At 75.0% G+C, this 55,305-nt stretch carries 60 protein-coding genes and 2 pseudogenes (2 of these 62 only partly in view); 27 read left to right on the top strand and 35 right to left on the bottom strand.

The annotated features are described in order from the left end of the window. The 12 genes from MTO91_RS22125 to MTO91_RS22070 form a co-directional block, all read right to left on the bottom strand. Positions 1–1,642, bottom strand: the 5' portion of a protein-coding gene (locus MTO91_RS22125; protein WP_476652599.1) for a hypothetical protein. 62 nt of this gene lie to the left of the window's left edge; the window shows 1,642 of its 1,704 coding nt (coding positions 1–1,642); its start codon is at positions 1,640–1,642; its stop codon lies off the left edge, out of view. Further along, on the bottom strand, positions 1,639–2,004 hold the full coding sequence (locus MTO91_RS22120; protein WP_253069370.1) for a hypothetical protein: 366 nt from the start codon (positions 2,002–2,004) through the stop codon (positions 1,639–1,641). Before MTO91_RS22120 ends, MTO91_RS22125 begins: the two co-directional genes overlap by 4 nt. 138 nt (positions 2,005–2,142) lie before the next feature. Next, positions 2,143–2,649 carry a hypothetical protein gene (locus tag MTO91_RS22115; RefSeq protein WP_476652597.1) on the bottom strand — a complete coding sequence of 169 codons (507 nt, stop codon included), beginning with the start codon at positions 2,647–2,649 and terminating at the stop codon, positions 2,143–2,145. 301 nt (positions 2,650–2,950) lie between these two features. Next, positions 2,951–3,535 (bottom strand): GNAT family N-acetyltransferase, encoded by a 585-nt coding sequence (locus MTO91_RS22110; protein ID WP_476652596.1) that lies wholly within the window; start codon positions 3,533–3,535, stop codon positions 2,951–2,953. Between the two features lie 14 nt (positions 3,536–3,549). Then, on the bottom strand, positions 3,550–5,328 hold the full coding sequence (locus MTO91_RS22105; RefSeq protein ID WP_476652594.1) for an acetyl/propionyl/methylcrotonyl-CoA carboxylase subunit alpha: 1,779 nt from the start codon (positions 5,326–5,328) through the stop codon (positions 3,550–3,552). Between the two features lie 114 nt (positions 5,329–5,442). Then, positions 5,443–5,877 (bottom strand): SCO6045 C-terminal-like domain-containing protein, encoded by a 435-nt coding sequence (locus MTO91_RS22100; RefSeq protein ID WP_476652593.1) that lies wholly within the window; start codon positions 5,875–5,877, stop codon positions 5,443–5,445. Then, positions 5,874–6,767, bottom strand: coding sequence for an MbnB/TglH/ChrH family RiPP precursor modification enzyme (locus MTO91_RS22095; protein WP_476652592.1), 894 nt, complete (start codon positions 6,765–6,767; stop codon positions 5,874–5,876). The genes MTO91_RS22100 and MTO91_RS22095 overlap by 4 nt, the downstream gene beginning before the upstream one ends. Before the next feature lie 92 nt (positions 6,768–6,859). Further along, the gene (locus MTO91_RS22090) at positions 6,860–7,804 is read right to left on the bottom strand and encodes a TIGR04222 domain-containing membrane protein (protein ID WP_476652590.1); all 945 of its coding nucleotides are present in this window, start codon (positions 7,802–7,804) and stop codon (positions 6,860–6,862) included. Positions 7,805–7,970: 166 nt separating this feature from the next. Next, complete coding sequence (locus tag MTO91_RS22085) at positions 7,971–8,423, bottom strand: SufE family protein (protein ID WP_405415160.1); 453 nt, start codon at positions 8,421–8,423, stop codon at positions 7,971–7,973. Next, positions 8,420–9,310 (bottom strand): sulfurtransferase, encoded by an 891-nt coding sequence (locus MTO91_RS22080; RefSeq protein ID WP_073576377.1) that lies wholly within the window; start codon positions 9,308–9,310, stop codon positions 8,420–8,422. Before MTO91_RS22080 ends, MTO91_RS22085 begins: the two co-directional genes overlap by 4 nt. A gap of 40 nt (positions 9,311–9,350) precedes the next feature. Then, positions 9,351–9,968 carry a Maf family protein gene (locus MTO91_RS22075; RefSeq protein WP_073576376.1) on the bottom strand — a complete coding sequence of 206 codons (618 nt, stop codon included), beginning with the start codon at positions 9,966–9,968 and terminating at the stop codon, positions 9,351–9,353. Positions 9,969–9,979: 11 nt separating this feature from the next. Beyond that, a complete protein-coding gene (locus tag MTO91_RS22070) occupies positions 9,980–11,791 on the bottom strand; it encodes a helix-turn-helix domain-containing protein (protein WP_476652588.1) in 1,812 nt (603 codons plus the stop codon). A gap of 137 nt (positions 11,792–11,928) precedes the next feature. Here MTO91_RS22070 and MTO91_RS22065 point away from each other — a divergent pair, with 137 nt between their 5' ends. From MTO91_RS22065 to MTO91_RS22055, 3 genes are read left to right on the top strand one after another with little or no spacing between them, the layout of a single operon-like run. Then, positions 11,929–12,741: an N-acyl homoserine lactonase family protein gene (locus MTO91_RS22065; RefSeq protein WP_476652586.1), complete on the top strand. Its 813-nt coding sequence runs from the start codon at positions 11,929–11,931 to the stop codon at positions 12,739–12,741. Beyond that, a complete protein-coding gene (locus tag MTO91_RS22060; protein WP_208821752.1) occupies positions 12,741–14,036 on the top strand; it encodes a hydroxyacid-oxoacid transhydrogenase in 1,296 nt (431 codons plus the stop codon). The genes MTO91_RS22065 and MTO91_RS22060 overlap by 1 nt, the downstream gene beginning before the upstream one ends. Positions 14,037–14,092: 56 nt before the next feature. Continuing rightward, positions 14,093–14,581 carry an FmdB family zinc ribbon protein gene (locus MTO91_RS22055; RefSeq protein ID WP_405415170.1) on the top strand — a complete coding sequence of 163 codons (489 nt, stop codon included), beginning with the start codon at positions 14,093–14,095 and terminating at the stop codon, positions 14,579–14,581. A 183-nt stretch (positions 14,582–14,764) separates the two neighbouring features. On the opposite strand, the gene MTO91_RS22050 is transcribed toward MTO91_RS22055, so the two are convergent. The 5 genes from MTO91_RS22050 to MTO91_RS22030 form a co-directional block, all read right to left on the bottom strand. Beyond that, a complete protein-coding gene (locus MTO91_RS22050) occupies positions 14,765–15,415 on the bottom strand; it encodes a response regulator (RefSeq protein WP_251784319.1) in 651 nt (216 codons plus the stop codon). After that, the gene (locus tag MTO91_RS22045) at positions 15,412–16,593 is read right to left on the bottom strand and encodes a sensor histidine kinase (protein ID WP_405415173.1); all 1,182 of its coding nucleotides are present in this window, start codon (positions 16,591–16,593) and stop codon (positions 15,412–15,414) included. The genes MTO91_RS22050 and MTO91_RS22045 overlap by 4 nt, the downstream gene beginning before the upstream one ends. A 39-nt stretch (positions 16,594–16,632) precedes the next feature. Next, entirely contained in the window at positions 16,633–17,130 is a 498-nt protein-coding gene (locus MTO91_RS22040) for a hypothetical protein (protein ID WP_476652583.1), read from the bottom strand. 178 nt (positions 17,131–17,308) lie between these two features. After that, positions 17,309–17,548: an acyl-CoA carboxylase epsilon subunit gene (locus tag MTO91_RS22035; protein ID WP_179761867.1), complete on the bottom strand. Its 240-nt coding sequence runs from the start codon at positions 17,546–17,548 to the stop codon at positions 17,309–17,311. Continuing rightward, complete coding sequence (locus tag MTO91_RS22030; protein WP_073576369.1) at positions 17,545–19,185, bottom strand: acyl-CoA carboxylase subunit beta; 1,641 nt, start codon at positions 19,183–19,185, stop codon at positions 17,545–17,547. Before MTO91_RS22030 ends, MTO91_RS22035 begins: the two co-directional genes overlap by 4 nt. 146 nt (positions 19,186–19,331) lie before the next feature. Here MTO91_RS22030 and MTO91_RS22025 point away from each other — a divergent pair, with 146 nt between their 5' ends. From MTO91_RS22025 to MTO91_RS22015, 3 genes are all read left to right on the top strand, one after another. Continuing rightward, entirely contained in the window at positions 19,332–20,180 is an 849-nt protein-coding gene (locus tag MTO91_RS22025; RefSeq protein ID WP_253067841.1) for a biotin--[acetyl-CoA-carboxylase] ligase, read from the top strand. A gap of 80 nt (positions 20,181–20,260) precedes the next feature. Then, complete coding sequence (locus tag MTO91_RS22020; protein WP_476652581.1) at positions 20,261–20,884, top strand: PH domain-containing protein; 624 nt, start codon at positions 20,261–20,263, stop codon at positions 20,882–20,884. Then, positions 20,881–21,813 (top strand): hydroxymethylglutaryl-CoA lyase, encoded by a 933-nt coding sequence (locus MTO91_RS22015; RefSeq protein WP_224401491.1) that lies wholly within the window; start codon positions 20,881–20,883, stop codon positions 21,811–21,813. The genes MTO91_RS22020 and MTO91_RS22015 overlap by 4 nt, the downstream gene beginning before the upstream one ends. Here MTO91_RS22015 and MTO91_RS22010 read toward each other — a convergent pair. Continuing rightward, positions 21,794–22,249: a MaoC/PaaZ C-terminal domain-containing protein gene (locus MTO91_RS22010; protein ID WP_251784313.1), complete on the bottom strand. Its 456-nt coding sequence runs from the start codon at positions 22,247–22,249 to the stop codon at positions 21,794–21,796. The two genes, MTO91_RS22015 and MTO91_RS22010, sit on opposite strands and share 20 nt — an antisense overlap. Next, positions 22,242–23,060 carry an inositol monophosphatase family protein gene (locus tag MTO91_RS22005; RefSeq protein WP_405415181.1) on the bottom strand — a complete coding sequence of 273 codons (819 nt, stop codon included), beginning with the start codon at positions 23,058–23,060 and terminating at the stop codon, positions 22,242–22,244. The genes MTO91_RS22010 and MTO91_RS22005 overlap by 8 nt, the downstream gene beginning before the upstream one ends. Positions 23,061–23,125: 65 nt before the next feature. Here MTO91_RS22005 and MTO91_RS22000 point away from each other — a divergent pair, with 65 nt between their 5' ends. Together MTO91_RS22000 and MTO91_RS21995 are read left to right on the top strand one after the other, a co-directional pair. Beyond that, positions 23,126–23,782, top strand: a complete 657-nt coding sequence (locus tag MTO91_RS22000; protein WP_062397592.1) for a response regulator transcription factor — start codon at positions 23,126–23,128, stop codon at positions 23,780–23,782. Between the two features lie 7 nt (positions 23,783–23,789). Then, entirely contained in the window at positions 23,790–25,064 is a 1,275-nt protein-coding gene (locus tag MTO91_RS21995) for a sensor histidine kinase (protein WP_405415184.1), read from the top strand. Positions 25,065–25,080: 16 nt separating this feature from the next. Here the strand turns inward: MTO91_RS21995 and MTO91_RS21990 are convergent, their stop codons facing one another. Continuing rightward, on the bottom strand, positions 25,081–25,608 hold the full coding sequence (locus MTO91_RS21990) for a GtrA family protein (RefSeq protein ID WP_405415186.1): 528 nt from the start codon (positions 25,606–25,608) through the stop codon (positions 25,081–25,083). Positions 25,609–25,642: 34 nt separating this feature from the next. Here MTO91_RS21990 and MTO91_RS21985 point away from each other — a divergent pair, with 34 nt between their 5' ends. Then, on the top strand, positions 25,643–26,887 hold the full coding sequence (locus tag MTO91_RS21985; protein ID WP_308215835.1) for a 5-(carboxyamino)imidazole ribonucleotide synthase: 1,245 nt from the start codon (positions 25,643–25,645) through the stop codon (positions 26,885–26,887). Continuing rightward, positions 26,884–27,396, top strand: coding sequence for a 5-(carboxyamino)imidazole ribonucleotide mutase (gene purE, locus MTO91_RS21980; protein ID WP_178376051.1), 513 nt, complete (start codon positions 26,884–26,886; stop codon positions 27,394–27,396). The genes MTO91_RS21985 and purE overlap by 4 nt, the downstream gene beginning before the upstream one ends. 291 nt (positions 27,397–27,687) lie before the next feature. Here the strand turns inward: purE and MTO91_RS21975 are convergent, their stop codons facing one another. Further along, positions 27,688–28,395: a TetR family transcriptional regulator gene (locus MTO91_RS21975; protein WP_179761870.1), complete on the bottom strand. Its 708-nt coding sequence runs from the start codon at positions 28,393–28,395 to the stop codon at positions 27,688–27,690. 60 nt (positions 28,396–28,455) lie between these two features. Here MTO91_RS21975 and MTO91_RS21970 point away from each other — a divergent pair, with 60 nt between their 5' ends. Beyond that, a complete protein-coding gene (locus MTO91_RS21970; RefSeq protein WP_208821713.1) occupies positions 28,456–29,610 on the top strand; it encodes an acyl-CoA dehydrogenase in 1,155 nt (384 codons plus the stop codon). Between the two features lie 207 nt (positions 29,611–29,817). On the opposite strand, the gene MTO91_RS21965 is transcribed toward MTO91_RS21970, so the two are convergent. The 3 genes from MTO91_RS21965 to MTO91_RS21955 are packed head-to-tail and all read right to left on the bottom strand — an operon-like array spanning position 29,818 to position 31,191. Further along, positions 29,818–30,351, bottom strand: a complete 534-nt coding sequence (locus tag MTO91_RS21965; RefSeq protein WP_179761871.1) for a helix-turn-helix domain-containing protein — start codon at positions 30,349–30,351, stop codon at positions 29,818–29,820. Positions 30,352–30,410: 59 nt separating this feature from the next. Then, a complete protein-coding gene (locus MTO91_RS21960) occupies positions 30,411–30,647 on the bottom strand; it encodes a MerR family transcriptional regulator (RefSeq protein ID WP_476652579.1) in 237 nt (78 codons plus the stop codon). A gap of 25 nt (positions 30,648–30,672) precedes the next feature. Beyond that, positions 30,673–31,191, bottom strand: a complete 519-nt coding sequence (locus tag MTO91_RS21955; RefSeq protein ID WP_251784309.1) for a DUF1097 domain-containing protein — start codon at positions 31,189–31,191, stop codon at positions 30,673–30,675. Positions 31,192–31,425: 234 nt separating this feature from the next. Here MTO91_RS21955 and MTO91_RS21950 point away from each other — a divergent pair, with 234 nt between their 5' ends. Next, complete coding sequence (locus MTO91_RS21950) at positions 31,426–32,604, top strand: benzoate/H(+) symporter BenE family transporter (protein ID WP_476652577.1); 1,179 nt, start codon at positions 31,426–31,428, stop codon at positions 32,602–32,604. A 42-nt stretch (positions 32,605–32,646) separates the two neighbouring features. Here the strand turns inward: MTO91_RS21950 and MTO91_RS21945 are convergent, their stop codons facing one another. Genes MTO91_RS21945 through MTO91_RS21930 form a run of 4 tightly spaced genes read right to left on the bottom strand, consistent with a single transcriptional unit; the run spans position 32,647 to position 36,694 of the window. Continuing rightward, positions 32,647–32,919, bottom strand: a complete 273-nt coding sequence (locus MTO91_RS21945) for an MSMEG_0570 family nitrogen starvation response protein (RefSeq protein WP_202416400.1) — start codon at positions 32,917–32,919, stop codon at positions 32,647–32,649. A gap of 58 nt (positions 32,920–32,977) precedes the next feature. After that, positions 32,978–34,243, bottom strand: a complete 1,266-nt coding sequence (gene ilvA / locus MTO91_RS21940) for a threonine ammonia-lyase IlvA (RefSeq protein ID WP_179761874.1) — start codon at positions 34,241–34,243, stop codon at positions 32,978–32,980. A 22-nt stretch (positions 34,244–34,265) separates the two neighbouring features. Then, positions 34,266–35,012: a TIGR03089 family protein gene (locus tag MTO91_RS21935; RefSeq protein ID WP_476654945.1), complete on the bottom strand. Its 747-nt coding sequence runs from the start codon at positions 35,010–35,012 to the stop codon at positions 34,266–34,268. Positions 35,013–35,029: 17 nt separating this feature from the next. Beyond that, positions 35,030–36,694 carry an LCP family protein gene (locus MTO91_RS21930; RefSeq protein ID WP_476652575.1) on the bottom strand — a complete coding sequence of 555 codons (1,665 nt, stop codon included), beginning with the start codon at positions 36,692–36,694 and terminating at the stop codon, positions 35,030–35,032. 414 nt (positions 36,695–37,108) lie between these two features. Between MTO91_RS21930 and MTO91_RS21925 the strand changes: the two genes are divergently transcribed. Genes MTO91_RS21925 through MTO91_RS21900 form a run of 6 tightly spaced genes read left to right on the top strand, consistent with a single transcriptional unit; the run spans position 37,109 to position 42,948 of the window. Further along, the gene (locus tag MTO91_RS21925) at positions 37,109–37,987 is read left to right on the top strand and encodes a glycosyltransferase family 2 protein (RefSeq protein WP_476652574.1); all 879 of its coding nucleotides are present in this window, start codon (positions 37,109–37,111) and stop codon (positions 37,985–37,987) included. 38 nt (positions 37,988–38,025) lie between these two features. Beyond that, positions 38,026–39,096, top strand: a complete 1,071-nt coding sequence (gene manB / locus MTO91_RS21920; protein WP_476652572.1) for a mannose-1-phosphate guanylyltransferase — start codon at positions 38,026–38,028, stop codon at positions 39,094–39,096. Positions 39,097–39,107: 11 nt separating this feature from the next. Next, entirely contained in the window at positions 39,108–40,055 is a 948-nt protein-coding gene (locus tag MTO91_RS21915; protein ID WP_476652570.1) for a DNA-3-methyladenine glycosylase family protein, read from the top strand. 18 nt (positions 40,056–40,073) lie between these two features. Next, entirely contained in the window at positions 40,074–41,072 is a 999-nt protein-coding gene (gene cofD / locus MTO91_RS21910; RefSeq protein ID WP_476652568.1) for a 2-phospho-L-lactate transferase, read from the top strand. Beyond that, positions 41,065–42,414, top strand: a complete 1,350-nt coding sequence (locus tag MTO91_RS21905) for a coenzyme F420-0:L-glutamate ligase (protein ID WP_476652567.1) — start codon at positions 41,065–41,067, stop codon at positions 42,412–42,414. Before cofD ends, MTO91_RS21905 begins: the two co-directional genes overlap by 8 nt. Before the next feature lie 3 nt (positions 42,415–42,417). Continuing rightward, positions 42,418–42,948, top strand: coding sequence for an NUDIX hydrolase (locus tag MTO91_RS21900; protein ID WP_073576348.1), 531 nt, complete (start codon positions 42,418–42,420; stop codon positions 42,946–42,948). Between the two features lie 7 nt (positions 42,949–42,955). On the opposite strand, the gene MTO91_RS21895 is transcribed toward MTO91_RS21900, so the two are convergent. Continuing rightward, positions 42,956–43,726, bottom strand: coding sequence for a site-2 protease family protein (locus tag MTO91_RS21895; protein ID WP_476652565.1), 771 nt, complete (start codon positions 43,724–43,726; stop codon positions 42,956–42,958). A gap of 221 nt (positions 43,727–43,947) precedes the next feature. On the opposite strand from MTO91_RS21895, the gene MTO91_RS21890 reads away from it, so the two are divergent. Next, the gene (locus tag MTO91_RS21890; RefSeq protein WP_083658828.1) at positions 43,948–44,238 is read left to right on the top strand and encodes a WhiB family transcriptional regulator; all 291 of its coding nucleotides are present in this window, start codon (positions 43,948–43,950) and stop codon (positions 44,236–44,238) included. A 90-nt stretch (positions 44,239–44,328) separates the two neighbouring features. On the opposite strand, the gene MTO91_RS21885 is transcribed toward MTO91_RS21890, so the two are convergent. After that, entirely contained in the window at positions 44,329–44,814 is a 486-nt protein-coding gene (locus MTO91_RS21885) for a metallopeptidase family protein (protein ID WP_174525520.1), read from the bottom strand. Between the two features lie 135 nt (positions 44,815–44,949). Here MTO91_RS21885 and MTO91_RS21880 point away from each other — a divergent pair, with 135 nt between their 5' ends. The 5 genes from MTO91_RS21880 (at position 44,950) to manA (ending at position 49,445) form a co-directional block, all read left to right on the top strand. Beyond that, a complete protein-coding gene (locus MTO91_RS21880; RefSeq protein ID WP_020627719.1) occupies positions 44,950–45,300 on the top strand; it encodes a DUF3499 domain-containing protein in 351 nt (116 codons plus the stop codon). A gap of 64 nt (positions 45,301–45,364) precedes the next feature. Further along, positions 45,365–46,777 (top strand): phosphomannomutase/phosphoglucomutase, encoded by a 1,413-nt coding sequence (locus MTO91_RS21875; protein WP_476652564.1) that lies wholly within the window; start codon positions 45,365–45,367, stop codon positions 46,775–46,777. 110 nt (positions 46,778–46,887) lie between these two features. Beyond that, positions 46,888–47,091, top strand: coding sequence for a Trm112 family protein (locus tag MTO91_RS21870; RefSeq protein ID WP_020627721.1), 204 nt, complete (start codon positions 46,888–46,890; stop codon positions 47,089–47,091). Next, a complete protein-coding gene (locus MTO91_RS21865) occupies positions 47,088–48,206 on the top strand; it encodes a hypothetical protein (RefSeq protein WP_405415209.1) in 1,119 nt (372 codons plus the stop codon). The genes MTO91_RS21870 and MTO91_RS21865 overlap by 4 nt, the downstream gene beginning before the upstream one ends. A gap of 27 nt (positions 48,207–48,233) precedes the next feature. Then, positions 48,234–49,445, top strand: coding sequence for a mannose-6-phosphate isomerase, class I (gene manA / locus MTO91_RS21860; protein ID WP_062397559.1), 1,212 nt, complete (start codon positions 48,234–48,236; stop codon positions 49,443–49,445). Between the two features lie 76 nt (positions 49,446–49,521). On the opposite strand, the gene MTO91_RS21855 is transcribed toward manA, so the two are convergent. The 3 genes and pseudogenes from MTO91_RS21855 to MTO91_RS21845 all read right to left on the bottom strand — a co-directional run. Further along, positions 49,522–50,142 carry an FAD-dependent oxidoreductase gene (locus tag MTO91_RS21855; RefSeq protein ID WP_476652563.1) on the bottom strand — a complete coding sequence of 207 codons (621 nt, stop codon included), beginning with the start codon at positions 50,140–50,142 and terminating at the stop codon, positions 49,522–49,524. Beyond that, positions 50,139–50,276, bottom strand: a pseudogene (locus MTO91_RS21850) (FAD-dependent monooxygenase); the annotation flags it as partial. The gene MTO91_RS21855 and the pseudogene MTO91_RS21850, both read right to left, overlap by 4 nt. Before the next feature lie 329 nt (positions 50,277–50,605). Next, positions 50,606–50,770 (bottom strand): annotated as a pseudogene (locus MTO91_RS21845) (FAD-dependent oxidoreductase); the annotation flags it as partial. Positions 50,771–50,878: 108 nt separating this feature from the next. Between MTO91_RS21845 and MTO91_RS21840 the strand changes: the two are divergent. After that, positions 50,879–51,469, top strand: a complete 591-nt coding sequence (locus MTO91_RS21840) for a TetR/AcrR family transcriptional regulator (RefSeq protein WP_253068343.1) — start codon at positions 50,879–50,881, stop codon at positions 51,467–51,469. Here the strand turns inward: MTO91_RS21840 and MTO91_RS21835 are convergent. Continuing rightward, positions 51,463–51,966, bottom strand: a complete 504-nt coding sequence (locus MTO91_RS21835; RefSeq protein ID WP_476652562.1) for an Lrp/AsnC family transcriptional regulator — start codon at positions 51,964–51,966, stop codon at positions 51,463–51,465. The two genes, MTO91_RS21840 and MTO91_RS21835, sit on opposite strands and share 7 nt — an antisense overlap. 95 nt (positions 51,967–52,061) lie before the next feature. Here MTO91_RS21835 and ald point away from each other — a divergent pair, with 95 nt between their 5' ends. Both ald and MTO91_RS21825 read left to right on the top strand, forming a co-directional pair. After that, a complete protein-coding gene (gene ald / locus MTO91_RS21830) occupies positions 52,062–53,162 on the top strand; it encodes an alanine dehydrogenase (protein WP_476652561.1) in 1,101 nt (366 codons plus the stop codon). Positions 53,163–53,255: 93 nt separating this feature from the next. After that, complete coding sequence (locus tag MTO91_RS21825) at positions 53,256–54,791, top strand: amino acid permease (protein ID WP_476652559.1); 1,536 nt, start codon at positions 53,256–53,258, stop codon at positions 54,789–54,791. A gap of 161 nt (positions 54,792–54,952) precedes the next feature. Here the strand turns inward: MTO91_RS21825 and MTO91_RS21820 are convergent, their stop codons facing one another. Further along, positions 54,953–55,305: the 3' portion of a hypothetical protein gene (locus MTO91_RS21820; protein WP_476652558.1), read on the bottom strand. Its footprint extends 22 nt past the window's final position; 353 of the gene's 375 nt are visible here — the last part of the coding sequence; its start codon lies beyond the right edge, outside the window; its stop codon occupies positions 54,953–54,955.

Below are 55,305 nucleotides of genomic sequence, written 5' to 3'. Positions count from 1 at the left end.
GCTGCTCCGGGGGGTCGTCGGGGGCGGCGTGCTCGTCGGCGACGAGGCGCCAGGCCGGGGTGCGGGGGTCGGCGGGCGCGCCGACGGTCGCCGCGACCGGGAGTGGGGCGGCCGGGACCGCGCCCACCGGTACCCCGGCGGGGGTGACGGCCGGGTCGCCCGGTGCCGGCGTCGGCGGCGGGGCGTGGCGGGCGTGGGTGACGGCGCCGTGGGGCGCCGGGCCGTCGGGGTGGGGAACGGCGAGGTCGCCGGTGGTGACGCCGTGGTGGACCGGGCTCCGGGGACCGTCGGGGACTCCGGGGGCGGCATCGCCGCCGGCTCCGTCCGGGGACGGCCGGTCGCTCGTGGTCGCACCGGGAGCGGGGCCTGCGTGTGGCGCGGGGCCGCCGTCGGTCGCGGTGTTCCCGGTGGCGCCGTCCGGGGCGGGGCCACCGGGCGTCGGCGGCGCCCCGCCGTCGACGGCCGGGGCGCCGCTGGGCGCGCGGGTGCCGCTGGTCGTCGCGTCGCCGGAGGGCGGGCGGTGCTCGGCCCCGCTCGGCGGTCCGTCACCCGGCGGGTCCTGGGCGACACCGCAGGACGGTGCCCCGTGGCCGACCGCGTCGCCGGGGCGCGGGTGTCCGGGCGGCGTGCCGCCCCCGGCGGGCCTGCGTCCGTCCCGGGCCTGCCGCTCCCGGCGGATCGTGGCGCCGATCACGATCCCGGCCCCGCCGAGCGCCCCGCCCGCGAGCACCGCGGCGGTCACCGCGGTGCTGCCGCCGCCGGGGTCCGTGCCGCCGACGCCGTCCGGGACGCCCGCGCCCGCGGGGGACGCCGGACCGGCCGGGAGCTCACCGGTGCCGGGGCCGGTGTCCGTGCCGGGCGTGCCGGCGCGGGGGGCATCGGTCGTGGGGGCCGGCCCGGAGGAGGGCCCGCCGACGTCGATCGGCCGTGCCCCGGGCACCCCGGCCCGTCCGTTCCCGGTCAGCACCGCCGCGGTGATCCCGCCGAAGCCGATCCCCGCGAACACCGTCGTCCCCGTCCCGGCGCTGCTCGCCGGGTCCGGGGCCGGGTCCGCGTCGCCGCCGGGGCCGGGCGGGGGCCCGCCGGGCGACAGGGCCGGGACAGCGGGGGAGGCGGGGGCGGTGCCGTCGCGTGTGACGACCGGGGACGCACCCCACCCGGCCCACGGGGCGCCGGTGAGGCGGGTGTCGTCGTCGTAGCGGACCATCAGCTCCGCGGCCCGGCCGGCCGAGTTGCCCGCGGCGAGGTCGGCGGCCGCCCAGTCGTCGAGCAGGGCCGGGCCGGTGGGTGCGGCCTCCGGCGGCGTCGGCGCCGCGGCGGCAGGCATCCGGGCCCGGAGATCCGCGGCGAGCCCGGCCTGGGCGGCGAGTGCGTCGGCGGTGCGGCCCGCGTCGACGGCGGCGGAGACGACCCAGCCGTCCAGCGACCCGAACGCCACGGTGACGCCGTCCGCGGTGCCGCCGGACCATCCTCCGGGCAGGTCACGGACCTGCCCGGACAGCTCGCGGTGGACGTCGGTGAGCGCGGCGGCGGCGTCGCGCCACGCCCGCTCCGCCCCGGCCGACGCCGCGGGGCCCGGACCGGCCGCCACCATCGCGACGATCTCGGCGTGGCTCAGTCCCGCCCAGCGCGGCGCGGTCACCGGGCACCCCGGTTCAGCGCGTCCGTCGTCGACTCCTCGGTGCGGGTGTAGGCACGCCCGGTGGCACCGGCGGCGTCGCGGGCCCGCAGCAGCTCCGCGTGCAGCGTGCGCAGCCGCCCGATCGCGGCGTCGGGACCGTCCGCGGCGTGCACGGCGTAGCGGGCCGCGGCCTCGGCGCTGGCCGGATCCCCCAGCCACGGCTCGACCCGGCGGGCGTCGGCGTCGAGGGTGCGGAGCGCGACGGCCAGCCGGGACGCGGCCCGGTCGAGCGCCTCCGCCGCCCCGGCCGGGGCGGCCGGGTCGACACGCAGGTCCGGGTGGATGTCGGGCACGTCGGCCTCCGGTGCGGACGGGCGGATCACGGACGGGCGCACGCTAGGCCCGCACCGGCCGTCGCCGCGGCGGTTCGCCGCGGAACGGTCGCGATCGCGAAGCCCGCACACGACGACACCCCCGTCCGCACCGGTGGTCACCGGCGCGGACGGGGGTGTGTGTCGCGGTCAGGCCGCCGCCACCTCGGCCGGCTCCGGGACCTCGACCGGGGCGCACCCGCGCAGCGGGCACGGCGGTGGGGCCCAGGACCGGGGCGTCCCGCCGAGGCCGGGAACGGTCCCCGCGAACGGCCACCGGCCTGCGAAACGCTGCAGGTACCAGTAGACGAACAGGTGGTCCGGTTCCTCCGGGTCGGCGACGAACAGCGCACGCTCGCCCAGGTCGGTGACCCAGGCTGCGTAGTCGTTCGCCACCTGCCCCGGTGGGCGCGAGGCCCGCCGGGTCAGGAGCCAGTCCTCCGCCCGGGTGCGCCAGGTCGCCAGCGCGGTCGGGTGCAGGGTGGCCCCCGGGAGCTCCCGGAGGTTGGCGGTGAAGGTGCCGATCAGGACCCCGTCCGCTCCGTACGCGGAGGAGGTCAGGGTGAGCAGGGAGTGCGGGCCCGGGATCGGGCCGTCGGTGTGGACGTGCGTCGTGACATGGAACGTCGTCGGCGCGATGTCGAACTCTGGGGGCATGACGGATCCTGTGACGTCTCGGTCGAACTGGGACGGCTCACGGCGCGGCTGGGCCTGCGTGGCGAGCGGATCCGCGGCGCGGTACTCCGCGTGGCGGTAGTTCCGGGCCCCGTGGATCGGGCACACGGGTCGGCTGTGGAGTTGTGACGTTGCGTGCCGCGGGCGCCGGACGGCGTGCGCGACACGCCGGGAACGCTAGAACGGCGCGACGTGCCGGTCAACGGGCGGTGACCCGGTCGGCACAGCGCGTTCCGCGGAACGCGGTTGTCGACGCGCGGGCGACGGGGCCGCGCGGACCGCCTCAGCCCTCGCCCACCAACCGCCCCAGCACGACGACGTCGACCCGCTCGCCGTCGACGGTCCACGCCTCCCGCAGCCGCCCCTCCGGCACGAACCCCAGCGCCGCGGCGACGGCGGCCGACGCCCGGTTCGGCTCGGCGTGCATCCAGGTGACGCGGTGCAACCCGAGCCCGCCGAAGGCGAAGCGCACGACCGCCCCGGCCGCGGTGCGGGCCAGGCCGCGTCCGCGGGCGCCGGGCAGCGTCCAGCAGCGCAGCTCGGCGGTGCCATGGGCGATGTCCAGGTGCTCCAGGGTGATCTCGCCGAGCATCTCCCCGGTCGTCGGCTCGGCGACGGCCCAGGCACAGCGGGTGCCGCGGGCCCAGCCGTCGATCCGGTCCGCGACGTGCGCGGTCACCTGCTCGTCGAAGTCCGGGGCGGCCGGGTCCGGACGGTTGCGCCAGCGCCGGATCTCCGGGTCCCGGCAGGACGCGGCGACGGCCGGGCGGTCGTCCACCCGGCCGTCGTGCCGTGGTCCGCGCAGGTACCACGTCCCAGCGTTGATCTCGACCGGGTCGAGCACCGGGCCGGGAGCGGGGACGGGCACCTGGTCCAGGGGACTCAGTCCTTGATCTCGCAGATGACGGTGCCCTGGGTGACCGAGGCGCCCTGCTCCGCGTCCAGGCCGGTCACGGTGCCGGCCTTGGTCGCGGTGACCGGGTTCTCCATCTTCATCGCCTCGAGGACGACGATCAGGTCACCCACCTCGACGGTGTCGCCCTCGGAGACCGCGACCTTGATGATCGTGCCCTGCATCGGCGCGGTGACGGCGTCGCCGGAGGCCTTCGCCCCGCCGCCGCCCTTGCCGCCGCGCTTGCGCGGGGCCGCCTTGGCCGCGCCGCCGCCGTTGCCGCCGCCGCCGAGGGCGAGGTCACCGGGCAGCGAGACCTCCAGGCGTCGCCCGCCGACCTCGACGACGACGGTCTGCCGCTCGCCGGACTCGTCGTCGGCACCCGCTCCGCCCTCGAACGGCGGGACGGTGTTGTCCCACTCGGTCTCGATCCAGCGGGTGTGCACGGTGAAGTCCTCGAGGGTCTCGGCGGCGTAGGCCGGGTCGGAGACGACGAGACGGTGGAACTCGAGCACGGTCGCCATGCCCTCGACCGTGAACTCGCCGAGCGCGCGACGGGCCCGCTGCAGCGCCTGCTGCCGGTCGCTGCCCCACACGATCAGCTTGGCCAGCAGCGAGTCGAACTGACCCCCGATGACCGAGCCGTCCTCGACGCCCGCGTCCATCCGGACGCCCGGCCCGGCCGGGTACCAGATCCGCTCGACGGTGCCCGGCGCCGGCAGGAAGTTGCGCCCGGCGTCCTCGCCGTTGATGCGGAACTCGATGGCGTGCCCGCGCGGCTGCGGGTCGTCGTCGAAGTCCAGCTCCTGGCCCTCGGCGATCCGGAACATCTGGCGGACCAGGTCGATCCCGGTGGTCTCCTCCGAGACCGGGTGCTCGACCTGCAGACGGGTGTTCACCTCGAGGAAGGTGATCATGCCGTCCTGGCCGATCAGGAACTCGACGGTGCCGGCGCCGTAGTAGCCGGCCTCCTTGCAGATCGCCTTCGAGGCGTCGTACAGGGTCGTGCGCTGCTCGTCGCTCAGGAACGGCGCGGGCGCCTCCTCGACGAGCTTCTGGAAGCGGCGCTGCAGCGAGCAGTCCCGCGTCCCGACGACGACGACGTTCCCGTGCTGGTCGGCCAGCACCTGGGTCTCGACGTGGCGCGGCTTGTCCAGGTAGCGCTCGACGAAGCACTCGCCGCGACCGAACGCGGCGGTGGCCTCACGGACCGCGGACTCGTACAGCTCGGCGATCTCGGAGCGCTCGCGGGCGACCTTCATGCCGCGCCCGCCACCGCCGAAGGCGGCCTTGATCGCGACCGGCAGGCCGTGCTCGTCGGCGAACGCGATGACCTCGTCCGCGTCCTTGACCGGGTCCTTCGTGCCGGGCACCAGCGGGGCGCCGGCCTTCAGGGCGATGTGACGCGCGGTCACCTTGTCGCCGAGATCGCGGATCGACTGCGGCGACGGGCCGATCCAGGTGAGCTCGGCGTCGATCACGGCCTGGGCGAAGTCGGCGTTCTCCGACAGGAAGCCGTAGCCGGGGTGGATCGCGTCGGCACCGGCCTGCTTCGCGGCACCGATGACCTTCTCGATGTCGAGGTAGGACTCGGCGGCGGTCGAGCCACCCAGCGCGAAGGCCTCGTCGGCGAGCCGCACGAACATCGCGTCCCGGTCCGGGTCCGCGTAGACGGCGACGCTCTGAAGTCCCGCGTCCTTCGCTGCTCGGATCACGCGGACGGCGATCTCTCCCCGGTTGGCGACGAGCACTTTGCGCAGTGCGGGCACGGTCGAACTCCTCCGGTCACGGCGCCGGCCCGATGCTCCGGCGCAGGGTTAGGCGGAGTGTAAGAGCAGAGCCGCCGGAAGTTACCGGCGGGGAATGTGGCGATGGCAACGTCGTCACCCGTCCGAGGGCCCCGACCTCGACCCCGATCGCTCCGGTCGTGACCGGTACCACCATCGGGACAGGCGGTTCCGGGGGCTCGGGGCGGTGCGTCCGTCGTAGTGCAGCGCCGCCTCGCGTGCGGCCAGCTCGCGTCGCGCGCCCGCACCGAGCCGCCCGGCGGCCGCGAGCTCGCGGGCCAGGTCCCAGCCCTCCCGCTCCGGGCCGTAGGGGGCGACGCCCTCGAAGCGGGCGCCGAACCGGGCCTGCCAGTCCGCCCCGGCGTCGGCGGCGAGCAGCGGCCACGCCGCGGCGGCGAGCCCGGCCCGCTTGCGCAGCAGCGCCGCCCGGGTCGCGGCCAGGCGCGCCGCGTCGAACCCGGCCGGGTCCGTCCCGCCGGCGACGAGCGCCGCCACCAGCTCGGCCTGTCGCCGCGCGAGCCCGTCGCTCACGTCGGGCCCGGCCCGTCGGCGGCGGGCGCCGCCACCGGCCCGGCCCCGTGCCCGGCGCCCGCACCCGCCCGGCACGGCGCCGCGTGCCCGGCGGCGGCCGCGACGGCGTCCAGCTCCGCGCGCAGCACCGCGGCGGGCGGGTAGCGGCCGTCGCGTTCCAGCATCACCGGTGGCGGCACCGGCAGCTGGGCGACGGTGTGGGTCAGCAGCGCCAGCACCGCGTCCGGGACGGGGTCGGTGTGGGTGTCGTGCAGCAGTCCCGCCGCGTCGGCGGCATGCCCGGCGACGTGGCAGTAGGCCACCGCCCCGGACGGCAGCCCGGCGAGCAGCGCGTCGACGTCCGCCCGTGGGTCACGGCCCCGGTTGCGGGCGTTGACGAACACGTTCGCGACGTCGAGCAGCAGCGGCGCCCCGGTCCGGTCGTGCAGCCGGTACAGGAAGCCCGCCTCGTCGAACTCGTCGCCGGGCCAGTCGAACAGGGCCGCGATCGGCTCCAGCGCCAGCGGGACGTCCAGCTCCGCGCGGGTCGCCGTCACGTTGGCGACGAGCACGTCGAGCGCCTCGCGGGTGCGGGGGAGCGGCAGCAGGTGCCCCGCCTCGATCCCGCCGGCCCGGGTGAACGCGATGTGCTCGCTGACCAGCGCCGCATCCGTCGCCGCGGCGCAGGCCGCGAGGTGGGCGACCCTGCCCGGGTCGACGCCCTCGGGCGAGCCGGGCGACAGCCGCACCCCGTGCACGACGACCGGCCTGCGCAGCAGCGACGCCGGCACCGCGTCCGGGCGCAGCGACTCGGCGACGACCTCGTGGAACGCGAGACCGTCGACGTCGTCGAGGACGGCGGCGACACCGCTGCGCCAGCCGACCCCGGTCCCGCCCGGGACACCCGTCATGTCGCCACCTCCGCCCGTACGAGCCGTCCCCGCAGCTTCACACCCCCCACGGTGCAGCTGCGGGGACGGCAGATCCGGTTCCCCGCGCGGGCTCAGCCGCCGCAGCCGCCTCCGCCACAACCCCCGCCGCCTCCGCCGCAGCTGCTCCCGCCGCTGTCACCGCCGGACCAGCCGACGACGCCACCGCCGTCGGAGGAGCCGCCCCCCGTCGCGGCGGGTGCCCCACCGAGCGTGGCGAGCTTCTGCGCGGCGAGCTCCTCGGCGAAGGCGGGCTCGGCGGCCAGCATCGCGCCGACCCCGAACGCGCCGACCGACAGCGCGGCCGCGGCGGGCCCGACGGCCGTCCAGTCCGGGCGCATCGACGGCGACAGCGCGTCGTTCCGGGACCGGACGACGGTGAGCGCGGCGTCCCCGGCCCGGGTCCGGTCGGGCACCCGCGTCGCGAGCACCGTGGCGAACACCGCGGTGGCGGCGACGAGCGCGAGCAGGAACCCGACCGGGCGCCCACCGCCCAGACCGGCGGCGATCCGTACCGCACCGGCGAGGGCGAGCACCCCGACCGGCCAGGCGGTCGCCCGGTAGCGGACCCGGTCGGACGGGGACAGCAGCAGCCCCGCGGTCTCCAGCCGCTGCGCGGCCCGGGCCAGCTCGGTGCGGACCGGCTCGTGGGTGCCCAGCATCCGGCCCGGGGTCAGCCGCTGCGCGGAGCGGTGGATCGCCCGCTGCAGCGCCGACGCGCCGTGCCCGGGGACCCGGCCCGCCCGCACCTGGCCCGTGGTGCGGCCGGAGGTGACCAGGCTGCCGTCGACGTGCATGGCAGACAGGGCCGCGTACACGGCCAGCTCGGGGCCGCCGTTGAGGTACGCGACGTCCTCGGGTCTGCTGTCGAGGGTGCGGACGCCGCGCGGATCCCCCTGCGCGATCGTCCGCCGCCGGCGCAGCACGATCCCGGAGACCAGGACCAGCGCGACGACGTAGGCGACCAGGAAGGTCTGACCCGGGATGCCCCAGGTGTCCCCGGTGAGGTTCGTGCCCATCTCCACCACCCCCTGCGGTGAGCGACACTTCGTCGTTCGAAGCAGTGTGCGCCCGCTCACCCCGACCGGGTGACCGATTTGAGGTGGACTTGAGGAAGGAGCGCGGACGACGACAGCCGGGGTCACCGACGGTGACCCCGGCTGTCGCGGGAGTGAGTGTGCGGGCTCAGGCGGTCGCGGCCCGCACCTGGTTCTTGATGCGCGCCAGCATCGCCGCGATGCCGCGCAGCCGCAGCGGGCTGACGGCCTCGGCGAGGCCGAGGTCGGTGTAGAAGTCGTCCGGCACGGCCAGCACCGCCGCGGCGGGCTGCCCGTCCAGCCCGGTCACCATGATCGAGGCGAACCCGCGGGTGGTCGGCGCCTCCTTCGGCGCGGAGAAGAACAGGTGCACCGGCCGCTCACCGCCGTCCTCCACCTCGACGGCGAGGAACAGCGGCGACTGGCACTCGTGGACCTGCTCCATGGTGTCCGCGCTGTCGGCGTAGCGCTCGGGCAGGTCCGGCAGCTCCTGGGACAGCTCCAGCAGCAGCTGGAGACGGTCCTTCGGGCCGACCGCGGCGAAGTCGTCGACCAGCTCGGCGAGATCGGGGGGCAGGGCGCCCGGATCGGTGGAGCTCACGCGGACCCGCGCTCCTCGCCCTGCACGATCGGCACGCGCACGGCGTTGCCCCACTCGGTCCAGCTGCCGTCGTAGTTGCGGACCCGGTCGAAGCCCAGCAGGTACGTCAGCACGAACCAGGTGTGGCTGGAACGCTCACCGATCCGGCAGTAGGCGACGACGTCGTCCGAGGCCGACAGCCCCTGCTCCTGCTCGTAGATCGCGGACAGCTCGGCACGGCTCCGGAAGGACCCGTCCTCGGCGGCGGCGCGGGCCCACGGGACGCTCGCGGCGCCCGGGATGTGCCCGCCGCGGACCGCGCCCTCCTGCGGGTAGTCGGGCATGTGCAGCTTCTCGCCGGTGTACTCCTGCGGGGATCGCACGTCGACCAGCGGCCTGCCCAGGTGGGCGAGGACGTCGTCCTTGAAGGCGCGGATGCCGGAGTCGTCGCGCTCGACGACCGGGTAGTCGGCCCGGGCCGGGGCGGGCGCGTCGGTGACCATCTCGCGGCCCTCGGCGACCCACTTGGACCGGCCGCCGTCGAGCAGCCGCACGTCGGTGTGGCCGAACAGGGAGAACACCCACAGCGCGTAGGCGGCCCACCAGTTGTTCCGGTCCCCGTAGACGACGATCGTGGTGTCCCGGCCGATGCCACGCTCGGACATGATCTCGGCGAAGCGGGTGCCGTCGACGTAGTCACGGGTGACCGGGTCGTTGAGCTCGGTGTGCCAGTCGACCTTCACCGCGCCGGGGATGTGCCCGGTGTCGTAGAGCAGGACGTCCTCGTCCGACTCCACGACCACCAGACCGGGGTCCTTCAGGTGCTCCGCCAGCCAGGCGGTGGTGACCAGGCGCTCGGGGTGCGCGTATTCGGCGAGCTTCGGGTCGGGGTCGTGTCCGACAGTCATGGCCGCAGGGTAACCGCGTGCCCCGACACCCACACGGCGGTCAGGACCGTGGCGTCCACAGATCGACCACCGACACCCCGACCGCGCCCAGCAGGCGGCGCAGCAGCGGCAGGCTGATCCCGATCACGTTGGACGGGTCGCCGTCGATGCCCTCGACGAACCAGCCGCCCAGCCCGTCCAGGGTGAACGCTCCCGCGACCTCCAGCGGCTCGCCGGTGGCGAGGTAGGCGTCCAGCTCGGCGTCGGTCGGCTCGGCGAAGCGCACCCCGGTCCCGGCGTGCCCCTCGGCCTCCTGCACGACCGCTCCGCCGGCCAGGCGCAGGACGGCGTGCCCGGTCAACAGCTCGCCGGTGCGCCCGGCCATGGCCTTCCAGCGGCGCCGCGCGGTCTCCGCGTCGTGCGGCTTGCCGACCAGCTCACCGTCGACGAGCAGCATGGAGTCGCAGCCCACGACCACGCCGTCACCGGTCAGCCGGTCGGCGACGGCGGCGGCCTTGGCCGCGGCCAGAAGCGTCACCTTGCGCGCGGGGTCGGCGTCGGGGTGCGCGGCGAGCAGGGCGTCCTCGTCGACGTCGGAGACCTCCACGGCGGGATCGGCCCCGGCGGCGCGCAGGACCGACAGGCGGGCGGGGGAGGCGGAGGCGAGAACCAGGCGCACGACGCCGGACGCTACCGGCCCGCCACCGCGGAGCCGTGGTCCGCCGCCGGGCCGGCGGTCCGGTCCGGCCCGGCGACGCGGTGCAGACGCAGCGCCAGGTGCAGGTGGAAGCGGCCCTCGGGGGTGCGCCAGTCCGGTCCGAGCAGGTCGTCGACGCGTTCGAGGCGCTGGCGCACGGTGTTCGGGTGCACCGACAGCGCGTCGGCGGCCGGGGCGAGCAGCTCGCCCGCGGCGAACCAGTGCCACAGCGTCTCGGCCAGCCGGGTGCGCCGGCGCCGGTCGTAGTCGAGGACCGGGCCGAGGTGGCGCCCGACGATCTCCCGCGACGTGGTGCCGGTCCGGTCCCGGATCACCGCGCCGACCGCGCCGAGCGAGGCGAAGTCCGCGTGCCCGGTGGTGCGGCCCAGGGCACGGGCCGCCGCGGCGACGTCGGCGGCCTCGGTGTGCGCGCGGCGCAGGTCCGACGGCCCGCCCGAGGGGCTGTGCGCGGCGCCGACGAGCGACGGCGTCCCGGCCGCGGCGAGCCCCTCGGCGACGAGCGGTGCCGCCCCGGGCCCCGCGGGGCCGGGGCCGGTCGTCCCGGCGGCGATCACGCACACGTGCCCGTCGTGCACCGACACCAGCCAGCGGCCCGCCCCGTCGAGCCCCCGGACCGCCCGCGCCGCGGTCACCGCACCGGCCGGGTCGACGTCGACGACCAGCACCGTCGCCGGGGCGTCGGGGGAGAGGCCGTACTGCGCGAGCCGGGTCCCCAGCGTCGGCCGCGGCGGGACCCGGCTGTCGACGAGCTCCTCGACCAGGGTCGTCTGGGCGGTCTCGTCGGCCTGGGCCAGTGCCCGCTCGACCAGCAGCGCGACCGTCATGAACGCCGAGGCGTGCGCCAGCCGGGCGACGGCGTCGTCGTCGGCGCCCTCCATGACCAGGGTCGCCAGGTGCTCGCCCGCCGTGGTGATCGCGAGCAGCGCGTAGGTCCCGCCGCCGGGCAGGTGCGCGATCGCGACCCCACCGGCCTGCTGGGAGGTGCGGACCGCCGACCGCAGCCGCCACCCCGCCAGCTCCTCGGGGGTGAGCAGCCGTCGTCCCGTGCGCAGCGCCCCGGACGGGTCGTGCAGCGAGAGCGGGTGCCCGACGGACTCGGCGAGCACGGCGAACACCCCCGCCGCCTCGGCGGTGGAGCCGGCCATCGCCCCCATGAGGCGTTCGTCGAGGTGTAGGAGGTGTTCCAGGCGCAGCCGGGCGCCGGGGTCGGAACCGTCGTCGCGGGTGGTGCGCAGGCGCCGGATCTCCTCGCCGCGCCGGGTCTGCTCCAGCGCGACGGCGGCCTGCACGGCCATGTGCTCCAGCGCCGTCCGGGCGGCCGGGCCGAGGGTGCGGGGTCCGCGGTGGGCCACGAGCAGCGCTCCCACGACCCGCCCGCCCAGGCGCATCGGTGCGCCGGCGATGGCCCGCACCCCCTCGCCGCGCACGATCGTGTCGATCCCCGACAGGTGGTTGAGCGCGCGGTCGGCCAGGTAGTCCGCAGTGGCGACCGTGCCCGCGCCGGCCGCCGCCCGCCCCAGCACACCGGTGCCGAACGGCATCCGGATCGCGCGGTACTCCGGCGTGCGGACGCCGTCGGTCAGCTCGATGTAGGTCGTACCGGAGTGCAGGTCGTTGAGGCTGAAGTAGGCCATGTCCGCGCCGAGCAGCGCCCGGGTGCGGCGCAGTACGGCGCCGAGCATGACGTCGCGGTCGCCGACGTTCGCGAGGTCCAGCGCTGTCTGCCCGACGGCCTGGAGGATCGCGTCCTGGCTGGGCTCGGGGAACGGCGGAGCCGGCTTCATGCGCCCGACCCTATGTCTGTCCGCGCCATGTCCTGCGATCAAGACAGGCGCATACGACCATGGACGCCCGCCCCGGGCTTCCCGAGACTGGCCCGGCGACCAACTCCCAGAACCCTCCAGCGACGAAGGGAATCCTCATGGCCACGGCGAACAAGCTCAGCGTCATCCCCTGCGGGGCGATGCACGCCAATCTCCCGTTCCTGCTCCTCAAGCCCGGTGTCAGCATCAAGCCACGGTCCGAGAAGGACGCCCCGATCGACTGGGTGGAGGTGCCCACGCACTGCGTCCTCGTCGAGACCGACGAGGGCAAGCTGCTGTGGGACACCAGCTGTCCGTCGGACTGGGAGACGCGCTGGGCGCCGACCGGTCTGCAGGAGTTCTTCCCCTACGACCAGGTCGCCGACGACGAGTACCTGGACAAGCAGCTGCACAAGATGGGCGTCGGGCTCGACGAGATCGACTACGTCGTCCTCTCGCACCTGCACTTCGACCACGCGGGCAACGCCCAGATGTTCAAGAACACCAACGCGAAGATGATCTGCTCGGACAAGGAGAAGGAGTTCGCGCTCGGCTTCGAGGGCCCGTTCAACGGCGCCCACCTCAAGGCCGACTACGAGGGCATCGACTGGGAGATCGTCTCCGGCGACGTCGAGCTGCTCCCCGGCGTCAGCATGATCCAGACCCCGGGGCACACCCCCGGCTGCATGTCGATGCGCGTCGACCTCCCCGACACCGGCACGATGATCTTCACCTCGGACGTGGTCTACATGGGGGAGAGCTACGGCCCGCCCGCCGCGCCCGCCGCGATCGTCAACAACCTCGAGGACTGGTTCTCCTCGGTGGAGAAGCTGCGCGGCATCCAGGAGCAGACGAACGCGCAGATGGTGTTCGGCCACGACGCCGAGCAGATCCACCAGCTGCGCAAGGCACCGGAGGGGTCGTACACCTGATGACGTTCGAGGTTCCGGAGTACACCGAGGAGACGATCTTCACCTGGGGTGCGCCGCCGCTGAAGTTCGGCGCGGGCGCGATCGACGAGGTCGGCTTCGAGCTGTCGGCCTACGACGTGTCCCGGGTCCTGATCGTGACCGACCCGGGGGTGAACGCGCTCGGCGCGCCGCAGCGCCTGGCCGACAACCTGTCCCGCTACGGCATCGAGTCCGAGATCTTCGACGGCGTGCACGTCGAGCCGACCGACGACTCGATGAACAAGGCGACCGAGTACGCCCGCGCGCAGGGTCCGTGGGACGGCTTCGTCGCCGTCGGGGGCGGGTCGGCGATCGACACCGCCAAGGCCATCAACCTGCTCACCAGCCACCCCGGCGAGCTGATGGACTACATCAACAAGCCGATCGGCGGCGCGAAGGTGCCGCCCGGGCAGCTCAAGCCGCTGATCGCCGTCCCGACGACGGCGGGCACCGGCTCGGAGTCCACCGCGATGTGCGTGCTGGACATCCTGTCCATGAAGGTCAAGACCGGGATCAGCCACTGGCGGCTGCGCCCGACCCTGGCCGTCATCGACCCGCTGCTGACGATGACGCTGCCGCCGCAGGTCACCGCGGCGGCCGGGATGGACATCACCTGCCACGCGCTGGAGAGCTACACGGCGCGGTACTACACCACCTTCGACCGCAAGAAGCCCGAGGAGCGGGTCACCTACTGCGGCTCCAACCCGGTCTCGGACCTGTGGTGCGAGAAGGCGATGTCACTGCTCGCGAAGTCGTTCCGGGCCGCCGTCGAGCGCGGCGCCGAGGACGTCGAGGCCCGCTCGGACATGATGATGGCCGCGACCTTCGCGGGCATGGGGTTCGGCAACTCCGGCGTGCACATCCCGCACGCCAACGCCTACCCGATCGCGGGCATGGTCAAGGACTACCGGCCGCAGGGCTACCCGCAGGACGAGGCGATGGTGCCGCACGGGGAGTCGGTGTCGCTGACCGCGCCCGAGGCGTTCCGGTTCTCCTTCGACTCCGCGCCGGAGCGGCACCTGCGGGCGGCGGAGCTGATGGACCCGCGGGCGGACAAGGTGAACGACCCGCGCGAGCAGCTGCCCGGGGTCCTGACCCGGCTGATGCGCGACATCGGCATCCCGAACGGCATCGGCGGCGTCGGCTACACCGAGGCCGACGTGCCGGACCTGGTCCCCGGGACGATGAAGCAGCAGCGGCTGCTCGCGACCTGCCCGCGGACCCCGACCGAGGACGACATCGCCGACATCCTCACGAAGTCCGTCGAGAACTGGTGACCGTCGCGGCCGGTGGTCCTCCGGGGCCGCCGGCCGCCCCGATCGAAGGCGGCACGATGCCGATCTACGTCTTCCGCTGCGGGTGCGGAGCCCGCTTCGAGCACCTCGCGTCCATGTCGGACGCGGCCACCCCGCCCTGCCCGCTCTGCGGGGACGGCGCGACGACCAAGGTCCCCGCCGGGTTCGCGCTCGGCGGCCAGGCCAGCCCCGGCCTGTCCAAGGACGAGATGCCCCAGACCTGGCGCGGGGTCTACAACGGGAACTCCGAGTACATCGACTCGATGCGCCGGACCTGGGACCAGCGACGCAGGCTGGAGGAGAAGTACCCGGAGATCGCCGGGGACCAGCGGCCGATCCTGGCGCACGAGGGCAAGTACCACGACGCCCCGCTGCGGGCCGGTGACATCCAGCTGGGCGGCACCGCCCCCCTGCCCGGCGCGGGCGTGGCGGCCAAGCAGGGCCACGGCCACGGACACGGTCATGGCCACGGGCACGGGCACACCCCCACGCCCGCTCCCAGCCCGAAACCCCCCACCGCCGACTGAGCCGCGGGGCCCGGCCGGATCGACACCTCGTCACCGCCGACCCGCCCCGCCGTGTCCACGACACCGGCAGCCGGGTGTGCGTGGCGACCGGTGACGGGGTGCGGCGACCCGCGCGGCGGGTGCCGGGCGACGCTACGGGTCGCCGCGGCGCTCGCCGGACGCTGTGGGGCCGCCTGGCCGGCGTCAGCGGCCGGCCAGGCCGTGACGGTAGGCGTAGCCGACGGCCTGGGCGCGGTCGCGCAGCCCGGTCTTGGCGAACAGGTGGTTGACGTGGGTCTTCACCGTCGCCTCTCCGACAACCAGGCGCCGGGCGATCTCGGTGTTGGACAGGCCCTCGGCGATCAGGCCGAGGACCTCGACCTCGCGCGGGGTCAGCCCGTCCGGCGGGTCGACCGGTGCCGCCGGGACGGTCGACGCGCGGGCGGCGACCAGCCGGGACAGCACGCCGGCGTCCACGGTGGACACACCGTCGGCGGCCGAGCGCAGGGCCCGGCCGATGGCCTCGGCGTCGGCGTCCTTGGACAGCCAGCCCGATGCGCCCGCGGCGATCGCGTCGACCACGGCGTCGTCGTCGACGTAGGTGGTGAGCACGACGACGGCGGTGCCGGGGTGCCCGTCGCGGACCCGGCGGGTCGCCGAGACGCCGTCGCCCGCGGGCATCCGCAGGTCGGTGAGCAGCACGTCCGGCGCCAGCTCGGCGACCCGGGCGACCGCCTCGTCGCCGCCGGACGCGGTGCCGACGACCTCGATGCCGTCGAGCAGGCCCAGGACGGTGGCGAGGCCGTCGCGCACGATCCGCTGGTCGTCGGCCAGTACCACCCGCAGGTCGCTCACGTCGTGATCCTCTCGCGGTCCGGGGAGCGGGCGGGCAGCCGGAGCCGGACCCGCCAGCCGTCGGGGGTGGGGCCGGTCTGCAGCTCGGCGCCGACGAGAGCCGCCCGCTCGGCCATCCCGGCCAGGCCGGAGCCCTCGCCGTCGCCGGGCGGTGGCGGGGCCCCCGCGACGTCGACGACCTCCAGCTCGGCGCCGTCGCCGTCGCGGCGCAGGTGCACCGTCACGGGGGCGCCGGGGGCGTGCTTGCGGGCGTTGGACAGCGCCTCCTGCGCGGTGCGCAGCACGGTCTCGCCCTCCCGCGCGCCGAGGCGCAGCCCGTCGGCGACCTCGACGGTCGCGTCCGGGTGCGCCCGGCCGAGCTCGCGCAGCTCCCCGGCGACGTCGACCGGCGCCGGTCCCTCGCGCAGCGCCCGCACGGCCCGGCGGGCCTCGGTGATCCCGTCGGAGGCGAGCCGCTGGGCCCGCTCGATCTGGGCGATGGTGTCCGGCGCGGCCCCGTCGCGCAGTGCCATCAGCCGGGCACCCTGCAGCTGGACGGCCAGCGCGGACAGCGAGTGGGCCAGCACGTCGTGCACGTCGCGGGCGACCCGGGCGCGGTCGGCGATGGCCTCGGCGCGGGCGTGCTCCTCGCGGGCCCTGGTGTCGGCGACGAGTGTCCGCTCGTGCTCCTCGATCCGGCGGGCGGAGTCGCGGCGGCCGATCCCGAACAGCACCATCGCGGTCAGCGCGGCGACCACCAGCAGCGCGTCCCACAGAGAGGTGTAGGGCCCGACGACGATCGTGGTGGCGGCGATGACCGGTACGTCGACGAACAGCGCGGTCCGGTACGGCAGCCGCAGCGCGGCCACGAACACCGCCATCATCGGGAAGGCCGCCGAGGTGGTCCAGCCGTCGGACCCGGCCAGCAGGGCGATCCCGCCCCCGGCGAGCGCGATGCTGGTCAGGATCGTCGCGACCGGCGGCATGCTCCGGTGGAGGGCGAAGACCACCCACCCGGCGACGGCCGGGACGAGCCCGGCGTAGAGCCAGGTCGGGGAGACCTGCTGGGCCGGCGACCAGAACAGCAGGAACAGCACGATCGGCAGCCACAGCAGCGACACCAGCCGCCGGGGCACCCCGAGCAGCGGCGACCGGTCGTGCTCGACGCGGCGGGCCGTGCGGGCGGCGGGCGTGCTCACCGTTTCACTCTGACACAGCGGCCGGGCCGGGCGGGACGCTCAGGCCGCCGCGCGGGCACGGCGTGCCTCGTCCGGCCGGACCGGCAGCCCGGCCGCGGCCACCCGGCGTCGCAGGACCAGGCTCTGGACCAGCAGGCTGCCGCCGAAGACCAGCGCCGACGACGTCGACAACAGCAGTCCGGCACCGACGGCCCCGCCGAGGACCCCCGCGCCGACCCGCACACCGATGGTCAGCACCCAGGCGACCAGCAGCGCAGCCGAGCCGCTGCGGTAGGCCCACCCGTCGCGGGTGCCGAGGCGGAAGGCGTAGCCGCGCAGTACCCCGAGCCCGGCCGCCAGCACCAGCTCGGCGGCGAGCAGTGGCACCCCGGCCGCGGTGACCTCCGGGCGGGCCTGGGCGAGGGTGAGCACCCCGATGCCGATCACGACGAACGGGAGCGTCACGTCGCGTCGCCCGCCGACGAACTGCCCGCGGAACTGCTTGTAGAGGACCAGGCCGACGATCGCGACCGTGATGACGAGTGAGGTGGCGTCCATGGGGAGAACGATCTCCTCGCGGGCCCGGTCGTCGCGTCGGCGCCGGGGTCGATCCCGGGTGGAACCGCACCCTCCACCCCCGGGTGGACCGCCGCCCCCGGGGGCCGGACGCGACGACGCCCGGCCCCGGCGACGTGGTGTGCCGGGGACCGGGCGTCGGTCGGTGGTACCTCCGAGGTCAGCGGGGGAGGCCGGAGGCGCGCCAGGCGCCCGGGCCCGCGTGCAACGGGGCGCGGAGCTGGGCCGCGGGGTGCGACCACAGGTCCGGCGTCCGCGGCGGGGCGGGCGGCCCACCGGCGCTCGCCGCCGCGGCGACGACGGCGGTCAGCGCGGCGAGCTCGTGGTCGTCCGGGGTGCCCCGCACGACGCGGAACAGCGCGCGGCGCTCCTCCGGGGTGGCCTCGGCGTCGCCGCTCACAGCGGGATGTTCCCGTGCTTGCGGGTCGGGCCCTGCTCCCGCTTGGTGGACAGCATCCGCAGCGCCCGGCCGACGTAGCCGCGGGTGTGCGACGGCGGCACGACCGCGTCGATGTAGCCCCGGTCGGCGGCGATGTAGGGGTTGCAGAGGGTGTCCTCGTAGTCCTGCTGCAGCTCCGCCCGCCTGGCGGCGAGCTCGTCGCCCTCCAGGCCCTTGAGCTCCTTGCGGTAGAGGATCGACACCGCGCCCTGCGCGCCGGTGACCGCGATCTGCGCGGTCGGCCAGGCGATGTTGACGTCGGCGCCGAGGTGCTTGGAGCCCATGACGTCGTAGGCGCCGCCGTAGGCCTTGCGGGTGATGACGGTGACCTTCGGGACGGTCGCCTCGGCGTAGGCGTAGATCAGCTTCGCGCCGCGGCGGATGATGCCGTTCCACTCCTGCTCGGTGCCGGGCAGGAAGCCCGGGACGTCGACGAAGGTCAGCACCGGGATGTTGAACGCGTCGCAGGTCCGCACGAAGCGGGCGGCCTTCTCCGAGGCGTCGATGTCCAGGCAGCCGGCGAACTGGGTCGGCTGGTTCGCGACGATGCCGACGCTGCGGCCCTCGACGCGGGCGTAGCCGATCACGATGTTCGGCGCCCAGAGCTCCTGGACCTCGAGGAAGTCCTCGTCGTCGACGACCCGGTTGATGACCTCGCGGATGTCGTAGGGCGTGTTCGCCGAGTCCGGGATCAGGGTGTCGAGCTCGCGGTCGGAGTCGATGATCCCGTCCTCGATCGACCCCTCGACGGGCTCGGTGGCCGGGAACGACGGCGCCTCGGACAGGTTGTTCGACGGCAGGAAGCTCAGCAGCTGCTTGACGTAGTCGAGCGCGTCGGCCTCGTCACCCGCCAGGTAGTGCGCCACACCGGACTTGGTGTTGTGGGCCCGGCCGCCGCCGAGCTCCTCCATGTCGACGTCCTCGCCGGTGACGGTCTTGATGACGTCCGGGCCGGTGATGAACATGTGGCTGGTCTCGTCGACCATCACGGTGAAGTCGGTGATCGCGGGGGAGTAGACCGCGCCGCCCGCGCACGGGCCCATGATCAGCGAGATCTGCGGGATCACACCCGAGCTCTGCACGTTGCGGGTGAAGATCTCGCCGTAGAGGCCGAGGGCGACCACGCCCTCCTGGATGCGGGCGCCGCCGCCGTCGTTGATGCCGACGACCGGGCAGCCGATCTTCGCGGCCACGTCCATGACCTTGACGATCTTCTCGCCGTAGACCTCGCCGAGCGCGCCGCCGAAGACGGTCGCGTCCTGGGAGAACACGGCGACCGGGCGGCCGTCGATCGTGCCGGTGCCGGTCACGACGCCGTCGCCGAACGGGCGCTTGGCGTCCATCCCGAAGTTCGTCGAGCGGTGCCGGGTCAGCGCGTCCAGCTCGACGAACGAGCCCGGGTCGAGCAGCTGGTCGATCCGCTCACGGGCGGTCTGCCGCCCCTTCGCGTGCTGCTTCTCGACCGCGGACGCCGAACCGGCGTGGACCGCGTCCTCGAAACGCTGGTAGAGATCGGCGAGCTTGCCCGCCGTGGTGTGGATGTCCGGCTCTGCCCCACCACTGTCCGGGGTCGCCATCGGCTCCGTTGCGGCGCTCATGAGGTCGGAGCTTAACCCGCAAGTAGGTTGGGCCCGGGCGTGACGTCCGACGCAGCCGACCGGGTGGCCGTCCCGCCGACACCGTTACCGATCCGTTCACCCTCCGCGGTCCCCGGCGCGTCGCGGGGCCGTTACGGTGCGCGGTGATGACGACCGGGACGAATCACGGCGACGGGACCCCGCTGGACCCGTACGCCCTGCGGACGGCCGTGCTCCGTCCCGCGGGGGGCTGGACGGCGCTCGACGTCGTCGCCTCCACCGGATCCACGAACGCCGACCTGCTGGCCGAGGCCGGGCGCGGTGCGCCGGACCGCTCGGTGCTGATCGCCGAGGACCAGGTGCGCGGCCGCGGCCGCCTCGACCGGACCTGGATCTCGCGGCCCGGGGCGGCGCTGACGATGTCGGTGCTGTGGCGCCCCGAGGGCGTGCCCGCCGACCGGCTGGGCTGGCTGCCGATGCTCGCGGGCGTCGCGCTGGCCGACGCGATCACCGAGCTCGCCCCGGACGTACCGGTGGCCCTGAAGTGGCCCAACGACCTGCTGGCCGGGCCGGCGCGGGGCAAGGCCGCGGGGATCCTCGCCGAGATGACCGCGGTCTCCGGCGGCGGGCCGGGGATCGTCCTGGGCATCGGGCTCAACATCTCCACCCCGGCCACCGACCTGCCGTGGGGTGCGACCTCGCTGGCCGCGCACGGGTTCACCGCGACGCGCGCCGAGACCGCGACCGTACTGCTGGGGCACCTGTACCGGCGCGAGGCGCAGTGGCGCGACGCCCGCGGCGACGCCGACGTCTGCGGCCTGCGCCGCGACTACCGCTCGGCCTGCGCCAGCCTCGGCTCGCGGGTGCGGGTGGAGCGCCCGGCCGGGGACCACCTCGTCGGGACGGCCGAGGACGTCGACCCGCAGGGCCGGCTGCTGGTCCACCCGGACGACGGGGCCCGCGTCGCGGTGGCGGCCGGGGACATCGTCCATCTGCGCGCGGCCGACCAGTCCTGAGTCACCCACTGCGCTGACCTGCGACGCAGCCCCCGCGCGTCGCGTGGGCGGTCGGCGCCCGGCGCCCTACCGTGGGAGGTATGGCGTTCCCCGACAGCGCTCTGGACCGGGCTCTGGACCGGGTTCTCGACGAGGGCGAGCACGTCGTGCTGGTCGGGCACCCGCACTGGCGGCTGGCCCTGCGGCCGGCCGCGGTCCTCGTCGGGGTCAGCGCCGTCGCCGGGTTCGGGGCCGCCGTGGTCCGGCTGCAGCCGTGGGCGCCGTGGGCCTGGCTCGTGCTCGGGGTGCTCGCCGCGCTCGTCGCGGTGCGGTTCACGCTGCTGCCGATCGCGCGCTGGCGCGCCACCCTGCTGGTCGTCACCGACCGGCGGTTCCTCGTCCGGGAGGGCCTGCTCGTCCGCGACGGCCTCGACGTGCCGATCGACCGCATCGACTCGGTCCGCGTCCGGACCGGCGCCGGGGGACGGCTGTTCGGCTGCGGCACCCTGCTGCTCGACGTCGCCGGGGAGCGGCTGCGGTTCACCGACGTCGCGGGCGTGGAACGGGTGCAGGCCCGGCTGCACCGGGAGATCGGCCTGCTCGCCGAGCGGCGCCGCAGCAACGAGAAGGAGAGCGAGCACACGGCCCGCCGTGGTCACGCCGACGCGGCCGTGCGGGGCAGGATGGAGGCTCCCGCACCGCAGCGAGAGAGGGCGTCCCTGTGAGCAACGGTCTTCCCACGACGGTGCGCGACCCCGCGCTGCCGGAGCGCGTCGAGATCTACGAGGTCGGCCCCCGCGACGGGCTGCAGAACGAGAGGACCGTCGTCCCGGTCGCGGTGAAGGCCGAGTTCCTCGACCGGCTCGCCGACGCGGGCCTGCGCACGCTGGAGGCGACCAGCTTCGTGCACCCGACGTGGGTGCCCCAGCTCGCCGACGCCGCCGACCTGCTCGCCGTGCTCGACCGCCGCGCCGGGCTCGACTACCCCGTCCTCACCCCGAACGAGCGCGGGCTGCAGCGCGCGATCGACGCCGGCTGCGACCACGTCGCGGTGTTCGCCTCGGCCACCGAGACGTTCGCGAAGCGGAACCTGAACCGCACGCTCGACGAGCAGTTCGCGATGTTCGAGCCGACCGTGACCCGCGCGGTGTCCGAGGGTCTGCGGGTGCGGGCCTACGTGTCGATGGTGTTCGGCGACCCGTGGGAGGGCGGCGTCGACCCGGACCAGGCCGCCGCCGTCGGGGCGCGGCTGATGGAGATGGGCTGCGACCAGCTCTCCCTCGGCGACACGATCGGCGTCGCCACCCCGGCGCACGTCGGCGCTGTGCTCGACGCGTGCGTCGCCCGCGGGGTCGGCGTCGAGCGGCTCGCGGTGCACTTCCACGACACCTACGGCCAGGCGCTGTCCAACACCCTGGCCGCGCTGCGGTACGGCGTGACCACCGTCGACGCCAGCGCGGGCGGCCTGGGCGGCTGCCCCTACGCCGGGTCCGCGACCGGCAACCTCGCCACCGAGGACCTGGTGTGGATGCTCGACGGGCTCGGCATCGACCACGGCGCCGACCTGCGGAAGCTGGTCGACACGAGTGTGTGGATGGCCGGACACCTGGGACGGCCGTCGCCGTCGCGGGTGGTCACGGCGCTGTCGGCCTGACCTCGAACATCCCGGTGAACCGGGACCGGTACACGACCGCGCCGTCGCCGGTGCGGGTCAGCGTCCCGCGCAGCGTGATCAGGCCCATCGACGGGCGGCTGCGCGAGACGCGGGCATCGAGGACCTCCATCTCCGCGTGCAGCTCGTCGCCCGCGAACACCGGTGCCGGCCAGGCGATCTCGTCGCCGCCGGGTGAGCCGAGCGACGCCGCGCGGGACAGCACGGCGTCGACGTAGGCGCGCATCCACAGGCTCGCGGTGAACCAGCCGGACGCGGCCAGGCCGCCGAACACCCGCTCGCCGTCGGCCTCGTGCAGGTGGAACGGCTGCGGGTCGAAGCGGGCCGAGAACGCGACCATCTCGTCGCGGTCGACCGCGGTCGTACCGAGGTCGAGGACGGTCCCCGGGGTCAGGTCGTCGAAGTACAGCTCAGCCACGCAGCACCCCCAGCACGGCGTCGTGCAGCAGACCGTTGCTGGTCAGGCCGTGCCCGCCGGACCAGGTCGGGTTCCCGGCGAGGTCGGTCAGCCGCCCGCCCGCCTCGGCGACGACGGCGGCCGGCGCCGCCAGGTCCCACGGGTTCGCGGCGGGTTCCACCGCGACGTCGACGACCCCCTCGGCGACGAGCACGTGCTGCCAGAAGTCGCCGAACGCGCGGGACTCCCAGCAGGCCTCGGTCAGCGCGATCCAGCCCTCCCGCGACGCCGGGGACGGGTCGGTGCGGAAGGTCTCGGTGTTGGTGGTCGAGACGTAGGCGTCGGCGACGTCGGCCACCCCCGACACCGCGATCCGCTTCGGCGTCCCCGACGGCAGGTCACGTGCCCAGGCCCCGGCCCCCGCCGAGCCCCACCAGCGGCGGTGCAGCGCCGGCGCGCTCACCACACCCACCGTCGGCACGCCGTCGACGACGAGCGCGATCAGCGTCGCCCACGCGGGCACCCCGCGGGAGAAGTTCTTGGTCCCGTCGATCGGGTCGATCACCCAGCCGCGGCCGTGCGCGGTGTCGGTGGACCCGCCGCGCTCCTCCCCGAGGATCGCGTCGGCGGGGCGCTCGTGGCCCAGCGCGGCGCGGATCGCGTCCTCGGCGGCGGTGTCGGCGTCGGTCACCGGGGTGCGGTCCGGCTTGCGCTCCACCCGCAGGTCGGCGGCCCGGAAACGGGGCAGCGTGATCGCGTCGGCGAGGTCCGCCAGGCGCAGGGCGAGATCCAGATCACCGGGTTCGGCGGGCACGCATCGGTCGGGGTTCACGTTGGGCGAGCATGCCAGCTCGCACCGCCACCGTGCCCGGGGCCCGGAGCCCTATGCTCGGTGAGATGACCACCGTGGTTCTGGCCGAGGACGACGCGGCCATCGCCGAGCCGCTGTCGCGGGCCCTGCAGCGCGAGGGGTACGACGTCGACGTCGTCGCCGACGGCGTCGGCGCCGTCGACCGGGTCACCCGTGCGCAGGTCGACCTGCTCGTGCTCGACCTGGGGCTGCCCGGCATGGACGGCCTGGAGGTCTGCCGGCGGGTCCGCGCGACCCTGCCGGACCTGCCCGTCCTCATGCTCACCGCCCGCACCGACGAGGTCGACTTCGTCGTGGGGCTCGACGCCGGCGCCGACGACTACGTGTCCAAGCCGTTCCGGCTGGCCGAGCTGCTGGCCCGGGTGCGGGCGCTGCTGCGCCGCCGCACCCAGGACGTCGTCGAGGTGGACGGCCTGCGGATGGAGCTGTCCGGCCGCCGCGTCCTGCTCGACGGCGACGAGATCTCCCTGGCCAACAAGGAGTTCGAGCTGCTGCGGGTGCTGATGATCCACGCCGGCCAGGTCGTGACGCGCGAGGAGATCCTGCACGCGGTCTGGGGCGACGCGGACATGAAGTCGTCGAAGACGCTGGACATGCACATGTCGTGGCTGCGCCGCAAGATCGGCGGCGAGAAGCGGATCGCCACCGTCCGCGGCGTCGGCTTCCGGTACAACTCGGACTGAGGTCGCCGTGCGCCGCCGGATCCTGATCTCCACCCTGCTGACGGTGGCGCTGACCGCGCTGTTCCTGGGCGGCCCGCTCGCGCTCGCGACCTGGCAGCTCGTCGAGGACTTCACCCGTGCCGAGCTGACCCAGCGCCTCGAGCAGGTCACCGAGACCGTCGAGGAGTACGGCACCGGGCCGCAGTCGCAACGGCTGGTGGAGGCGGCGATCCCGCCGAACTCCCGGCTGGTCGTCGTGCCGCCGGACTCCGACCCGATCGTCTACGGCGTGGACCGGGTCGACGACCCGGTGACCGAGTCGCTGCCGTTCGGGCCCGGCGGGATCATGGAGCTGTCCCAGCCGACCTCGGTGATGCGGTCCCAGCAGACCCAGGTGGTGGCCGTCGTCGTGCTGCTGGTGGGGTTCTCCGTCACCGTCGGCACGGGGGTCGCGGTGTACACCGCACGCCGGCTGTCGGACCCGCTGCGCGACCTCGCGGCCCGCGCCGCCCGCCTCGGTGCGGGCGACTTCCGCCGGTCCCCGGCCCGCTACGACATCGCCGAGCTCGACCGCGTCTCGGAGGTCCTGGACTCCTCGGCGACGGCGCTGTCCCAGCTGCTGCACCGCGAGCGGTCGCTGGTCGGCGACGTGTCCCACCAGCTGCGCAGCCGGATCACCGCGCTGCAGCTGCGTCTGGACGAGCTCGCCTGCCACCCCGACCCGGACGCCCGCCGCGAGGCCAACGCGGCGCTGGAGCAGACCGAGCGGCTCACCGCCGTCCTCGACGACCTGCTGGAGTCCGCGCGCGCCGCGCGGGCGGTCGGTGCGGAACCGGTCGACCTGGCCGAGGCCGTCGCCGACGCCGAGCGGGAGTGGCGCGGCCCGCTCACCGCGGCCGGCCGGTCGCTCAGGGTGCGGGTGCCCGAGGGGCTGCTCGCCCGGGTGACCGCGGCCCGGCTGCGCGAGGCGATCGGGGTGCTCGTCGACAACGCGCTGCAGCACGGCGACGGACCGGTCACGATCTCCGCGCGGACCGGGGAGAACGCGCTGCTGGTGGAGGTGTCCGACACCGGGCCCGGCGTGCCGGAGGACCTGGTGCCGCACGTGTTCGACCGGGGCATCTCGGCGCAGTCCTCGACCGGGCTGGGGCTGGCGCTGGCCCGGACGCTGGTCGAGGCCGACGGCGGCAGGCTGGAGCTGTCCCGGGCCCGGCCGCCGGTGTTCCGGCTGTACCTGCCCGCGGCCCGCACCGACGACGTCGCCGCGGCGGCCCCGGTGCCCGACCGCACCGGCCCGCGGTAGCCGGTGGCCCGGTCGCTCAGCCCTCGGGGGTCGGGGGGACCGGCGGGGGCTGGCGTCGCACGAACTGGTCCGGCCACACGAACCGGCGGAACGCCCACCAGCGGAAGGCCATCCCGACCAGGGTGCCGACGATCTGGCCGGCCACGAAGTCCGCGGACTCCTGAGCGACCAGCGAGACGAACGGCACCTGCAGCTCGAAGACGTAGCGCGAGACCCACAGCGGCGCCGAGTACACCCCGACCCCGACCCCGCTGATCACGAAGAACAGGAGGGCCTCGTGGTGCCGCTCGCGCCCGCCGCGGGTCCGGAAGGACCACTCGCGGTTCAGCACGTAGGACACCATCGTCGCCACCAGCACCGCGACCACCTTGGCGGTCACCGGCTTGTCGGCCAGCACCGTGGCCTTCAGCACCAGGAACACCACCGTGTCGATGACCCAGGTGCTGCCACCGACCATCAGGAACTTGATCAGCTCGCGGTGTTTGATCGCCTTGTCGCGGTACGGCTGGGGGATCCTGGCGAGCGTCGCCTCCACCACCGTCACGGGATCGATCGTGCCAGATTAGGCTCCCGGTCTCGTGGAGAGGGTTGACGCGCAGAAGGCCGCCTTGCCCGTCGTCGGCATGGTCGGCGGCGGCCAGCTGGCCCGGATGACCGCCCAGGCCGCCGTCGCGCTGGGGCAGACCCTGCGGGTGCTGGCCGCGTCGCCGGACGATCCGGCGGCCCGGGCGACGCCGGACGTCGTCATCGGCGACCCCGACGACGCCGCAGCGCTGCGGGAGCTCGCGACGGGCTGCTCGGCCGTCACGTTCGACCACGAGGGTGTCCCGCAGGAGGTGCTGGTCCCGCTCGCCGAGGCCGGGCTGCCGCTGCGGCCGCCGCCCTCGGCGCTCGTGCACGCGCAGGACAAGCTGGTGATGCGACGACGGCTGTCGGAGATGGGGCTGCCGGTGCCCGCGTTCGCCGAGGTGGCGGCGCCCGGCGACGTCGCCGCGTTCGGGGCCGGGCACGGCTGGCCGGTCGTGCTCAAGGCCACCCGCGGCGGCTACGACGGCCGCGGTGTCTGGTTCCTGCGCGCCGGCGGCGACGACACCGACCGGCTGGTCGCCGACCTGCTCGACGCCGGCACCCCGCTGCTCGTCGAGTCCGCGGTCCCGATGACCCGCGAGCTGGCCGCGAGCGTCGCCCGCTCGCCCTTCGGTCAGGCCGCCGCGTGGCCGGTCGTCGAGACCCTGCAGGTCGACGGCCAGTGCGCACGGGTCACCTCGCCCGCCCCCGGGCTCGACCCGGACCACGCCGCCCGGATCCAGGAACTGGCGCTGCGGATCGCGGCCGAGCTCGGCGTCGTCGGGCTGATGACGGTCGAGCTGTTCGAGACCGCGCCCGGCGAGGTCGTCGTGAACGAGCTGGCGATGCGCCCGCACAACTCCGGGCACTGGACGATCGAGGGCTCGGTCACCTCGCAGTTCGAGCAGCACCTGCGCGCGGTGCTGGACTACCCGCTCGGCTCCACCGCCCCGGTCGCCCCGGTCGCGGTGATGGCGAACGTGCTCGGTGCGGCGCAGGAGCCCGCGATGGGCATGGACGAGCGGCTGCACCACTGCTTCGCGCGCTTCCCCGAGGCGAAGGTGCACCTTTACGCCAAGGACGGCCGCCCGGCCCGCAAGATCGGGCACGTGACGGTCCTCGGCCGCGACGAGGCCGACGTGCGCACCCGCGCGGAGCTCGCCGCGGGCTGGCTGGCCACCGCGACCTGGGCGGACGGCTGGTCCGCCCATACCGGCGATCCCCGCTCCCCGCACTCCCCGGAAGGACCTCGATGACGCAGACCGGCTCCCCGCGCGTGGGCGTGATCATGGGCAGCGACTCCGACTGGCCGGTGATGGGCGCCGCGGGCGCCGCGCTCGACGAGTTCGGCGTGCCGTGGGAGGTGGGCGTCTACTCCGCCCACCGCACCCCGCAGCGGATGCTCGACTACGCCGCCTCGGCCGCCGACCGCGGCCTGCAGGCGATCGTCGCCGGGGCCGGTGGTGCCGCGCACCTGCCCGGGATGGTCGCCGCCGCGACGCCGCTGCCGGTGATCGGCGTGCCCGTGCCGCTGAAGTACCTCGACGGCCTGGACTCGCTGCTGTCGATCGTGCAGATGCCCGCCGGCGTGCCGGTGGCGACCGTCGCGGTCGGGAACGCCCGCAACGCCGGACTGCTCGCGGTGCGCATCCTCGGCGCCGGCGACGAGCGGCTCCGGCAGGCCATGGTGGAGTACCAGGCCGACCTCGAGCGCAGCGTCCTGGACAAGGACGCGGCGCTGCGCGTGGCCGCCCGCGAGGGCTGAGGACCGGGCCGCGATTTTCCGGTGGCGCGCCGCTCGATCCCGTGCGTACGGTGTCGGTACACGGGAGAGGAGGTGGTCCAGCAGATGAGCTACAGCAGGACACGTGAGGTGGCCGTCAGCTAGCACCACGTTCTGCTCCGGCGGGGAGAACCCGTCGGAGAGGCGGTCGTGGAAGCCGGTGTGGTGCCGGCGAGTTCCCGACGGTCACCCGTGATCCCCGGGTCCGAACTCTGTCCGGTTCGGTGACGCACCCCGGTGCGGCCCGGGGATCACGCATGTCCGGGGCCGGGCTCAGCCCGTGCGTCGGGTCGACTCCCGTTCCAGGGTCCGCGCCGCGCGCTCCAGGCGCCGGGTCACGTCCTCCAGGTCGGGTGCCGCGGCCGGCTCGCCCGAATCCTCCAGCGGCAGCATCGGCGCGACCCGGCGGAAGTGGTCGACGGCGCCGGGCAGGTCGGCGTCGCGCGCGCCCTCGACCAGCCAGCGGCGCAGCGCCTGGTTGTGCGCGGCGACCAGCGCCGCCGCCGTCACCGCGGCCCGCAGCTCGCCGTCCGGGCGGTCGCCCAGCCGGGCGGTGAGCTCGCGGGTGAACAGCCGTCGGTAGTGGTGCACCGACGCGGCCTCGCGGTCGCGCAGCGCGGGCACCGAGCCGACGAGCGCGAAGCGCAGCCGGGCGACCTCCGGGTCCTCGGTGTAGAGCTCGAACACCGTCTCCGCGGCACGCAGTGCCAGTGACGGCAGCGGTTCGTCGGGGTGCGCGCCGGCGAACACCTCGCCGATCCGGGCCAGCCCGCGCTCGTGGTCGGGGGACAGCGCGTCCTCCTTGCCGCGGAAGTAGCGGAAGAAGGTGCGGCGCCCGACGCCCGCGGCGGCGGCGATGTCGTCGACGGTCGTGTCGTCGTAGCCGCGTTCGGTGAACAGCCGCGCGGCCGCCGCCACCAGCTCCCGCCGCACCTCGGCCCGCCCCTCGGGGGAACGCCCGCGCCGCGTGCTGGTCGTCATGGCACGGAGGGTAGCAAGGTCCCGTGACATGTGGCACGGAGTGCCGTTAGCATGGTCGGCATGAACAGCGAGTTCGACAGCTACCGGCTCAGCGACGAGCACACGGCCCTCCGCGAGGCGGTCCGGGACCTGGCGGAGAAGGAGATCGCCCCGCACGCCGCCGACGTCGACGAGCAGGGCCGGTACCCCGTCGAGGCGCGCGACGCGCTGGTCAAGGCCGGCTTCCAGGCCGTGATCATCCCGGAGGAGTACGGCGGCCAGGGCGCCGACGAGCTCGCCGGCTGCATCGTGATCGAGGAGGTCGCGCGGGTCTGCGCGTCGTCGTCGCTGATCCCCGGGGTGAACGGCCTCGGGCTCACCCCGATCCTGCTGTCCGCCTCGGACGAGCTGAAGAAGCAGGTCCTGCCGTCGGTCGCCGCCGGCGAGGCGATGGTCAGCTACGCGCTCTCCGAGCGGGAGGCGGGCTCCGACGCCGCGTCGATGAAGACCCGCGCCCGCCGCGACGGCGACGAGTGGGTCCTCAACGGCACCAAGTGCTGGATCACCAACGCCGGCGAGTCGACCTGGTACACGGTCATGGCCGTCACCGACCCGGAGAAGAAGGCCAACGGGATCTCGGCGTTCGTGGTCCACTCCGACGACCCGGGCTTCGTCGTCGGCACCAAGGAGCGCAAGCTCGGGATCCACGGCTCGCCGACCCGCGAGATCCACTTCGAGGACTGCCGCATCCCGGCCGACCGGATCATCGGCGCCGAGGGCACCGGCTTCAAGACCGCGCTGCGCACGCTGGACCACACGCGTCCGACCATCGGTGCGCAGGCCGTCGGCATCGCGCAGGGCGCGCTCGACGTCGCGACGCAGTACATGAAGGAGCGCAAGCAGTTCGGCAGGCACCTGGCCGAGTTCCAGGGTCTGCAGTTCATGCTCGCCGACATGGCGATGAAGGTCGAGGCCGCCCGCCAGCTCTGCTACGTGGCCGCCTCGCGCGCCGAGCGCAACGAGCCCGACCTGGGCTTCATCTCCTCGGCCGCCAAGTGCTTCGCCTCCGACACCGCGATGCAGGTGACCACCGACGCCGTCCAGCTGCTCGGCGGCGCGGGCTACACCCGCGACTTCCCGGCCGAGCGCATGATGCGCGACGCGAAGATCACCCAGATCTACGAGGGCACCAACCAGATCCAGCGGATGGTGATGGCGCGTTCGCTGCTCAGGTGACACCCTGACGGCCCACGGACGGGGCCGTCGTGGACGGCGACGATCCGGCCGCTGAACGCGCTGCGCGAGCGGGCCTGGACCCGGCGGCGCTGGCGGGCACCGACCCTGTACGCCAGCCGGGGTGCTCGCCCGGTGGGACGCGGCGGCCTGACGATCAGTACATGGGCGCGGTACGGGGCCGCGCGCACCGCGCCCAGGTGCTGACGATCACGGACCCGGCGGGGTGCGGATGACGAGCACGGCCGCGGCCGGTTCCCCGGCGAGGGCGGTGTAGGTGTGCTCGCCGTCGGCGGGCCAGCGGGTGGCCTCGCCGGTGCCGAGGTCGGCCTCGCGCCCGCTGCGTCCGGCCCGGACGGCACCGCGGGTGACGAGCAGGTGCTCCATCACGCCCGGACCGTGCCCGGGGGACACGTGCACCGCCTCCGGGACGAGGGCCAGGGCGTACACCTCGACGGTGCCGTGGTCGTCGGTGGCCGTGTCCAGCAGGCGCGCGGTGATGCCGGGGCCGGCGACCTCGGCCCCGGGGTGCTCGGCGAGCAGCCGCGACAGCGGTACGCCGAGGGCGTCCGCGAGCGCGTAGAGGGTGGACAGGGTGGGGTTGCGGCTGCCGTTCTCGATCTCCGACAGCGAGCCCTTGCCGATCCCCGCCCGCTCCGCGAGCGCTCCGAGGGACAGGCCGCGTGCGGCCCGGGCCGTCCGCAGCCGTGCGCCGACGGCCGTGCGCAGCGCCCCGTCGTCCACCGGGCGACTGTAGCCCGGCCCGTCCGGACAGGTGGACGCCCGCGGCGGGGGAGCGCGGGCTACCCCGCCGGCGCGTCCGGGCCGGGCCGCGGCACGGGCGTCCCCGGGTCGCGCACCGCGGTGGCCGCGGAGAAGCGGGCCGGGAGCGCCGTGACCTGGTCCCGCAGATCCTCCACGTCCCACAGGTCACGGCCGTCCGGTTCCCGGAAGGCCGGTGTCACCAGGCCGGCCCCGGCCCAGCGGTGCAGTGCCCGCGGGCTCAGGGCCAGTCTGGTCGCGGCCTCGCCGGTGGTCACCAGTCGCACCGGGCGCCGCCGCCGGTCAGGCCGCGGCGGGTGCCGCGGAGCGGGCGGTCAGGCGGCCGACGACCAGGCTGCAGCCGTAGCCCAGCACGACCGAGCCGACCACGAACGACAGCAGCATCACCGTGAAGGGGCCGGTGGGCAGCGAGAAGTCGGTGCCCGACGCCCCGCTGAGCAGGCCGAACGCCGCGGTCGTGGCGAACCCGACGACCGCGCCGGGGACGAACCCGAGCACCGGTACGAGCGCACCGAGGATGAACACCGCGGTCATCCCACCGATGATCAGACCCAGCAGGGCGGGGTTCGTGGTGAGTCCGGCCAGGACCAGCATGACGGTGCCGGTGACGATGCCCCAGACGTTCGTGGCCAGAGCGGTGACCAGCGCGGGCCGGTCACCGCCCGCCGCGAAGAACGTCGCGGCGCCCAGGAACGTCGCCGGTACGAACAGGCCGAGCCCGGAGAGCGGACCGAGGTAGAGGTACGCGATCACCGCCCCGGCGACGCCGATCACCAGGGCCAGAGCGACGGGCAGCTTCATGAGACGGGCCTTCCGGTAGAGCCGCGCCCGGCGGGTGCGGCGGCCCACGCAGGATGGGCCGCGGCAGGTGGCCGTACCAAGATCGGCGGACCGGACGTCACCGCCTGTTTTCCGGACGACACGGTTCGGTCATCTTTGGTCGGGTCGGCGGCACCCCGTGTATCGGCTGCAGAACATCCTGCTTACCGCCCCCGGTGAGTTCTGTTTACAGAACGACGCGGTTAGGGTGGCGCCGTGGATCGTTCCTGGGCGCAACCGGTGTCGGTCGGTGTCGTCTCCGCGGTGATCGGGGTGACCAGCTCGTTCGCCGTCGTCCTCGCCGGGCTGACGGCGGCCGGTGCCGACCCGGCGCAGGCCGCGTCCGGGCTGGTGGTGCTCACCGCGCTGATGGGGGTGGCGACGATCTGGCTGTCCCGCCGGTTCCGCCGCCCGCTGATGGTCGCCTGGTCCACTCCCGGCGCGGCGTTGCTGGCCTCCACCGGAGCCGTCGCGGGTGGGTGGCCCGCCGTGGTCGGCGCGTTCGTCGTCGGCGGTCTGCTGATCGTCGCGACCGGGCTCGTGCGCCCGCTCGGGCGGCTCGTCGGCGCGATCCCGGCGCCGATCGCGCAGGCGATGCTGGCCGGTGTGCTGCTGCCGCTGTGCCTGGCGCCGGTCCGTGCGCTGGTCGAGCGGCCGCTGCTGGTGGCGCCGATCGTGGTCCTGTGGGTCGTCCTGTCGCGGTTCGCGCCGCGCTGGGCGTCCCCGGCCGCGTTCGGGCTGGCGCTGGTGATCGTCGTCGTGCTCGCCGACGGCTGGTCGTGGCTGCGCCCGCCGGAGATCGCCCTCACCGCCCCGGCCTTCTCGGTCGCGGCCCTGGTGGGGGTCGCGCTGCCGCTCTGGGTGGTCACGATGGCCTCGCAGAACGTGCCCGGCGTCGCGGTGCTCGCCGCGGCGGGCTACCCCGTCCCCTGGCGGTACGCGATGGTGTTCACCGGCGCCGGGACGGTCCTCGGGGCCCCGGCCGGTGCGCACGCGATCAACCTGGCCGCGATCACCGCGGCGCTGCCCGCCTCGCCCGAGTCCCACCCGGACCCGGCGCGACGCTGGGTCGCCTGCCAGGCCAACGGCGTCGCCTGCCTGCTGCTGGCCCCGCTCGCGACGACGATGGCCGCCCTGGTCGCGGCCGCGCCGCCCGGGGTCGTGGAGTCCGTCGCGGGGCTGGCGCTGCTCGGGACGTTCGGTGCCGCGCTCGCCGGGGCCCTCGCCGTCGCCGACCCGACGCCGGACCCGGCCGTCGCGCGGGTGCCCGCTGCCGCCGCGTTCCTGGTCTCGGCGGCCGGGGTCACGATCGCCGGGATCGGCGGGGCGTTCTGGGGGCTGCTCGCCGGGGTGGCGCTGCACCTGGTGCTGCGGCGGCGCCGGGCCGCCGCGTGACGCCGCGCCGTGGCGGCCGCATCACCGCAGGACCCGGCGGTGTCAGCGGCGGAAGCCCTCCACTCGCACCTCGTCGGTCGGGGCGAACCGCCCCGCGGCCGCGTCGATGAGCGCGATCGTCCGCGCCGACTGCGCGCAGCCGAACCCGTACTTCGCCCGCACCCGCGCGTCGGCGATCTCCATGCAGGTGCGGCTGCGCGTGACGAACTCGGCCACCGGGTAGGTCGTGCCGGTGTCCAGGTGCTCGGTCACCACCAGCGACGGCGAGTAGTAGCTGACCTCGGTGCCGTCCGGCCAGCGGACGTCGAACATCATCTCGGGCACGGTCGTGCACGGTAGGCGGCCCGGATTGCCGCCGTGTTGCGCGCGGCGTCTACAGGATGAAGCCGAACAGCGGGCTGTCCGGCGGGATCGGCTCGATGTGCGGGGGAGCCTCCTGCATCCGCTTGAGCAGCGCGGGCAGGTCGTCCGGCGAACCCAGCTCGATGCCGACCAGGGCCGGGCCGGTCTCCCGGTTGGAGCGCTTGGTGTACTCGAACAGGGTGATGTCGTCGTCCGGGCCGAGGACGTCGTCGAGGAACCGGCGCAGCGCGCCCGGCTCCTGCGGGAACTCGACGAGGAAGTAGTGCTTGCGGCCCTCGAAGACCAGGGCGCGCTCGACGATGTCGGCGTAGCGGGAGACGTCGTTGTTGCCGCCCGAGAGCAGGCAGACCGTCGTCGCGTCGCGGGGGATGTCGAGCCGGTCCAGCGCCGCGGGGGACAGCGCGCCCGCGGGCTCGGCGATGATCCCGTCGGACTGGTAGAGCGCGAGCATCTCGACGCAGATCCGGCCCTCGGGCACCGCGAGCAGCTCCACGCCCGCGTCGCGCACCACGTCGAAGGTGGCCGCGCCGACCTTGCGCACGGCGGCGCCGTCGACGAACGGGTCCAGCGCCCCCAGGTCGACCGGCTCGCCCGCGGCGACCGCGGCCGCCATGCTCGCCGCCCCGGCGGGCTCGACGCCCACGATCCGGGTCGACGGCGCGTGCTCGCGCAGGTAGGTGATGGCCCCGGCGAGCAGTCCGCCGCCACCGACCGGCACGACCAGCACGTCCGGCGGGTCGGCCAGCTGGGAGAGGATCTCGCGGGCGATCGTGCCCTGGCCCGCGACGGTGCGCGGGTCGTCGAAGGCGGGCACCTGGGTGGCACCGGTGGACGCGGCGTCGGCACGGGCGGCCGCGGCGGCCTCGTCGTAGGTGTTGCCGACCACCCGCACCTCGACGGCGTCACGGCCCAGCCGCGCGACCCGGTCCCGCTTCTGGCGCGGAGTCGTGCCGGGCAGGTAGACCCGCCCGGTCACGCCGAGGCGCTGGCAGGCGAACGCGACGCCCTGGGCGTGGTTGCCGGCGCTGGCGCAGACGACGCCGGCGAGACGGTCGGCCTCGGGCAGCTGCGCGATGAGGTTGTAGGCGCCGCGGATCTTGTACGAACGGACCGGCTGCAGGTCCTCGCGCTTGACCCAGACCTCGCCGCCGAGCGCGTCGGACAGGCGGGGGTTGAGCTGCAGCGGGGTCGGGCCGATGACGGCGCGGAGCCGGGCCGCCGCGTCGTCGACGTCCCGGGCGCTCACAGAGGGGGTCACGGTCGACCAGGGTGTCATGACCCCCGGCCGGGGCCGCCGCTCACCCCAGGCGCAGGGTGACCCGCTCGGACTCCGCGCGGCGGTCGAGGACCGCCGGGTCCCCGGCGGCGTTCACGGTCTGGACCAGCGAGGCCCCCGCCGCGAGGACGGCGAGCAGCCCGTCGCGCAGGCCGTCCGCGCTGTCCCAGCCGGTGCTCGACAGCACCCGGGCGCCCGCGGTGATGCCGAGTGCGTCCGCACGCTCCCGGGCCGCGGCCAGGACCTGCTCGCCGCTCGCGCCGTCCCAGGCCGGGGCCGCGCCGTCCACCGGGTCCCACGGGACGAACTCGTCGCCGTGCACCCGCACCTCGGTCGCGAAGTCGACGGTGCCACCGGGGAGGTCGCCCAGGCCGCGGCCGAAGAAGTCCAGCGAGAACGCGACGACCGTGCCCGCCCCGGCCGCGAGCGCCACGTCGAGCCGCGCCGCGTCGGCGAGCACGACGTCCGCGCCCGCCGGGTCGCCGACCAGCTCCGCGCCGCAGGACCACACGGCCAGCAGCGCGGCGACGGTCTGCCAGTGCGCGGGCAGCAGCGCCGCGACCCGGGTGCCCGGCTCGACGTCGACCTCGTCGCGCAGCAGGTTCGCCGCCTTCGCTGTCCAGTTCGCGGTGGTCGTGCCGGACAGCTCGGTCCGCTCGCCGGTCGCGTCGTCGTAGTGGGTGACCAGCGGTCGCGGGGCGGCGGCGCCGAGCGCCGGGCCGAGCAGCGCGTCGGTGAGGAACAGGCCGGAGCCGAAGACGGTGTCCATCACGCCGGAACGCTACGTCAGTCGATGCAGGGGACCCCGCCCGCGGTGATCGGCGGGGTCGAGGGAGCCGGGGCGGCGGCGGGCGCGGCCGCCGCGGAGGTCGACCGGCCGCCGTTCGCGCGGTCGGTGCCGAGCAGCACCTGGACCCGGCCCTGGGCGACGGCGTCGGACTGCTCGACGCCGATGCCGCCCAGCGCCTCGGCGACCCGGCGGGCGGCGGCGTCGCCGTCGGCCTGGCTGTAGCGGACCACCGAGGTGGTGCGGTCCGGGGCGTTGCCGACCTCGCCGGGGGTGAACCCGGTGCGGCCCAGGGTGTCGGCGACCTGCGCGGCCAGCCCGGTCACCCCGGACCCGTTCGCCACGTCGGCCACGACCGGCGCCGCCGCCTCCGTGGAGGTCGCGGGCGCCTCCTCGGGCTCGGGGTCGGTGTGGTGGGCGACGAAGTCGCGGACCTCGGCGGGGTCGACGAGCAGCACGTCCTTGCCGCGGGTGGTCTCCGGGCCGCCGGTGGGGATGGTCAGGAAGTCCATCCTCCCGGCCGCGATCGACGACGCCTCGCGGGCGAAGCCGAGCAGGTCCCAGCCGCTGTCGATGACGACCGACTGCTGGATCACCTCGATGAGCGCTCCGAGCTTGGTCGGGTCGGTGAGCGTGCCCGAGGACAGGACCTTGTTGGCGACCGCGGCGAGGAACACCTGCTGACGGTTGATACGCGACAGGTCCCCGCCGGCGAGCCCGTGCCGCTGCCGGACGAACGCGAGCGCGTCGGCACCGGAGATCGTCTGCGGGCCTGCGGGGAAGTCGGCGCCGGAGAACTCGTCCCTGGCCGGGGCCCTGAGACAGACGTCGACGCCGCCGACGGCGTTGGTGAGGTTGTAGAAGCCGAGCAGGTTGACCTCGGCGAAGTGGTCGATGGCCAGCCCGGTGAGGTCCTGCACGGTGTCGATCAGGGCCTGCCGACCGGCCTGCGACGAGTCCTGGTCGATCTGCCGGGGGTCGCGCACGCCCTCGGCGACCAACCGGGACGCGGTCTCCGCCTTCGTCTGCGGGTAGGCGGCGTTGATCTTGTTGCGGCCGATCCCGGGGATCGACACCTCGGAGTCGCGCGGGATGGAGAACGCGGTCGCGCTGCCGCCGTCGGCGGGCAGGTGCACGACGATGATCGTGTCGGAGTTGAGGACGCCGGACTCGGCGCCGCTGCGCAGCTGGGCCAGGACGTCGGCCGGCAGCGGGTTGCCCTGCGCGTCGGTACGGCTGTCCACGCCGACCAGCAGGATGTTCTGCTCGCCGCCCGCGGAGCCGCCGAACAGCAGGTTCGTCGTGGTGATGCCGCCGGTGACGTCGCGGTAGAGCGTCCACACGGCGCCGGTGAGCAGCACCGTCAGCGCCGACAGCACGGCGACGGCGAGCCGCAGCCGGGCCAGCAGCCCGCGGCCCCGGGGCGGTCGTCCGCCGGTGCGCCCGCCCCGCGCCGGGTACGGGGGGTGCTCGTCGGGGCCGGTCGCGGTCCCTGCCCGGCTCCAGCCGGCGGAGCCCGCGGGGCGGCCGCGCGCGGCGCCGGTGTCCGGGCGGACCCGGGGCGAGCGCCACCGGTCGTCGGGGGCGGCGGGGCGGCCGGACCGTCGCGCGGCGGCGCGCTCGGCGGCCGACGGGCGGGAGCGGTCCCGGTAGCCCTCGCCCATGCTCGCTCCCCTCGGGGTCCGTCTCGTCCGCGCCGCCGCGTCTCACCCGGACGGGGGAGTCCGGTGAACCGGAGCGCGGCCCGTGCGTCTCTGGGACCGGACACCCCGGTCGGGGACCAGGGTGCAGCATCCGGGCCCGCGCCGTGGGTCGTACGGGCCTGCGTGTCGGGTTGCTCGCCCGGTCGTCGTAGGGGGTCCGGACTTGAGGGTGACGCACGGGTACGACGTGTCGTCGCTGCTCGGGGGCGGTCCGAATGTTGGAGTGAGAGTATCGCAATCATGGTCGCGGTGACGGAGTGTGATCTTCACGGGCGCGAACGGGCGGTGCCGGACGGAGCCGCCGGGCGCGGGCGTGCCCGTGCTGACTAGGTTGCGGGACATGCGCGGGGTGGACGAAAAGGACGGGGAGGCCACGTGACCGACGACGCACGGTCCTACGGCGACGGGGTCGCCGTCGTCACGGTGACCTACTCGCCGGGCGCGCTGCTGGACACCTTCCTCGACTCGCTGCAGGGCGCGACGGCCCGCACGGACGTGCCGGTCGTCCTGGCCGACAACGGATCCGTCGACGGCGCCCCCGAGCGCGCGGCCCGCGAGCGCGACCACGTGACGTTCCTGCCGATCGGCGAGAACGTCGGCTACGGCGCCGCCGCCAACCGTGGCGTGGCCTCGCTGCCCGACGCATACGGCTGGGTCGTCGTCGCCAACCCGGACCTGGAGTGGGGCGCCGGGTCGCTGGACACCCTGCTCGACGCCGGCCGTCGCCACCCCCGGGCCGGGTCGCTCGGCCCGCTGATCCGCGAACCGTCCGGCGAGGTCTACCCCTCGGCGCGCGAGGTGCCGTCGCTGACGGCCGGGGCGGCGCACGCCGTGCTGGCCCCGGTCTGGCCGGGCAATCCCTGGACGGCGGCCTACCGGCGCAGCCGGGAGGACCTGACGGAACGCGCGGCCGGCTGGCTGTCCGGGTCGTGCCTGCTCCTGCGGCGCACCGCGTTCGACTCCGTCGACGGTTTCGACCCGCGCTACTTCATGTACTTCGAGGACGTCGACCTGGGGATGCGGCTGGATCTCGCCGGATGGCGAAACGTGTACGTCCCCGATGCCGATGTCGTACACGTGGGCGGAGCGTCCACGGGCAAGCCGGAGGTGTCGGCACGGATGCTCGCCGAGCACCACCGCAGCGCCTACCGCTACCTGGCCGACCGCCACCGCGGTCCGGTGCACGCTCCGCTGCGTGCGGCCCTGCGCACCGGCCTGGCCGTGCGCTCGGGTCTGCTGCGGCGGACCGGCTGAGCGCGAACGAGAAGAAGGAACCTGAGGGGGAACCTGCATTGCAGGACGTCGAGGCGGTCGTGCTGGTCGGGGGCAAGGGCACCCGGCTGCGGCCACTGACCCTGTCGGCGCCCAAGCCGATGCTGCCGACGGCGGGGGTGCCGTTCCTGGCGCACCTGCTGTCGCGGATCCGCGAGGCGGGCATCCGGCGGGCGGTGCTGGGCACGAGCTACCTGGCCGAGACCTTCGAGGAGCACTTCGGCGACGGCTCGTCGCTGGGGCTGGACCTCACCTACGTCACCGAGACCGAGCCGCTGGGCACCGGCGGGGGCATCCGCAACGTGGCCGGCAAGCTCTCCGCCGAGCACGTCATGATCTTCAACGGCGACGTGCTGGCGGGCACCGACCTGACCGCCGTCGCCGACACCCACCGCAGCACCGGTGCCGACGTCACACTGCACCTGGTGCGGGTGCAGAACCCGCGGGCCTTCGGCTGCGTCCCCACCGACCCGACCGGCCGGGTGCTGGAGTTCCTCGAGAAGACCGAGGACCCGCCGACCGACCAGATCAACGCCGGTTGCTACGTCTTCCGCCGCGAGGTCGTCGACACCATCCCCGAGGGCAGGCCGGTGTCGGTGGAGCGCGAGACGTTCCCCGACCTGCTCGCCTCCGGGGCGCACGTGCAGGGCCACGTCGACGTCGCCTACTGGCGCGACATGGGCACCCCCGGCGACCTGGTGCACGGCTCGGCGGACCTGGTCCGCGGGGTCGCGCCCTCGGCGGCGCTGCCCGGGCCGACCGGCGAGTCGATGGTGCTGGAGGGGGCCGAGGTGGCCTCCGACGCGTTCGTGTTCGGCGGGACGACCGTCGGCCGCGGCGCCCGGATCGGCTCCGGCGCCCGGGTCGAGGGCTCCATGCTGTTCGACGGCGCGGTGGTGCAGGCGGGCGCGGTCGTCGAGAACTCGGTGATCGGGGCCGGTGCGGTCGTCGAGGAGGGCGCGAGCGTCCGCGACACCGTGGTCGGCGACCGGGCCGTGGTCGGCGCGCACTGCGAGCTGCGGCACAACATGCGGGTGTGGCCGGACGTCACGCTGCCGCCCCACGGGGTCCGGTTCTCGCCCGACGTGTGACCATCGGGGGCGTGGAGACGGCCGCCGTGGTGGTGGACCGGGAATGGCGGCCGCCGTTCCCGCTCGACCTGTACGGCGTCCTCGCCCCGCTGCGCCGCGGCCGCGGCGACCCCACCTGGCGCACCGCCGTCGACGGCGCCGTGATCTGGCGGGTCTCGACGACGCCGGCCGGCCCGGCCACCGTCGCGATCCGCCGCCGCGCCGACGGCGGCCCGCACGGCACCGTGCGCGCGACCGGCTGGGGGTCGGGCGCGGCCTGGGAGATCGACCGGCTGCCGTCGCTGCTGGGGGCCGACGACGACCCGTCGGCGTTCGTGGCGCACCACCCGCTCGTCGCCGACGCGCACCGGCGCCGTCCCGGGCTGCGGCTGGGCTCCACCGGCCGGGTCTGGGACGCGCTGCTGCCCGCCGTGCTGGAGCAGAAGGTCACCGGCACCGAGGCGCACCGCTCGTTCCGCGAGCTCGCGTGGCGCTTCGGGGAGCCGGCGCCGGGGCCGGCCGGGGTGGTGCCCGCCGGCATGCGGGTCCCCCCCACGCCCGAGCAGATCCGGGCGGTGCCCGAGTGGGAGTGGCACCGGGCCGGCGTCGACCACGCCCGGCGGACGGCGATCCTGCACGCCGCCGTCGTCGCCCACCGGCTGGAGCGGGCCGCCGAGCTGGGCGGGGAGCAGGGCCGGGTGCTGCTGCGCCGGGTGCGTGGCATCGGGGTGTGGACGGCCGCGGAGATCGCCCAGCGCGCCTGGGGCGACCCGGACGCGGTCAGCTTCGGCGACTTCCACGTGCCCAACACCGTCGGCTGGGCGCTGCTCGGGCACGACCTCGACGACGCGGGGATGCTCGAGGTGCTCGCTCCCTACGTGCCGCAGCGCCAGCGCGCGGTCCGCTACATCGAGGCGTCCGGGTTCCGCCGTCCCCGGTTCGGGCCCCGGTTCTCCCCGCGCGACTACCGCTCGTTCTGACCGACGTAGGGTCGCCGTGTGAAGGTCACCGTTCTGGTCGGCGGCGTCGGCGGAGCCCGCTTCCTGCAAGGCGTGAAGCACGCGCTCGGACTGCCCCCCGTGGGGTCGGGCGAGTCCGCGCACGAGGTCACCGCCGTGGTCAACGTCGGCGACGACATCTGGCTGCACGGGCTGCGGGTCTGTCCGGACCTCGACACCGTCATGTACACCCTCGGCGGCGGCATCGACGTCGAGAAGGGCTGGGGCCGCTCGGACGAGACGTGGTCGGTCAAGGCCGAGCTGGAGGCCTACGGCGCCGAGGCGGGCTGGTTCGGGCTGGGCGACCGCGACGTCGCCACCCACCTCGTCCGCACCCGGATGCTGCGTGCCGGCTACCCGCTGTCCCAGGTCACCGAGGCGCTCTGCCACCGCTGGCAGCCCGGGGTGCGGCTGCTGCCCGCCTCCGACGACCGCGTCGAGACCCACGTCGTGATCGACAACCCGGACCCGGCCGCGGTCGAGGAGACCCCGCAGGTCGCGATCCACTTCCAGGAGTGGTGGATCCGGTACCGGGCCGCCCCGAAGGCGTACCGCTTCGCCTCGGTCGGTGCCGACCAGGCCGCGATCCTGCCCGACGCCCGGGCCGCGATCGCCGGGGCCGACGTCGTGCTCGTCGCCCCGTCCAACCCGGTGGTGTCGATCGGGACGATCGTCTCGGTCCCCGGGATGGCCCAGGCCCTCGCGGCGACGCCCGCGAAGGTCGTGGGGCTGTCCCCGATCGTGGGCGGGGCGCCGGTGCGGGGCATGGCCGACGCGTGCCTGACCGCGATCGGTGTCGAGACCAGCGCCGAGGGCGTGGGCCGGCACTACAGCGGCCGCGGCGAGGGCGGCCTGCTCGACGGCTACCTGGTGCACACCGGCGACACCGCGACCGTGCCCGGCGCGACCGTGCGCGAGGTGCCGCTGCTGATGACCGACCACGACGCGACCGCCGCCATGGCCCGCGCCGCGTTCGAGCTGGCGGGCGTCGGTGTCTGAGGGTTTCCCCGACCACGCGGCGCAGCGGCTGGAGATCATCGGGGTCCCGGGGCTGCCGGAGTTCCGCCCCGGCGACGACCTCACCGCCGTGCTGGCCGAGCGGATGACCTGGCTGCGCGACGGCGACGTCGTGGTGGTCACCAGCAAGGTGTTCTCCAAGGTCGAGGGCAGGCTGGTGCCGGCCCCCGCCGACGAGGAGGAGCGCGACGCGCTGCGCCGCAGGCTGGTCGACCAGGAGACCGAGCGGGTGGTGGCCCGCAAGGGCCGGACGCTGATCGTGGCCGGGAAGCTCGGCATCGTGCAGGCCGCCGCGGGCATCGACGGCTCCAACGTCCGCCGCGACGAGCTCGCCCTGCTGCCCGCCGACCCGGACGCCAGCGCGGCCGGGCTGCGCGCCGGGCTGCGGGAGCGGCTCGGGGTCGAGGTCGGCGTCGTCGTCACCGACACCCTGGGGCGCAGCTGGCGGGTCGGCCAGACCGACATCGCGATCGGCTCGGCCGGGCTGCCGGTGCTGCACGGCTACTCCGGCGCCGTCGACGGCCAGGGCAACGACCTGGTCGTCACCGAGATCGCCGTCGCCGACGAGATCGCCGCGGCCGCGGACCTGGTGAAGGGCAAGCTCGGCGGGCTGCCGGTCGCGGTGCTGCGCGGCGCGGCCCTTCCCGACGACGGCTCGACCGCCCGTGACCTGATCCGGCCGATCTCCGAGGACCTGTTCTGGCTGGGCACCGAGGAGGCGATCGCCCGCGGGCGCGGCGAGGCGGTCCTGCTGCGTCGCAGCACCCGGGACTTCGCCGACGAGCCGGTCGACACCGACGCCGTGCGCCGCGCCGTGGGCGTCGCGCTGACCGCGCCCGCGCCGCACCACAGCACCCCGTTCCGATTCGTGTGGCTGCGTGACGCGGCGCGGCGCACCGCGGTGCTCGACGCGCTGCGCGAGCGCTGGCGCGCCGACCTGGTCGCCGACGGGCGCCCGGCCGACGAGGTGGAGCGTCGCCTCGCCCGCGGGGATCTGCTGCGCCGCGCCCCGGAGCTGATCCTGGCGTTCCGGTCCACCGCGGGGATGCACGGCTACCCGGACACGGCCCGGGCCGCCGCCGAGCGGGACATGTTCACCGTCGCCGGCGGGGCGGCGGTGCAGTCCCTGCTGGTCGCCCTGGCCGCGGAGGGGCTGGCGTCCTGCTGGGTCGGCTCGACGATCTTCGCCGCGGACGTCGCCCGCCGGGTCCTGGACCTGCCCGACGACTGGGCGGCGCTCGGTGCGGTCGCCGTCGGCGTGCCGGTCGAGCCGATCGCCCCGCGCGCGCCCCGGCCGGCCGGCGACGGCCTGCTGGAGCTGTGAGCCGTGGTGGCCACGGCGACGGCCGCCCGCGAGCTGGGCGCCTGGACACCGCGCGACCCCGGCCAGCGGGCCCTGCAGCACGCGCTGCTGGCCTTCCTCGACGCGCGCCCCGACGACGCCTGCGACCGCTCCTGCGTGCCCGGGCACCTCACCGCGTCGGCGCTGCTGCTCGACGCGGGCGGGGACCACACGCTGCTGACCCTGCACCCGCGGGTGGGCCGCTGGATCCAGCTGGGCGGGCACTGCGAGCCGGGCGACGACTCGCTGCGCGCCGCGGCGCTGCGCGAGGCCACCGAGGAGTCCGGGATCGACGGCCTGGAGATCGACGAGCACCCGCTGCACGTCGACGTCCACCCCGTCACCTGCTCGCTGGGGGTCCCGACCCGCCACCTGGACGTGCGTTACCTGGTGCGCGCCCCCGCGGGCGCGACGCCGCGGATCAGCGACGAGTCGCTGGACCTGCGGTGGTGGCCGGTGGACGCGCTGCCCGCCGACGACGACACCGTCGCGACGATGGTCGCCGCCGCCCGCTGAGCCGGGCTCAGAGGCTGCGCCAGAAGAACATCGCGGAGTAGCCGAGCCGGAACAGCTCCTGGTCCCCGCCGGCGGCGCCGAACAGCAGCTGGGTGGCGGCGAAGAACAGCGCGCTCACCCCGGGCACGAACAGCAGCAGGGCGAGCAGCACGAACGGTGCCCAGGGCCGGACCCGCTCGCCGAGGCGCCGCGCCGGCGCGGACAGGTACGGCTCCAGCGCCCCCCAGCCGTCGAGGCCGGGCACGGGCAGCATGTTCAGCACGAACGCGATGATCTGGAAGTACGCGAGCGCGGACAGCCCGGCCGCCACCGGCAGCGGCATCCCCGGGAACGCGGCCACCGTGATGATCAACACGATGCCGAGGGCCAGGTTCGCCGCGGGGCCCGCCAGCGAGACCGCGCTGCGCCGGGCCCGCGACCGCAGCGCCCACTGGTTGATCCACACCGCTCCGCCGGGCAGCGGCAGCCCGCCGATCAGCAGGATGATCAGCGGCAGCACCAGGGACAGGCCGGGGTCGGCGTAGCGCCGCACGTCGAGGGTCAGGTAGCCCTTCGCTGCGACCGAGGTGTCCCCGCCGCGATAGGCGGTGACGGCGTGCCCGTACTCGTGCAGGCACAGCGACACCACCCAGCCGCCGAGCACCAGGACGAAGATCCCGGAGGTCGCCAGGACCCCCGATCGGGTGGGGACGGCGGCGGCGGCGAGGACACCACCGAGAAGGGTGACGCCGAGGATCAGCAGGAACCAGGGGCTGATGCGGCGTGTCAGGGACGGCACGTACCCATACTCCATGTCGGAGGAAACGCCCGCGCGCGACCCTTCACTCAATCGGCAGAGCCGGCTTGCACAGAGCGAGTGTCAGCGCTGTACTTACAGCGGTGTCATTCGCCGGTGCGTTGCGGGGAGGTGGGCGAGTGGACGACGTCGAGGGGTTCATGCGGATGCTGCGGCCGGTGGGGGCCGAGCCGATGGGCACGGTCGAACGGCCCGATCACGAGATGGCCGACTACGACCAGGTCGCCCAGATCCTGGACCTGAAGGGCCTGCTGGACGACGGTTCCTCCGAGGAGGTGCCGGACTGGCAGGAGCGTGCGCTCTGCGCGCAGACCGACCCGGAGGCGTTCTTCCCCGAGAAGGGCGGCTCCACCCGTGAGGCCAAGCGCATCTGCTCCGGCTGCGAGGTCCGGGCCGAGTGCCTGGAGTACGCGCTGGCCCAGGACGAGCGTTTCGGCATCTGGGGCGGGCTGAGCGAGCGGGAGCGCCGTCGCCTCCGCCGCGCCGCCGTCTGAGACTCCGCGGGGGAGCAGGAACACGAGGGCCGGTCGCCGTCACGGTGACCGGCCCGTCGTCGTCCCCGGGCCGTGTCGAGCCGCGGGGCCTCAGCCGCCGTCGACGGCGTCGGGCTCGATGTTGAGGTACTCCGCGACCTGCTCGACGAGCACCTCGTGCACGAGGTCGGCGAGGTCCTCGCCGTTGCGCGCCCTGGCCTCGAGCGGGCGGCGGTAGAGCACGATCCGCGCCCGGGTCGGCATCCCGGCGGAGTCGACCCCGGCCGGCACGAGGTGGGCCAGCGGGACGCCGACGTCGGCCAGCACCCCGGTGCCCCACACGATCTCGTCGGGCGAGGTGCGGTCGACCGACGGCACGTCGTCGACGGCGAGGTCGAGGTCGACCAGCTCCGGGCCCCAGCGCGCCTCGATCGGTTCGAGCGCCTCCAGCACCTTCGCGTCGAAGCGTTCGGCGCGGGTGCGGAAGGCCGGCGTCGACACCGGGTACATCAGGCCGCGCAGGCCGCGTCCTCGCCGGTCCCGCCGGCGCGGGCTGCGCGGCGACCGGCGGTCGTTCTGGGGACGAGCGGTGGGCACCAGGGCATTCTAGGACCCCCGCGCCCCACCCGGGGGTGACCCGCGACCGCGGCGGGCGGACCGTCCGCCGAGCGGGGTGCGCGTCGCAGTGCGGGGGCGGGCCCGTGACGGGCTATCGTCGGCGGTGTGTTGAGTGTGCGGAGATGTTCACGGACGGGCTGCACCGAGCTCGCCGTCGCCACGCTCACCTACGTCTACGCCGACTCGACCGCCGTCGTCGGCCCGCTGGCCACGCAGGCCGAGCCGCACTCCTACGACCTCTGCACCGGGCACGCGCACAACCTCACCGCCCCCCGCGGGTGGGAGGTCGTCCGGTTCGAGGGCGAGTTCGCCCAGCCCCAGCACAGCGGCGAGGACCTCACCGCGCTCGCCGATGCCGTGCGCGAGGCGGGCCGGGTGGACCGGCCGGTCGAGGTGGTCGCACGGCCCGGTGGCACGGGGCGGCGCGGCCACCTGCGGGTGCTCCCGAAGCCCGAGGACGGCTGAGCCGTCCCACTGGGTGAGGAGACCTGCGCGGACGGGTGACACGGCTGCGCTAGGGTCGTGCGTCGTGCCCGACCTCTCGGCGATCGTGAAGGCCTACGACATCCGCGGTGTCGTCGGCGACCAACTGGACGAGTCCACCGCGCGCGCACTGGGTGCGGCGACGGCGCGGCTCGTGGCGGGCGACGACCCGGCGCCGTCGGCGGTGGTCGTCGGGCGGGACATGCGGGACAGCTCGCCCGCGCTCGCGGCGGCGTTCGCCGACGGGGTGACCGGGCAGGGGCTCGACGTCGTCGACATCGGGCTCGCGAGCACCGACATGCTCTACTACGCCTCCGGCACGCTGGACCTGCCCGGCGCGATGTTCACCGCGAGCCACAACCCGGCCGCCTACAACGGCATCAAGCTGTGCCGCGCCGGCGCCGTCCCGGTCGGCCAGGACTCCGGCCTCGCGACGATCCGCGACGAGGCGGGCCGCTTCCTCGACTCCGGGGTCCCCGAGGCCCCGTCGCCGGGTGCCGTGCGCACCGAGGACATGCTCACCGGCTACGCGCGCTACCTGCGCGGCCTGGTCGACCTGACCTCGCTGGACGCCTCCCCGGAGCTGACCGTCGTCGTCGACGCCGGGAACGGGATGGGCGGGCACACCGTCCCGACCGTGTTCGACGGCCTGAACGTGCGCGTCGTGCCGCTGTACTTCGAGCTCGACGGGAACTTCCCGAACCACGAGGCGAACCCGCTGGACCCGGCGAACCTGGTCGACCTGCAGAAGCGGGTCGTCGCCGAGAGCGCGGACCTCGGCCTGGCCTTCGACGGCGACGCCGACCGCTGCTTCGCCGTCGACGAGCGGGGCGAGGCGGTGAGCCCCAGCGCCATCGCCGGGCTGGTCGCGGCCCGTGAGCTCGCCCGGGCGCACGCGGCGGGGGAGTCCGACGTCGCCGTCATCCACAACCTGATCACCTCGCGGGCGGTCCCCGAGCTGGTCGCCGAGCACGGCGGCCGTGCGGTCCGCACCCGGGTGGGCCACTCGTTCATCAAGCAGACGATGGCCGAGACCGGCGCGGTGTTCGGCGGCGAGCACTCCGCGCACTACTACTTCCGCGACTTCTGGAAGGCCGACTCCGGCATGCTCGCGGCGCTGCACCTGCTGGCCGCGCTCGGCGAGCACCGGGCGGCCGCCGCCGGCGCGACGGTGTCCGGGCTGATGGCGGGCTACGACCGCTACGCCGCCTCCGGGGAGATCAACTCGACGGTCGACGACCAGGCCGCGCGGGTCGCCGAGATCGAGGGCGTCTTCGGCCCGCGCGACGGCGTCGAGCTCGACCGGCTCGACGGCCTGACCGTCTCGCTGCCGGACGGATCGTGGTTCAACCTGCGGGCCTCGAACACCGAGCCGCTGCTGCGGCTCAACGTCGAGGCGGCCGACGACGCGGCCGTCCGTGCCCTGGTGGACGAGGTGCTGGCGGTCGTGCGCGCCTGATCGCGCGGCCCCGCACACCTGCGGTGATGGCGTCCGTACCCGGTCGGCTGCCGCGGAGTGTCGGTACCGGGTGGCAGCATCGAGAGCGCGACATGACGACGAGGAGAACCGTGGCCCTACAGCTCGACCCCCAGCTGCTGGAGATCCTGGCCTGCCCGTGCGACGCGCACGCGGTACTGACCCCGGGTGAGGACCGACTGACCTGCACGGCGTGCGGTCGCGCGTTCCCGGTGACCGACGGGATCCCGGTGCTGCTCCTCGACGAGGCGCTGCCCGGGACCGGGCCGGCGGGGGACGGACGGGACGACGGGTGAACGGGGTGCTCGACGACACGCTGCTGGCCGATCCCGAGGGGCTGGCGGCGCGGGACGCCACGGGCGTCCTGCGGGCCGCCGCGACCGCGGGCGCCCAGGTCCGCTCCGCCCTCTACACCGCGGGCCAGGCCGGGCTGGACCGGCTGCGCGGGCACCGTCCGCGCGCGCTGGTGCTGCTGCGCCGGCCCGGTGTCTCCGGGGTGGTGGCCGACCTCGTCACGGCCCTGCTCACCGACCGCTGTCCGGTGCCGGTCGTGACCGCCGAGCGGCTGCCGGGCTGGATCGGGCCGCTGGACGTCGTCGTCGCGCACTCCGCGGACCCCACCGACCCGGAGCTGGCCGAGTCGGTCGCCGTCGCGGTGCACCGCGGCGCCGAGGTCGTGCTGTCCGCGCCGGACTCCGGGCCGGTCGCCCAGGCCGGCGCCGGGCGCGCCCGGCTGGTCGAGCCGCGCATCCCGCTGCCCGAGGGGCTCGGGTTCGCCCAGGCGCTGACGGTGGCGCTGGTCGCCGTCGCCGAGCTGGACCTGCTGCCCGGGATGCGCAGCGAGGAGGTCCCGGCCCGGCTCGAGGCGCTGGCCGACGCGCTGGACGCCGAGGCCGAGCGCTGCCAGCCCGCGCACGAGCCGTTCGTGAACCCGGCGAAGGCGCTCGCGCTGCGGCTGGCCGAGCGGACGCCGCTGTTGTGGGGGGTGGACCCGGCCGCCGCCGCGGTGGCCCGGCACGGCGCGCTGGCGCTGGCCACCCACGCCGGTGTCGTCGCGCACGCCGACGGGCTCGCACAGGCGGGCACCCTGGCCGGTCTGCGCGTCGCCGTCGACCTGTCCGAGCGGGGCGGGGGCGACATCTTCCACGACCCGTTCGACGACCCGGCCCCCGGTGGCGACGCGCCGCCGCCGCGGCTGGTGCTGCTCGGCACGGGGGAGGAGGACCCGCAGTCGGTGAGCCGCCGGGTGCTCGGCCGGGAGTGGCCGAACGCCGACCTGGCGCACCCGGTCGACGAGATCCCGCGCGGCACCCGCGACGCGGCGCTGCTGCGGGCCGGTGTGCTCGCCCTGCGCGCCGACATCGCCGCCGTGTACCTCGGCCTGGCGACCGGCGCCACCCTGATCACCTGACCCCGCGCACCTGACACCGGGAGACCCGTGGAACTGCTGGAGAACCCGATCCGCACCTACGCGTGGGGTTCGCGGACGGTCATCGCCGAGCTGCTCGGCGAGCCCGTCCCGTCACCGCACCCGCAGGCGGAGCTGTGGCTGGGCGCGCACCCGGCCGCCCCGTCGACGGTCGCCGGGGGCACCCGCCCGCTGCACGAGCTCATCGCCGCCGACCCGGTCGCCGCGCTCGGCCCGGGCCGCGACCGCTGGGAGGGACGGCTGCCGTTCCTGTTGAAGGTGCTGGCCGCCGAGGAGCCGCTGAGCCTGCAGGCCCACCCGAGCCTGGAGCAGGCCCGCGAGGGCTGGGAGCGGGAGAACGCCGCGGGGATCGCGGTGGACGCGCCGGACCGCAACTACCGCGACGCCCACCACAAGCCGGAGCTGATCTGCGCGCTGACCGAGTTCGTCGCGCTGGTCGGGTTCCGCGAGCCTGCCCGCACGGTGGAGCTGCTGCGCGCCCTGGACGTCCCCGAGCTCGCCGCCTACACCGAGCTGCTCGCCGGCCAGCCGTGCCCGGACGGGCTGCGCGCGTTGTTCACCACGTGGATCACGTTGCCCCAGTCGGTGCTCGACGGGCTCGTCCCGGCCCTGCAGGACGGTGCGGTCCGGCTGCTGGAGCGCGGCACCGCCCAGGAGTGGACCGGCGAGGCGAAGACCGCGCTCGACCTGTCCGAGCGCTACCCCGACGACGCGGGCGTCCTCGCCGCGCTGCTGCTCAACCGGATCACCCTGGCCCCCGGCGAGGCGCTGTACCTGCCGGCCGGGAACCTGCACGCGTACCTGTCCGGGGCGGGCATCGAGGTGATGGCCAACTCCGACAACGTGCTGCGCGGCGGGCTGACGCCCAAGCACGTCGACGTGCCGGAGCTGCTGCGCGTCCTCGACTTCACCGCCCCGCCGCCGCCGGTCCGCGCCCCGGTCCCCGACCCCGGCGCCGACGGCTGGCACCGCTACGACGTGCCGGTCGAGGAGTTCCTGCTCCGCCGCGCGGTCACCGACGGCCGGGACAAGCTCGACGTCCCCGGCACCGGCGCCCGCATCCTGCTGTGTGTCGACGGTGACGCCGCGGTCGACGCGGGCGGTGTCACCGTCGAGCTGCCCCGCGGTCGGGCGGTGTTCCTCTCCGCGGCCGACAGCGGCGCCGTGCTGACCACCGGTGAGGACGGGGCCACGGTCTTCCTGTCCGGCGACGCGCTGTAGCCCACCGCGCTCCGGCCCGTCGCGCTGCACGCCGCCGGGTGGTGGCCCGCCGCGCTGCAGGCCACCGCGCTCCGGCTCAACCGGTGCGGCGGGCCGCGGCGGGGCCGGTCCCTCCGGCGTCGCCGTGCGCCCCGGCCGCGCCGACCTCGGCCATCGCCTCGGCGAACACCGCGACCGGGTCGGCGGCCGCCTCCGCCGAGAAGAAGCGCTCCAGCCCCTGCGCCGCGCCGGCGGCGTTGTGCTCCGCCCGCGGGAACATCGTCGCCTCGTAGCGGGCGACCGCGCCGGCGAGGTCGTGCGGGGTCGCCGCGACCTCGCGGGCCAGGTCGGCGGCGTCGAGCATGGCCGAGTTGGCTCCCTGCCCGGAGAACGGCGACATCAGGTGCGCCGCGTCGCCGATGAGCGTGACCCCCGGGACCGGGTCCCAGCGGTGCCCGACGGGCAGCATCTCCAGCGGCCGCTCGATGATCCGGTCGTCGGCCCGGACGATCAGCTCGCGCAGCTCGGGGGCGAACCCCGCGAACGCGGTGAGCAGCACGGCGCGGGCCGCGGCCGGGTCGTCGAGCACCCCGGCGGTGGTGGTGAGGCCGTGCACGGCGGCCCAGCCGGGCGGACGGCGGAACCCGGCGTAGACGCGGGCCGAGCCGTCGCCGAGCCGCTGGCAGAACAGGGCCCGCCCGGTGGTGCGGGTGGTCATCCCCCACGTCCGACGAGCGCCTCCAGGCCCGGGAACGACGCGGGCGTGACCCGCAGCTCGACGAAGCTCACCCCGGTGTAGGACGGCGTCGCCGCCGACAGCAGGGGTCGCACCCGCGAGCGTGCCCCGTCCGCCCCGACGACGAGGTCGGCCGTGAGGTGCTCCCGCGTGCCGGGCCGGTGCCGTCGGGTGGTCCGGCGAGCACGGCGTCGAGCCCGCCGTCGTCACGGTGCTCGACACGGTCCAGCCGCGTGCCCCAGCGCACGGTGCCGGGGGCCAGGGACCCGAGCAGCAGCGCACGCAGGTCACCGCGGTCGATCTCGGGGTTGAACAGCTCGCCGGGGGCGGCCCGCTCGTCGAGCAGGACCGAGCCGTCCGGGGCGAGCATCCGCATGTCCTGGCCCTCGGGCCGGGACACGCGCAGGAACTCCTCCAGCAGCCCGGCGGAAGTCAGCGCGACCTGGCCGCTGTCGCGCTGCATGTCCAGGGTGCCGCCCTGGTCGCGGGTGGTGATGTCGGCCTCGCGTTCGAGCACGGTGACGGCGATGCCGTAGCGCTGCAGGACGCGGGCGAGGGTCAGTCCGCCGAGTCCGGCTCCGGTGACGAGGACGCGCGGTGGGGTGGTCATGGTGGCCTCCGGGTGGGGGAGTGCGAGTGGGTCGGCCACGACTGTAGGTGAAGTCGATTGAAAAGTGTAGTGACTACACTTTCAGAGTGACTGCGCTAATCTGTCGCCGTGACCACGCCCGGACGCCGCGAACGCAAGAAGGCCGCCACCCGCCAGGGCATCGCGGACGCCGCACTGCGCCTGTTCCTCGACCGGGGCTTCGACGAGGTGACCGTCGCCGAGATCGCCGAGGCCGCGGACGTCTCGGTCACCACGCTGTTCAAGCACTTCGGCAGCAAGGAGGCGTTGCTGTTCGACGAGGACACCGAGCAGGAGTCCGAGCTGGTGGCCGCGGTGCGCGACCGCGCGCCGGGCACCGATGTCGTCGACGGGCTGTACGCCTGGCTGCTCGCGCGGGTCGACGGCCCGCCCGCCGCGCGACGGCCGTCGGCGGCCGAGCTGGAGCGGTTCCGCGAGCTGACCGACGCGGCGCCGAGCCTGCGCGACCACGCGCGCCGGATGTGGGCCCGGCACGAGGCGGCGCTGGCCGCGGCACTCGCGGCGGACGCCGGGCGCGCCGAGCCGGCGCCCGCGGACCGGGTGCTCGCGCACGTCGTCGTCGGGATCCCGCCGCTGCTGCGCGAGCAGGCGGGCCGGGCCCGCGAGCACCTCGACGCGGCGTTCGCCCTGCTCCGCCACGGCTACGACGGGGCTCAGTAGGTGTCGGGTGCCCGGTGGTGCTCGAAGATCAGCGATGTCCGGGTGCCTGCGACCTCCGCCCAGGCGTTGAGCGTCCCGACCAGGTCACGCAGTGCCACGGTGTCGGCGGTCGCGACCCGGATCATGTAGTCGTCGTCGCCGGCGAGGAAGTAGACGTCGCGCACCTCGGGGCGGCGGGACACCCGGGTCACGAACTCGGCGAGCCGGTCGCGGGCGTCGGACTGCAGGCGGACCGAGATCATGGCCTGCAGGGGGTGGCCGGTCGCCGCCGGGTCGACGTCGGCGTGGTAGCCGCGGATCACCCCGTGCTCGCGCAGCGCCCGGATGCGGCCGAGGCACGTCGACGGCGCGATCCCCGCGCCCGCGGCGAGTGAGTTGTTCGGTGTGCGGGCATCCCGCTCCAGCTGGCGCAGCAGGGCCCGGTCGACCCCGTCGAGCCGAACAGGGTTCGACGGTGACGGCCTGATCCGCCGCGGTTCCGAAGAATCATCGCTCATGAGAACCCTCCGAGAATCTTGTTCAGTTCTGTTGGCAGCCTATCGATGTTTCTTCACCATTGACGCAGTTGGCGGGCCGAGTGGAGGAGAGCGACATGCGCGTCGCAGTGCCGAAGGAGACCAAGGACAACGAGTTCCGGGTGGCGCTCACGCCCGCCGGGGTGCACGAGCTCGTCGGGCGGGGGCACGAGGTCGTCGTCGAGCACGACGCCGGCGCCGGGTCCGCGATCTCCGACGCCGACTTCAAGGAGGCCGGGGCGCAGATCGCGTCCGACGCCGCCGAGGTGTGGGGCTCGGCCGAGCTGCTGCTCAAGGTGAAGGAGCCGATCTCCTCGGAGTACGGCCACCTGCGCCCGGACCTGACGCTGTTCACCTACCTGCACCTGGCCGCGTCCCGCGCGTGCACCGACGCGCTGCTGTCGGCGGGGACGACCTCCATCGCCTACGAGACCGTCACCGACTCCCGCGGCCGGCTGCCGCTGCTCGCCCCGATGAGCGAGGTCGCGGGCCGGCTCGCCCCGCAGGCCGGCGGCTACCACCTCATGCGCTCGGCGGGCGGGCGCGGCATGCTCCTGGGCGGCGTCCCGGGCGCGCCGGGCGCCGACGTCGTCGTGCTCGGTGCCGGGGTCGCGGGGGCGAACGCCATCGCCATCGCCGCCGGCATGCGCGCGAAGCTGACGGTGCTCGACGTCGACGTGGACAAGCTCCGCGTGATCGACGAGCAGTACGCCGGAGCCGTGCGCACCCAGTACTCCACCGCGCTGTCCGTGCGCGAGGCGGTGACCACCGCCGACCTGGTGATCGGGGCGGTCCTGCTGCCCGGGGCCAAGGCGCCCACCCTGGTGTCGAACGAGCTCGTCTCGCAGATGCGGCCCGGCGCCGTCCTCGTCGACATCGCGATCGACCAGGGCGGATGCTTCGAGGACTCGCGGCCCACCACCCACGCCGACCCGACCTACCGGGTGCACGACACCGTCTTCTACTGCGTCGCGAACATGCCCGGTGCGGTGCCGCACACCTCGACCCGCGCCCTCACCAACGCGACGCTGCCCCACGTGCTGCGCCTGGCCGACCAGGGCTGGCGGGCCGCGACCGAGGCCGACCCGCACCTCGCCGCGGGCCTGTCGACCCATCACGGCGTGCTGCTCTCCGAGGAGGTCGCGCAGGCCCACGGACTGGAGCGCGGGACCGTCTGAGGCCGGACGTGTCCTTGCGCAACCGCATCGTGACCTCAAATCCGCGTTGCATGGCGTGACGCAGACCGCATCGCGGACGTAGTTTCACCGCCCATGACGGTCACGAGCCGTGGTGGCGGCATGTTCCGCACCAAGACGGTCGAGCAATCCATCCGGGACACCGACGAACCGGACACCCGGCTGAAGAAGGACCTGGGGACGATCGACCTGATCGTCTTCGGGGTCGCGGTGGTCATCGGCGCCGGCATCTTCACCCTCGCGGCCAGCACGGCCGGCAACATCGCGGGTCCCGCGGTGTCGCTGTCGTTCGTGCTGGCCGCGGTGGCGTGCGGTCTGGCGGCCCTCTGCTACGCGGAGTTCGCCTCGACGGTGCCGGTCGCCGGCAGCGCCTACACCTTCTCCTACGCCACCCTGGGCGAGTTCATCGCCTGGATCATCGGCTGGGACCTGGTCCTGGAGTTCGCGGTCGGCTCGGCCTACGTGTCGAAGGGCTGGTCGGAGTACCTCGCCCAGACCCTCGGCCTGATCGGCGTCGAGGTCTCGACCTCGTTCGAGCTGGGGAGCTTCTTCTCCTTCGACTGGGGTGCGCTGCTGCTCGTCGTCGTCCTGGCGTTCCTGCTCTACCGCGGCACGAAGCTGTCCAGCCGGGTCAGCCTGGTGATCACCACGATCAAGGTCGCGATCGTGCTGTTCGTGATCATCCTGGGCGCCTTCTTCATCAACGCGGCGAACTACACCCCGTTCGTCCCGGAGCCCACGCCCGGCACCGTCGAGACCGGCACCGGCATCCAGCAGTCACTGCTGTCGTTCTTCGGGGGCGCCTCGTCGAGCGTGTTCGGGGTCTACGGCGTGTTCGCCGCCGCCGCGATCGTGTTCTTCGCCTTCATCGGCTTCGACGCCGTCGCGACCACCGCGGAGGAGACCAAGAACCCGTCGAAGGCGCTGCCGCGCGGCATCCTCGGCTCGCTCGCCATCGTGACCGTGCTCTACGTCGCGGTCGCGCTGGTGATCACCGGCATGGTGCCCTACACCGACCTGGCCACGAAGCCCGACGGCACCCGCGCCACCCTGGCCACGGCGTTCGCCTCGCTCGGCATCAACTGGGCGGCGACGATCATCGCCGTCGGCGCGCTGCTCGGCCTCACCACGGTCGTCATGGTGCTGATGCTCGGCCAGATCCGCGTCATCTTCGCGATGTCGCGCGACGGGCTGCTGCCGACCGCGCTGGCGAGGACCAACCGCTTCGGCACCCCGGGCCGTGCCACCTGGCTGATCGGCGTCGTTATCGCCCTGGTCGCGACGTTCTTCCCGGCCCAGGACCTCGAGCAGATGGTCAACATCGGCACGCTCTTCGCGTTCGTGCTGGTCTCGATCGGCGTGGTGGTCCTGCGCCGGACCCGGCCGGAGCTGCCCCGCGGCTTCCGCACCCCGCTGGTGCCGCTCGTGCCGATCCTGGCCGTGCTCGCCTGCGTCTGGCTGATGCTGAACCTGTCGGTCGAGACCTGGCTGCGGTTCATCATCTGGATGATCATCGGCGTGATCGTGTACTTCGCGTACTCGCGCAAGAACTCGATCCTCGGCCGCCGCGAGCGCGGCGACCTGCCCGCCCAGGCGACGTCCTCCGACTGACACCCCACCCTGCCCGACGACGGCGGTGTCCCCGGGATCGTCCGGGGGCGCCGCCGTTCCCGTTCGGAGACCCGGAACGCCGTCCCCACCCGTGCCGGCCGTCCCCGGCGACGGCCGACGGTGCGGACCGGAGGTCGTGGGACACCGCCGCCGTCGGGGTGTCAGGACGGTCCGGGGTGTCCGTCCCGGGCGTCGTCCCGGTGCTCGGCCGACCGCTGTCGGACGATCGGGCCGTAGTGGCGCCGGACCTGCTCGACGTGGCGGGGGTCCCGCAGGGACAGCCGCTGTCGCTCGGCGGCGTAGTGCTCCAGCTCCGCCCGGAGCGCGTCGAGGCGCACCGGATCCGGGTTCGTGGTGGACCGCTCGGCTTCGAGGTCGGCGACGACGGTGCCGGTGAGGACGTCCAGCAGGTCCGTCGCGGCCGCGACAGCGGCGTCGGCGTCGGCCGACCACCGGCCGCCGGGCAGGTCCGCCGCGATCTCCAGGGGGTCCGGCGGGGCGACCGGGGTGCGCT

The organism is Pseudonocardia sp. 2-7 (genome assembly GCF_056341085.1).
This window is presented reverse-complemented; position numbering and strand designations above follow the sequence as displayed.

Excerpts from the sequence above, each read along its gene's own strand:
- MTO91_RS22115 (WP_476652597.1), bottom strand. The coding sequence starts at position 2,649 with ATGCCCCCAGAGTTCGACATCGCGCCGACGACGTTCCATGTCACGACG.
- MTO91_RS22095 (WP_476652592.1), bottom strand. The coding sequence starts at position 6,767 with ATGACGGGTGTCCCGGGCGGGACCGGGGTCGGCTGGCGCAGCGGTGTC.
- MTO91_RS22090 (WP_476652590.1), bottom strand. The coding sequence starts at position 7,804 with ATGGGCACGAACCTCACCGGGGACACCTGGGGCATCCCGGGTCAGACC.
- MTO91_RS22080 (WP_073576377.1), bottom strand. The coding sequence starts at position 9,310 with ATGACTGTCGGACACGACCCCGACCCGAAGCTCGCCGAATACGCGCAC.
- MTO91_RS22070 (WP_476652588.1), bottom strand. The coding sequence starts at position 11,791 with ATGAAGCCGGCTCCGCCGTTCCCCGAGCCCAGCCAGGACGCGATCCTC.
- MTO91_RS22065 (WP_476652586.1), top strand. The coding sequence starts at position 11,929 with ATGGCCACGGCGAACAAGCTCAGCGTCATCCCCTGCGGGGCGATGCAC.
- MTO91_RS22060 (WP_208821752.1), top strand. The coding sequence starts at position 12,741 with ATGACGTTCGAGGTTCCGGAGTACACCGAGGAGACGATCTTCACCTGG.
- MTO91_RS22055 (WP_405415170.1), top strand. The coding sequence starts at position 14,093 with ATGCCGATCTACGTCTTCCGCTGCGGGTGCGGAGCCCGCTTCGAGCAC.
- MTO91_RS22040 (WP_476652583.1), bottom strand. The coding sequence starts at position 17,130 with ATGGACGCCACCTCACTCGTCATCACGGTCGCGATCGTCGGCCTGGTC.
- MTO91_RS22030 (WP_073576369.1), bottom strand. The coding sequence starts at position 19,185 with ATGAGCGCCGCAACGGAGCCGATGGCGACCCCGGACAGTGGTGGGGCA.
- MTO91_RS22025 (WP_253067841.1), top strand. The coding sequence starts at position 19,332 with ATGACGACCGGGACGAATCACGGCGACGGGACCCCGCTGGACCCGTAC.
- MTO91_RS22020 (WP_476652581.1), top strand. The coding sequence starts at position 20,261 with ATGGCGTTCCCCGACAGCGCTCTGGACCGGGCTCTGGACCGGGTTCTC.
- MTO91_RS22000 (WP_062397592.1), top strand. The coding sequence starts at position 23,126 with ATGACCACCGTGGTTCTGGCCGAGGACGACGCGGCCATCGCCGAGCCG.
- purE (WP_178376051.1), top strand. The coding sequence starts at position 26,884 with ATGACGCAGACCGGCTCCCCGCGCGTGGGCGTGATCATGGGCAGCGAC.
- MTO91_RS21975 (WP_179761870.1), bottom strand. The coding sequence starts at position 28,395 with ATGACGACCAGCACGCGGCGCGGGCGTTCCCCCGAGGGGCGGGCCGAG.
- MTO91_RS21970 (WP_208821713.1), top strand. The coding sequence starts at position 28,456 with ATGAACAGCGAGTTCGACAGCTACCGGCTCAGCGACGAGCACACGGCC.
- MTO91_RS21955 (WP_251784309.1), bottom strand. The coding sequence starts at position 31,191 with ATGAAGCTGCCCGTCGCTCTGGCCCTGGTGATCGGCGTCGCCGGGGCG.
- MTO91_RS21945 (WP_202416400.1), bottom strand. The coding sequence starts at position 32,919 with ATGATGTTCGACGTCCGCTGGCCGGACGGCACCGAGGTCAGCTACTAC.
- ilvA (WP_179761874.1), bottom strand. The coding sequence starts at position 34,243 with ATGACACCCTGGTCGACCGTGACCCCCTCTGTGAGCGCCCGGGACGTC.
- MTO91_RS21935 (WP_476654945.1), bottom strand. The coding sequence starts at position 35,012 with ATGGACACCGTCTTCGGCTCCGGCCTGTTCCTCACCGACGCGCTGCTC.
- MTO91_RS21930 (WP_476652575.1), bottom strand. The coding sequence starts at position 36,694 with ATGGGCGAGGGCTACCGGGACCGCTCCCGCCCGTCGGCCGCCGAGCGC.
- MTO91_RS21890 (WP_083658828.1), top strand. The coding sequence starts at position 43,948 with ATGGCCGACTACGACCAGGTCGCCCAGATCCTGGACCTGAAGGGCCTG.
- MTO91_RS21855 (WP_476652563.1), bottom strand. The coding sequence starts at position 50,142 with ATGACCACCCGCACCACCGGGCGGGCCCTGTTCTGCCAGCGGCTCGGC.
- MTO91_RS21835 (WP_476652562.1), bottom strand. The coding sequence starts at position 51,966 with ATGAGCGATGATTCTTCGGAACCGCGGCGGATCAGGCCGTCACCGTCG.
- ald (WP_476652561.1), top strand. The coding sequence starts at position 52,062 with ATGCGCGTCGCAGTGCCGAAGGAGACCAAGGACAACGAGTTCCGGGTG.
- MTO91_RS21825 (WP_476652559.1), top strand. The coding sequence starts at position 53,256 with ATGACGGTCACGAGCCGTGGTGGCGGCATGTTCCGCACCAAGACGGTC.